Origin of the sequence: Clostridium sp. K04 (assembly GCF_019734375.1) — a bacterium.
Lineage (GTDB): Bacteria > Bacillota > Clostridia > Clostridiales > Clostridiaceae > Clostridium > Clostridium saudiense.
The window spans coordinates 1-57671 of record NZ_JAASHD010000022.1; the positions used below are offsets into that span (position 1 = coordinate 1).

Sequence of the window (57671 nt, forward strand, 5' to 3'; positions counted from 1 at the left end):
CTTATATAATTTTCAAAGAGCGAGCAATTCTATGAAAAATCAAGCTATTTTTTCATATCAACTTAACAGATTCATATATAATATACATAATCTTCTTATCTGTATTATAAGCTTATATTACATTAATTAAACATATGTATATTACAATATTATCTTATTTCTGTCTAGAAAAATAATACTTTCATACTTCATTTTTTTTATTTTTAATAAATAATTTAATATTTTTTATTATTATATCACATGTTTTTTTGTAATACTTCTTCCATAAAGTAAAATTCAAATTTTACTTTTTAATTGAACTTAATCATCTACTGAAAGATATAATATTTCCTTATACATTGAGAAACCCTCTGAATATCAGAGGGTTTTTTTAACTATACTTCTTTTTCAGCTTCTGGTTGTTCTTGTTTTGGAACATATATGTTTTGAACATTAACATTAACTTTGTCAACTTTCAATCCAGTCATAGCTTCAACAGTTCTTTTAACATTTTCTTGAACTGATGCAACTACTTCAGGAATTCTCATTCCATATTCTACAGCTACATTTATTTCAATTGTAGCTTTATCTTCTTCTAATGTAACTTTTACGCTTTTACCACTAGAAGCTTTTTTTCCTTTTAAAATTTGTGATATGTTACTTGAAACCCCATGTGGAATTTCAACGATTCCTTTAATTTCATCAGCCGCTATTTCTGCTATAACACTTACAACCTCGTCAGAAATTTTAACAATTCCTATTGCAGATTCATTGTTTACATTTTCCATTCCCTAACCTCCTAAAGGTTTATCTTGTTAAACCTACTTTTACTTATGTTCATTATAACAAAAGAGTTATTACTTTACAATGCATTATTTCATTGATGTTATATCTACATCACTTAATGTAGTGATATCTTCTACTATCTTTTTAATTGTTGCAGCATCTTCTTCTGCTAAAACATCATCAACTTTTACATATACTTTAACAGTTCCATTATCATTAATCATACATAATGAATCTTCATACCCTTTATTTCTTATTTCAGATTCTACTCTGCTTTCTTGGTCTTTCATCTTAGCTTTGGCAACTAAAGCATTATTTGCAACATCTTTAGATTCTTGAGAAGCATTAGCATCTTCAGTAATAGCCTTCATATCATCAACATACTTATCGTCTTGTTGCTCTTTAGTTAATCTCATGCTATAGAAATATTCAGATGTACTTAATGTTTCTTCTGTTGAAGCCTCACTTTCATTAGTTTTATCTGTATTTTGTTTTAATACAGCTTCTAAACTTGTTGGATCATTTAATCCATTTTCATTTAATTTCATTGATAGAACTCCTACACATACTATCAAAGCCATTAGAGTAAAGATAATCCCAAATTGTTTTTTTGTCATTTTTAATTCCTCCCATATATTTTATATAACATTTATATGCTAGTTATTCATTGGATATACGTTAACTTGATCTAAACTTAAATTATATAAATTTGAAACTGCCTTTTGTATATTATATTTAACCTCACTGCTATTTGCGCCTTCTGCAACTATTAATACTCCTGTAATCGTTGGTTTATATGTTTTAGTTATAAATGGTTCACTTGTGCTAGAATCACTTTTCATAACCACAGTTGTACCTTCTGTCTCTTGCTTTGTAACTCTTGTACCTCCATTTGTATCCTCTTCTTGCGTCTCAGATGTTTGAGTACTTGAATTTGTTGCTGGCACTTGTATTTCTCCACTTTCAAAGTAAATATTAACTATTACTTCTCCTACTCCACTCATCTTAGAAAGTATTTTTTCTAGCTCTGCCTTTTGTTGATCTTCATAATTTAGTAATTCCTTAGATGTCATAAGTCCATCATCTGTAGATACTTCTTGTGCTCCTTGTGGCGTATCACTTCCTTTCGATATTCCAATATCATCTCCTAAAAAATTACTTACTGCCAACCATAGAAATATAATAGCTAATAAAACAATTAAACAATTAACAAACTTTTTATTTTGAAACATTTTGTTAATTTCTTTATTAAACTTATCTTTATCCATACTCTTTATCCTCCCATACTGTATAATTTTATTTTTTCTACTGGTATTTTAAATACTTCTGATAAATATTTTTTTATTTCTTCTTCATTTTCAATATTTTCTTCATTAGATACAGTTTCTTCACTTTCATCATTTATGTTAATTTTAATTTTATCTACAATTTTAATACCACTTTCTTTTACTCCTACCTCTAAACCATCTATACTGTATGTCATATCTTCTAAATTTATAGTACACTCTACATTTGATTTAAAATCCATATCTGAAAACTCTTCCTTCAGCATACTATCACAATTGCTATTTAAATTTTTTTTAAAAGATTCCTTTTGCGTTTCGCTTATATCCTCTGAAGTACTTTCACTAGTCATACCTTGTGTAAGCATATTTTCATAATTTTTGATTATTTTAACTACCTCTTGCTCCCCACCAGTAAAGAATTTAATTATTGGATTAATCATTACTGAAATTAATATTAATCCTAAAACAAATTTTATATATTTTTTCATTGAATTATCAGGGGCAATTATCTCTACAGCTGTCATAAAAATTATTGTTGCAACTAATGTAATAACAAAATTATTTAAATATTCCATTTCTCTATCCTCCTACAACAAACTTTCCAGCTGATATCATTATTGCTATAAGTACAAAAAACATTAAGCTTACACATAATACGCATGACATTATTAAGATTAATGATTCACCTGCTGCTGCAATTGAAGATGTAATTCTTTTATCAGTTATCGGCTCTAATAATGCGGCTGAAAGCTTAAATATAAGTGATGATAATACTATTTTTATTATTGGATATATAATTATTAAAATAATTACTATAAGTCCAATAGAGCCAATTGCATTTTTAATTATCAATGAATATCCAGCTACGGAAGATATAGCATCCGATAAGGATTTACCTACAATTGGGATAAAATTATCTATTGTAAATTTTGTAGTTTTTAATGTAACTGCATCTATTGTTGAAGAACTTATTCCTCTTATAGTTAAAACTCCAATAAATACTGTGATAATAAATCCTTGTATCCATACAGTAGACTTTTTAATAAGACCACATAAGTTAGATAACTTTGGTTCCGTAGAAATATTATTAGCAAATTGCAACACAAATGTAATTAATATTAAAGGTATAATTATATTTAAATAAATTTTAGGTATTAATATTGTTGCTCCTAAAATTATTGGATCCATTGTTGCCGCTTGTGTTAATCCTCCTGATGCAATTAGTAGTGCTGCTAATAATGGTAATACTTTATCCATGAATGTAGCTATTTGTACTATTACATCCTTAGCAAGCGATAAAGAAATAATAAATGTCTTTGATAGCAATATAATTAATATTGCATAACATGCAAAAAATGCTATCTGTGAAATTCCTTCACTTGAAAAAGAGGATTGTAAATTTTTAAACAATGAGCATATTATTCCAATTACTACAATTGAAAAAGCTAATGATAATACTGTTTTTACCTCTTTAAAAAACAAACTCACTACAGCGCTTATTACCGTTGAAACAGACAAATTTCCTTCTCCATTTTCAATATAACTTTGTATATATGAAACTGGATCTAATTCATTCATTAGTTCAACATCACTTTTCATCGTATTTATATAGTCATATAAATTATTTAATTTCGATTCTGTTTCTTCATCATTAATTAATGTTGTTGTAGTTTGATCTTCAGCATAAACTTCATTTTCTGTTGTAATAAAAAAACTACTTAAACTTAATACAAATGCACAAACAAAAATTAAAACTATCTTTAAAATATTGTTTTTCATTTTCTCACCTACAATATCTGAAGTATTGAATCTAATACAGCCATCAGTATTGGTATCGCTAATCCTAAAATCATTATTTTACCTGCAAACTCTACCTTACTTCCTATGCTACCTGCTCCTGAATCCTTACAAATCTCACTACAAAATGAGGTTATATATGCAATGGCTAAAATTTTAAGTACAATTCCTATATATACAGTATCTATATTAGCTTTATTTGCAATGTCATTTATAAAATCTATTACCTCTCCGAGCTGCCCTATCATATATAGAAAAATACCAGCCCCAGCTACAAGTATTACAAGTGGTCCTAAATCAGATTTAGTTTGTTTTAATAAAAGATATATAAATAATGCAGTAAAAGCAAAAAATGCAACTTTAATAATATCCATATAAGTCACCTAAAGACTGAACATAGTTCTAACAGTATCAAATAAATTTGAAATCATTCCAATTACAGTAATCAATATAATGACTATTCCTGCTAAATTTGCTAATACTGCTATTTCTCCCTTACCATTGTCCTTTAATATTTTCTCTATAACCATAAGCAAAACTCCCATTGCACCTATTTTAAATAACAAACTTACATCAAACATCCCTAAGCCTCTCCCCTTTTAGATAAAAAATATTGCTAACATAGCACCTATAGATAATCCCAACGTTCTATATAATTTAATATTTTCTTTTTCTAACTTTTTAGCTTCCTTATAATTAATATCTATATTATCTAAAGCTAAGCTGAAAATTCTTTCTTGACCCGTTACTCCGCTATTACCTAATGTCTTAAAGAAATCATTTATGATTTTATAATCATCTTTATTTAAACTTATATTATCCTTATTTTTTTCATAAGCTATTTCAAAACTTTCATATACACTACTAATATTGCCTTCCTCTAATATGGAAGCCATTTCAATAAATATAAAAGAAATAGGCTCTGAAACTTTGTTTCCAATTTCAAATAAGGCATTTGGCAATGGTGTATTGGAATATAGTATTTCATTATTTAAAAGCAATAATGCCTTTTGCATTTCCTTTAAATGAATACTTCTTCTTTTGTAATTTTCTCCTATAAAATAACCTATAAAGGTACATATTAGAAACATTAAAAATATCATTATATTTCTAAGCATTGTAATCCCCTTTCTCTACTGACCTTATATACTTTTTCTATAGTTCCAGCCCCCTTCCTATTACTTAGTAATATAATTCTCTCTAATATGCAATTATCAATTAAATCCTTAAATACAGCCCTTCCATAAACATCAGCAATATCATATCCATGAACTGTTACTATTACATTCACTCCTGAATTAAATGCCATGTTTAAAGCTTCTAAATCTCCCTTTGTTCCAATTTCATCGCAAATTAAAACTTCAGGTGATAAACTTCTTATTGCCATAATCATTCCTGACTTCTTTAAACAATTATCTAAAATATCAGTTCTTATCCCGACGTTCATTTGTGGTACACCATTATAACAAGCTGCTATTTCACTTCTTTCATCTACAATCGTTACTTTTTTACCAGATAAATTTATCTTGTACATTCCATTTGATATATTCTTTGCTATGTCTCGTAAGATTGTTGTTTTCCCACACTTAGGTGGTGAAACAATTAACGTATTATATACTCTATTATTGTTAGTTATTAAATTCATTATCTTGTTAGAAGAACCTATTATTTCTCTACAAATTCTTATATTTAAAGATGAAATATTTTTAATAGTCCTAACTTCTCCATTTGATATAACACACTCTCCTGCTAATCCAACTCTATGTCCACCCTTTAAAGTAATATATCCTTGCTTTATCTCCTCTTCAAAAGCATATAAAGAGTAATTCGATACCTTAGCCATCATAAACTTCAAATCTTCACTAGTTGTCCTATAATCAAGCACCTTTTCTCCATATGATAAATTTAATATTACTGGCTTTCCGCTTTTAATTCGTATTTCCTGTACGGCATCTTCTTGTAAATATTGCTTTACTATATTACTAATCTCTTTGGGAAGTATTTTGTAAATCTCATCATATTCCATAAACTCACTTCCTTAATTATCTTTCTCTTTAATTTTTATTTCACATAATAGATAATTATTCATACTATAAAAAAATATGTAAAATATTTATTTTATAACTATATAATTTACAAATTTTAATACTATGTAAAATAACTCCCTCTTTAAAATATATTTAGTTATTATCATATAAATGCTTTTAAATAGAAAAAAAGCATAGACTATTGCAAATTTAATTGCATTAGTCTATGCTTTCACTTTAATATGTATAAAATAATTATTTATCACTCTCTTGCCTTTCCTCCACAGAATGGACAAGGAATACTAGAATTATTATTTAAAGCTTGTTGTTCAACAAAAAGTGGTTTATCACAATTGTCGCATTTAATCTCTACATATTCATCTTCAATAGAATTTAAATCATCAAATGAAACCTCTTCAAAAAGTTCATCTTGAATATCAGTTAAATCATTGTCAATATACTCAATATTCTCTTCTAAGTAATCTTGCTTTAATGATATTTCTTCAATCTTAGAAGATAAATCACTTAAAATATCACTTACAGAATCAAATAACTCTTTATATTGTTCTTCTTTGATACCTTCTATTTTTTCTTTAAGATTATTTATCTTATTATTTATATCTTTCATACTTTCACTTCCTTCGAAGAAATACTTTACTTATTACTAATTATACCCATTTTTGCTTTTTTTAAATAAAACAAATGCTAAGTTTTTAAACCTAGCATTTACTTTTAAATATTAAACTCTTTCCATGTATTCGCCAGTTCTAGTGTCAACTCTGATAGTGTCACCTTCATTAACGAACATTGGTACGTTAACAACAGCTCCTGTTTCTAATGTAGCTGGTTTCATAGCGTTTGTAGCTGTGTTTCCTTTTACTCCTGGATCTGCTTGAGTGATTAATAATTCAACAAAGTTTGGTGCTTCAACTGAGAATGCATCACCTTTGTAGAACTTAATTACAGCAAACATGTTTTCTTTTATGAACTTTATAGCATCTTCTACTTTTTCGTAGTTTAATGGAATTTGCTCATAAGTTTCTTGATCCATGAAGTAGTATAATTCTCCATCAGAATAAAGGTATTGCATTTCTTTTCTTTCAATTACAGCTTCTTGTAATTTAGTTGTTGGGTTGAAAGTTGTATCTGTAACTCCACCAGAAATAACGTTTCTTAGCTTAGTTCTAACGAAAGCAGCTCCCTTACCTGGTTTAACGTGTAGGAAGTCTATAACTGTATACACTTGTCCTTCATACTCAAAAGTTGTACCTTTTCTTAAATCTCCTGCTGATATCATAAAAAAATTCCCTCCAAATAACTTGAATTCATTGTTATTATGACCTTTATTAATTACAAATAGTCATAACTTCTTTTGTTGTTTAATGACACAACAAAAACATTCTATCAAAATTACTAAAGAAATGCAATTATTTAAGGAAGAACATCTAAAATTTTAATCAATTTATCTATATAACTCCAAGTTTGCTAACAAAACTCCATCTTTTCCAATGATATTATAAGATTTTATATCAAAAAATTCTAGTTTATCTAACACTTCAACTATATTCTCTTCATTCCCACTTATCTCTATTTTTATATTCCACTTTTCTGCTCTTTCTTCCATTTCTAAAATATTGATATTTTTTATAGTTTTTAACTCATTAAAAACATCACTATAAAGTAAATTTACTTTTGTCATAACAACCGGCATTTCTTTAATATCTTTTTCCTCTTTTATTGTACTACAAAATAAAAAAAGTAAAACTTGTAAAAACGTTAGTAAAATAATTACACTTTCTTTATTATCATGCATATATAATTTAAATTTATTCATAAAAAATTTTCACAACCTTTAAATCATCTTTGTTTGTTATCTTTTTTATTACAATACCACGTTCTTCTAAATAACTAATATCTTCATCAATATTGTAAGTGATATCAGCTTCATTATTTTCTACATGTAATTCTACAATTTTATTATCATACAACCCTAACCATTTACTTACCTCTTCAGGTTTAATATAACTATCATTAATTTCATAATTATTATTAGTTTTTATTTCTTCCTTAAATAAAGGTTTTAAATTAAAACTTAATAATATTAAGTTAAGTAATATTAATGCTTGATATCCTTTTTTATTTTCTTTACTTTCTTTAAGCTTCTTTTTTTCTATATAATCTAAAGGAAGAAAATTTTTATACCTCAAATATTTTTTCATTAATTTTATCTCCAATATTTAATCTTATAAAAGTCCTTTTTTCCTTAAATTGTTCCATAAGCTCATTATCTATATTTTTGTCTATAACAAAAGTTTTTCCTTCATTAATATCTTTATAATTAAAATTTTTAACAAAATTTTCTTTATTATCTACAATACTTTTTGTAATTAAATTATTGGTAATCTCTAAATAATAAATGTGATCCTTTATTTTTGTTAAAACTCTATACTGCGATGGTTTTTTAATTTTTTTCATTGTTATTTCTCTAATATAAAATTGTATAGGTAAAATAGTTACCTCACTTAAACCCTCACATAAAAACTGTATTCTTTCAACATCTCCAATTGAATATAAAAATAGTTTTTTTCTTTTTTTATCATATTCATAATGCATCAAAACATTATGATTAACTCCATATTCATCATTAATTATGTCACAAATAACATTTTCCTTTACACTTTTTATTCCATCATAAGATTTTATTAATAAATTTTCTTCTATTATATATAAATTAACCTCTTTATTTATTATTTTTTTAATAGATATATCATCATATATTTTTCCTTTGTGAATATATTTATTTTTATTAGCAATTACAATATCTCTCATACTTTCTCCTTGCTTTCTTAGATAAAGGTTTTATATAAGCTTGGAACAAAAATAATATCTATACTTTCTTCATTTTCTATAAAAATACAATCTATTTTTCTAATTAATTGTGATGTTTCACTTTTAACATCATTCAAAAAACAGTTTCCATTAGATATTATAAGTTTTATATTTTCATTTTCGCTAAAACAATATTCAAAGCTTATGCTATTATCATCTTTATAGCTTTCAAATTTATTTAATATTTCTTGATCATTAAATATAACTTCCTTAACTTCTTCTATTAATTTATTTTCTTCATTTGTTAATGTTAAAACATCTTCTCCTATTTCATATAATGAATATTTACTGCTATTTGCAACTATTGTTTTGCTACTTAAAACTATTAATACTATTAATATATTTAACAAAATTAACACTTCTAGCATTATAACTCCATGCTTTTTAACTATATACATCTTATTCTTACTCCTGAATTTTCACTACTTATGCAGTAATATATAAGCTTTCCCTTTTTTATAACAGTAAAATCATTGATATTATCAATTATAGTGTTATTACCAACTTTAATTTTTCCATCTTCACTACTTATAGTTTTTAACATTAATTTTCCATTACTTAAATGAATTATTTTAGTTTTTTCATTACCACTTATTTCTTTAAATTTAACTACTATATTATCCCCAGTTATCTCACTTGTATATACATCATCAAAACTGCTGTTTATTTCTATAGCTACAATAGCTGAACTTTTCCATAAAGACTCTATATTTAATAAAGCATTATCAAATTTATCTTCATAATAACAATTATATAAACTAATATAGTAGTCTTTTACTCCTTCAAAAGATAAACCTATAGTTATACCCCCTAAAATAAAAACAATTGCTATTACAACAATACTTTCAATTAATGTATAACCTCTTTTATTTTTACTCATAATACTCCATCCATTTATACTTTAAAAAGCTCTTTTCTAATTTATCAATATCATTTTCAAGATAAAATTCTATTTTAACCTCTAAGATTTCTTCATTATCACTTTTTTTATTGATAAAAATAAATATATCACTTCCAAAATCCATACTAGTTAATGATTTTGTAGTCAAATTTTTCAAAATATCCTCATCATATCTTAACGAAAGATATTCCATTTCATTTTCATCTATTATTTCATTCATTGATATATTATATTTTATCTCTTGCATGATACAATATACTACTCTACTTGCTTCTTCTATCTTTCTCCTTTTATAATAATTAGCTCTATTGCTTGCAATTAACATGGTAACAACTAAAAACATCATCATTATAATATTCACTGCAACAATAGTTTCTATTAATGTACTACCCTTTTTCTTGCTCATTATCTAATTACCCTCATATATATTTACTGTATCAACTCCAGTTGCTATTGCTATTTTATGAATATTACCGTTACCATCTAAAATTTGAATTGTATCAGAATCTATATGTCCTAAATTGTTAATCTTCAAAATATATACAGTTAAAAATTTACACTTACTATTTAAATATATACTTTTTATTATTTTTCCCCCTTGTTTTTTATCTTTAAAATTTACAGTACCAACACTCTTATTAATTTCAATTTCACCATAACTAGCATTTTTAACACAGTAAAACTTTGCATAACTTATCATATTGCTTAGTTCATTACAAAAACCAATTGCTTCAGCCCTATTTATTGTGCTATTAATAGAATTGGCTATATTTATAGTTGGTAGTAACAATACTGAAATTATTGCTATTACAATTATTAATTCTATTAATGTATAACCCTTTTTCATAAAAAAACTCCTTAAATTAAAACAATATCTAAGAGGGGAACTACAAATTTTATAATAAAACTTAATATGATTATTCCTATAGTTAATATTAATAAAGGCTGAACTAATACAGTTATTTTACTAATTTTATCGTTTAAGTTATTAAATATTTCTGTTTCTAATATAATAAGCCTCTTATCTAAAGAACCACATTCTTCCCCTAATTTTATATGAGCTAATGTATATTTAGAAAACATCATCGTTTCATTCATAGATTCTGATAATACTTTTCCATTTTTTATATCATCATTTATCTTTCTTAAGACTTTAGTTATCTTTTCATTTAACTCTCCTTCACAACAATATTCCAAACCTATAGCGATATTAATACCACTATTAATAACTACTGACATAAGAACAATAGTTATATATTCATTAAACAAATTATAAACCTGAATTTTCTCTATATAATAATAAAAACTCTTTCTAAGAAAAATATTAAATATGAATATTGGTGCGATTATCCCCCAAATCATTACTTGAAGTATTATTAAAATTGGATTCCTAAAAACAAATTTCTTCATAGAAATTATTTTTAAATAAATATCTGGTATATCTTTCCCCATAGCACCATAGATATTAGCCATACTAGGAATAAAGAAAAACAAAACAAAAAAACCTAATATAATTAAAGCAATCATTAAAATTAAGGGATATGTTATTGAATTTATAATTGTTTTATTTATATATTGTAGCTTATTGTAGTACATTTCTAATCCCTTCAACACATAAACAATTCTCCCAGTTCTTTCTCCTATCCCAACCATAGAAAGAAAAAATATTGGTATTAAGCCTTCCCCTTTACTAAAAGCTTTTCTTAAGGTTCCTCCATCTCTTATTATGATTTCCATTTCCTTAAGAAGCATCTTATATTCTTTCTTTAGTGGTAATTCATCTAATAATGAAAATATATGTAATAGCTGAATACCTTCTTCGTATAATTTAGAAATATTACCTGCAATTAATGCTAAATCTTTATAGCTTACTTTCTTTTTTGAATTCAAAACTTAATCCCTCCACTTCAATAAAGTTTTCATAATCTAACAATGAAATATTCCCATTAATCAATAGAGCTTTTAAGTTTTTAATCATTTCTAAATTCGAAAGAAGACTATTATCATTATTTATATTTTTTATTTTCTCTTTCATCTCATTATCAATGACATGTATTGCAGCAACTAATGATCGACCTTTATATCCAGTAAAATTACATTCATTACATCCACACTTTTCATAAAGTTTAATTACTTTTCCATCAATATTTTTTTCATCAATTATAGTTTTACAATTATCACATAATAACCTAATAAGTCTTTGAGATACTATTCCAACTAATGAATCCCTTATTAAATATTTTTCAACCTTCATATCTTCAAGTCTAAAATAAACTTCTCTTGGATCCCGTGTATGTATTGTAGAATAAACCTTATGTCCTGTTAAAGATGCCCTAACAGCCATTTCCGCAGTTTCCTCATCTCTTATTTCACCTATCATGATAATATCTGGATCCTGTCTTAAAAAACACCTTAAACCTTCTGCAAAGCCAATATTTAAAGTTTTATTTAAATTCATTTGATTTATTCCTGGAATAATTGCTTCTATAGGATCTTCTAAGCTTGATATATTAACTTCATCTTTATTTAACTCCTGCAATATACTATATAAAGTTGTTGATTTACCTGAACCCGTAGGTCCATTAACAATAATAAGGCCTGATTTAACTTTCATAATATATTTTAACTTATCTTTTTGTTCAGCCGTTAAGTTAAGCTTATCTATTGAATAATTAAATCCATTTCCATATAAAATTCTTATGACAACCTTTTCACCAAAAACAGCTGGCATTGTACTAATTCTTAAATCATAACTTTTCTTATTGTACTCAAATGAAATTTTACCATCCTGTGGTTTTCTTTTTTCAGTTATATCAATATTAGAATTCAACTTTATTTTTGATAAAATTAATTGATATTCTTCTTTATTAAAAATATACATAGACCTCAATAATCCATCAATTCTAAATCTTACTACTACATAATCCTTATATGGTTCATAATGTATATCAGATACATTAAGTTTAATGGCTTCTTTAATAATTATGTCATATGCTTCTTTTTTCTGGCCTAAATATGCTATTTTAATAAGATACTGAATTTCTTCCTTCTTAATTAAAATTAAAATAACTTTTTTTCTAAAAATGAAAAGCATATCCTCTTCAACCTTTTTATTTACCTCACTACAATAAACATAAACCTCCTTTTCATTTTCTTTAAAGGGAATTGCGTTAAAGATTTTAGCTTTTTGTTCATTAATTTTTCTAGCAACTGTAATATTAATATTTTTTAATAAATTATTATAGATTGTTTCTTTCATCCTTTATAAAACTCACCATGAATGCTTTTTATATACCAAAAATTCATTTCTTTGTTTATTTCAACAAAAATTTTGTGATTTTTCACAAAAAAAAATAAGAATTTAGAATAACTCTAAACTCTTATTTACTCAATATTTATAAAATCACATGTTTTAAGACTATCGTCAACTAAAGTAACAGTTCCTTCTGCATATTTATAAAGATGCTCATTTTTACTTGTTCCACTTCCACCTACAAATAAAATTTCTCCTTTATCATTAACGGATAATCCTTTTTCTACATATAATGTATTTGGAAAATCAAATACAAGTCTTTTTAATTCATCATTATTGATTTCATAAATAGAAAAATTATTATTTTTTACTCTTCCTAATAAATATATGTTTCCATTAACCTCTTCAACATCATTAACATCTATAACTTCATCAGAAACCTCACTTATAGTCCCATCGATATTAACTATCTTAAGCATTGTACTTTCTTCATAATGTTCTTCTACAAGTGCAACTCCATCTTTAATATGTTTTAAAAACTTTACAAATCCATTATTAATTTTATAAAGATTTTCTTCAGAATTGCTTTCAATATCATATGTAAATATCCCTGACAATTTATTTACTGTATCTACTCCATAAAAAGCTAATTTTTTATCAGTGATCCAATCAATAAACTGACCAGAAATAACAGCATTATTTTCTAATAAAATTTCTTTTTTATCATTAAGCCTCATAACTGCAGGAACAAGATATTCATCATTAATAAAATAAAAAACATAGTTTCCATCTGGCGATATTTTCAAACCTAAAATATTATCATGTTCAATCTTAATATCTTCTGAATTATAATTAACATAAAAACTATTATCCTTGAAGAAAGTATAAGTATTAGATGATAAATTATAGTTATTAATTATTTTACCTTCAGTATCAATTAGCTCATATTTTCCTTCATCATTTATATTAAAGGTTTCATAATCATTTCCTTCATCAACAAATGCCCCTTTATTTATTATAATGCTTTCTTTATTTTCTTCTTCGTTTTTATTGCAACCAATAAGTATAAAACCTAATACTACAACTTGAAATACTACTAATAATTTTATATATATTTTTTTAGTCATTTATTTTTCCTCATTTTTTAATACACTATTCCATCACAAATAAAGTTTGCATCTCCAATCATATAAATTGAATTGCCTTCAATTTCTATTCTTAACTCACCTCCAGGTACTTTTACATTTACTTTTTCTTTTGTTAAATTTAATTTATTACATACAACAACTGATGCTGAACATCCTGTTCCACAAGAATAAGTTGCTCCAGCACCTCTTTCCCATGTTCTTACTATTATATTTTCATCGTCTACAACTTTAACGAAATTTACGTTTGTTCCTTCTTCAAAAAGTTCAAACTTTTCAATATATTTCCCTTCACTAACATCATAGTTTTCATCATCTACAAATATGACAGTATGTGGTACGCCTACTAAAAGAGCTGATGCATTATATTTTTTACCGTTAACATTTATTTCTTCATTTATTAATTGTGATTTATTCTTTAACGGAACTAATGAACCATCAAAAGATATTTCACCCATATATACTTTAACACCATCTACAGTGCCATTATTTATTGTAAGATTCAGTTTTTTAACTCCATCTCCAGTTTCAACAGATATTAAATCTTTTGATACAATATTTCTTTCATAAACATATTTTCCAAAGCATCTTATAGCATTTCCACACATATTTGCCCATGAACCATCACTATTTATTATTACCATTTTTATATCAGCAATATCAGATTTTCTTACAAGAACTACTCCATCTGCTCCTATACCAAATCTTCTATGACAAAGTTTTTTTGCTAAACTTTCTTCTTGTCCAATATACTTATTATCTAAATCTAATAAAAATATAAAATCATTGCCTGTTCCGTGCATTTTTGTAAACTTCATAATATCTGCCTCCTTTATTTAACCGTTTTACTATTACAAAAAATAATGATATACTTACTTTAATTAATACTAAAGAAAGGATGAAATTTATGGCAATAGACGGTATCTACTTATATAGTTTAGTTGAAGATTTAAAAAAATCAATATTAAATTCTAAAATTGATAAAATTAATCAGCCTGAAAAAGATGAAATTATAATAACTTTACGAAAAGAAAGAAAGAATCTTAAACTTTTAGTATCTGCTTCACCAAAATATCCAAGGTTTAACTTAACAGAAGTTATAAAAGCTAACCCTTTGCAGGCTCCTATGTTTACAATGGTTCTTAGAAAATATTTAATCGGTGGTAAAATAATTGATATTGTCCAACTTGAAGGTGATAGAATTGTAAAATTCCTTATTGAATCATCTGATGAACTTGGTTTTAATAGTATCTACACATTAATAGTAGAAATAATGGGTAGACATAGTAATATTACTTTAGTAAGAGAAAGAGATAATAAAATTATGGAGTGTATAAAACATATTTCTCCTTCAATGAATAGTTTTAGAGTTTTGTATCCAGGAATAACTTACAAACTTCCTCCAAAATCAACTAAAATTAATCCTTTCTCTTATAATAATACCACTTTGCAAGAGTTTGTGAATAATAATTCTATAACTTTTAACAAAAATTTCTTTGTTTCTTGCTTTACTGGTATTAGCAAACCATTATCTGAGCATTTATTTATGGAATATAATAAAACTTATAATGATTTTTCAATAGAAAATATAAGCATATTCTTATCTAAATTCTTAAAAGATTTGATTGATAACGAAGTCTTTACTATATACAAAGATAAAGATGGCAATTATGTAGACTTTTATATGCTTCCATTAGATCAACTTGAGGATAATTTTACACCGCAAGTATTTGATAATATTCATGAATTAATGGATAAATACTATTTAGAAAAGGATAAACAAGAAAGAATTAAAGGACGTTCTGTAAATCTTCAAAAATTAGTAACTACTAATATTGAAAGATGTTTAAAGAAAGAAAATAAATTAAATAGTGTCTTAGAAAAATGTAATGATAAAGAAGATTTCAAAATAAAAGGCGATTTATTAACTTCCTATATCTATAGTATTAAAAAAGGTGATAGTTCATTCACTACTGTTAATTTCTTTAGTGAAGATGGTGAAGAGGTAACTATACCACTTGATGAAAACAAAACACCATCTGAAAATGTTCAAAGCTATTATAAAAAGTATAATAAGTTAAAAAAATCAGAGGAATCAGCTATTGAACAATTAGAAAAAAATAGTGATGAATTAGAGTATCTTAACTCAGTATTAACTAACATTGAAAATTGCGAAAGCTATACTGAAATTGATGATATTAAAGAGGAACTTATTTCAACTGGTTATGTAAGAAAAAGAAAAGCTAATGGTAAAAATAATAAAAAAGCAAAACCATCAAAACCGCTTCACTATATCTCATCAGACGGAATTGACATTTTTGTAGGTAAAAATAATATTCAAAATGATAATTTATCATTAAAGTTTGCAAACAAAAATCATATGTGGCTTCACACTAAAAATATTCCTGGATCACATGTAATTGTTTGTTCTAACGATGTTCCTGATAATACTTTAGTAGAAGCTGCAACTTTAGCTGCATATTACAGTAAAGCAAAAGAATCTTCAAAAGTAGATGTTGATTACACATTAGTAAAAAATTTAAAAAAGCCTAATGGTGCTAAACCTGGAATGGTTATATACCATACAAACTATACAATGACTGTTGATCCTTCTGATATTAAAAGTTTGAATCTAGAAAAGAAATAGATTAAAAAGGTTAAATTGCTTTACAATTTAACCTTTTTCATTCTCTTTATTCTAACTCTAACTACCTTAAATATGGTTTACAACCATATCTCCATTGTTCTTTATCTTTTCATTATCAAAGTATTGATAGTAGTAACATTTTAATTTACCATTATAAAGCTTTCTATTTTTCGTAGCTTTTCTACCAAATGGTACTTCAAAACCTTCATAAGAAGTTAGTATATTGAAATCCCAAGTATCAAGCTTTCTCTTATTCATACCTAAATACTTATAAAGCTCTTCTACTTCTTTTTTCTCTCCTAGTCTTTCACCATATGGAGGATTTGTTATAATAAATGCATTTTTCTCACTACTTGAGAATTGTTTGAAATCTCTCTTTTGGAATTCAATGTATTTAGCAACTCCAGCTTTTTGTGAATTGCTTCTAGCAATCTTAAGCATTCTTCCATCTATATCATAACCTATAAGTTTTATATCCTTATTTTTAATAGATCTTTCTGCACCTTCTTTTACTTGTTCAAATACCTCTGAACCTATAGTTGGCCAAGTTTCTGCTACGAAGTTTCTAAATAAACCTGGTGCTATATTTTGCATTATCATTGCTGCTTCTATTAAAATAGTTCCTGAACCACAAAATGGATCAACTAAAGTATAATCTTCTTTCCATCTTGATATTAAAACTAATGCAGCTGCTAATGTTTCTTTTAATGGAGCAATACCAGCTTCTTCTCTATAACCTCTTTTGTGAAGACCTACACCACTTGTATCAATAGATAAAGTTACAACATCCTTTAAAATTGATACTTCTATCTTATAAACTGGTCCATCTTCAGAAAAATGAGATACTCCATATGATTCGCTCATACTTGTTACTATAGCTTTTTTAACAATTGATTGACAATCTGGAACACTAAAAAGTGTAGACTTAACAGATTTACCTACAACGTGCATAACACCATTTACAGGTATAATATCACTCCATTTTACAGCTTTAGTTCCTTGGAATAATTCTTCAAAACTTCTTGCTTCGAATTCTGCCATTTTAATAAAAATTCTATCTGCAGTTCTTAAATGAACATTAGCTATTGCAATATCCATTTCATCCCCTTCAAAATGAACCTTTCCATTTTCAACTGTTAAATCTTCATATCCTAATGCCTTTAACTCTTTTGCTGTTATTCCTTCCAGCCCAAAAGTTGTTGTTGCTACTAAATTATATTCCATTATTTATGTCTCCTTTTAAGATTCATATATTTTAACTGAATCTTCTCCATCTATTTCGTTTATTTCAACTGCAACTATTTCAGTTTTTGATGTTGGTATATTTTTTCCTACGTAATCTGCTCTTATTGGCAACTCCTTATGTCCTCTATCTATTAGTACAGCTAATTGAATTGATAATGGTCTTCCGCCATCAATTATAGCCTCTATAGCTGCTCTTACAGTTCTACAAGTAAATAAAACATCATCAACTAATATTACTTTTTTACCCTTTACTTCAACTCCTAAATCAACTGAATTTATTTTAGGTGCTTCTGTAACTTCAGTTATGTCATCTCTATAAAGAGTTATATCAACATATCCAACTTCTACAGATACTCCTTCTATTTTTTCAATATTTTCAGCGATTCTCTTAGCTAAAGGATATCCTCTTCTTTTTATCCCAATTAATACAATATCTTCTACACCTTTATTTTTTTCGATTATTTCATGAGAAATTCTAATTAAACTTCTTCTAACTGCATTTGCATCTAATAAATTTGCCTTTAATTTCATAAAAATAACTCCTTACTTTATATATTTTCAGATATTAAATTTTAACTTCAATTTAAAGCTAAAACTTTCTTTATAAATTTAAGAATTCAGTTTATTTAATAATTCTTTAAAATACTCTGGCAACTCTGATGTAAATTCCATATATTCATTAGTTCTTGGATGAATAAACCCTAAAGTTTTAGCATGTAATACTTGACCTTCAACATTAAATTTTTGTCTTTTATATCCATACACTAAATCACCTACTAATGGATGACCTATAGAAGCCATATGAACTCTTATTTGATGTGTTCTCCCCGTTTCTAGCGTACATTTTACTAATGATATCCCCTTATCATATTGCTCTAAAACCTCATAATGAGTAACAGCTCTTTTACCATCTTCATTAATAGCCATTTTTATTCTGTCTTTTTTATCTCTTCCTAAAGGCTTATTAATAGTTCCAGTAGTACTACTAAACTTTCCTTCTACTAAAGCATAATACTCTCTCTTAATAGAATGATCCTTAAATTGAACTGCTAATTTATTATGAGCCTCATCATTTTTAGCTATAACAAGTATTCCTGATGTATCTTTATCAATTCTATGTACAATACCAGGTCTTATTATACCGTTAATTCCTGATAAATCACTGCAATGATGTAATATTCCATTAACTAAAGTTCCAGTATAATTTCCTGGAGCAGGATGAACAACAACCCCTTTTGCCTTATTTACTATTATAACATCTTCATCTTCATAAATAATATCTAAATCCATTTCTTCTGGTTCAACATTTAGTTCTATCGGATCCGGCATTTCTACAGTAATCTCATCATTATTTTTTAACTTATAGTTGCTTTTTATAACCTTTCCATTAGCCATAACTTTCTTATCATCTATTAAACCTTGAATGAATGATCTAGATTTTCCTTCTATCATCAATGATAAATACTTATCTATTCTTTGTCCCTGTTCTTCATTACTTATTGAATAATTTAATTTTTCCATATAATTTTACTCCGTCTATTTGTATTCTTAAGACATTATAATATATAAACTTATGTTACTCAATAGTAGTATGAATTATAAACTAAATTCTTAACTTAAAATAATAATGAATAAATTAACTAAAGGAGACCGAATATCGGCCTCCTATATGTATTAGTTATTAGCATAGAAGCTCTTAACCTCATTTATATCATCATTAAGATCTTCTACATTAAATTCTTCTTTTTCATCATTAGTAAAAGTTTCAGCTTCTTTTTCATGAAGCTCATACTTGTCTATAGGTTGAGCAACATTGTAATTCTTTGTTAAATCTTTTTCTAATTCATCGAATGTCTGAAGCTGTGTATTCATAAATCCTCTAAATTTAGCTCTAAACTTTATAAACTCTTGCTTAACTCTTTCATACTCATCGTTAATTGCAATAACATCACCATGAGCTTTATCTAAAATTCTTTGTGCTGTTTCATTTGCATTTCCAATTATTAATTCTGCTTGCTTTTCAGAACTTTCCTTAGCTTGATCAGCTGCATTTTGAGCTAATAAAAGTGTATTTTGTATTGTAACTTCTAATTTTTCATAATGTTCAAGTTTCTCATTAACTCTGCTTAAGCTTTCCTTTAATCTAGAATTTTCTTTATATACTTCCTCATAGTTTTCAACAACTTCATCTAAGAACTCATCTACTTCTTCAACTGAATATCCTCTTATTCCTTTTTTAAATTCTTTGTTGTTTATATCCATAGGAGTTAATTTCATTCCATCCACCTCTTCTATACAAATTTGTTTATTTTAACTTTATATTTTCCACTTTTTGTGCTTCCTACAATTTCCCCTATTATGAACTTTCCTGTTCCTCCAATAGTAATCCTTTGATTAGTTTTTATATCTTTACTCTTTTGTGAACTCTTAGAATAATCAACTAATACTTTTCCACTATCAATCAAATCAATTGCTTTTCCTCTTGATAATTTAGCAAGTTTTGCAACTATACTATCTAATCTAAGAGATGAAACTATTATAATTTCCTCTACATAATTGCACTTAGGTAAATTATCTTCAAATACTTCTTCAACAATTACAGGAGCTCTTCCTACGCTACTTAATTCACTTATAACATAATCAGCAACCTCATCATAAATAGGGACTATTGCAAAATCATCGATTACTCTTAAATCACCTAGCTTTTCTCTTTCTAATCCTAAAGCCATAATAGCTCCTAAATAATCTTTATGACATAAATTGTTAAATTTAGATTTATTAATAATTTTTACAATCCTATAAGGCATAGGAATATCATAAATATTATTAAATGCTAGTATTCTTCTATCACATTCATCAAAAGCACCCTTAGCTTCTACTTTGAAATTATTCGAATTAAATTTATTAATAAAGAAAAGCCATATATTAGGTTTACAAAAGAATTTAGTAAACATAGGAATACCTTTGCTATAGGCTAAACTCATGCATTCATAAACCTTTAAAACATCTTCAGTATCTTCTTTTAAAAAATTTTTTAAAATATCTTCTTTAGAAATCATTATTATAACAACATCCCACTAATTAAATTTAATACAACAATTGCCATAAGAGGCGCAAAATCAATCATCATATTTTCAAAAAATTTTTCTTGAATTCTTCTAAAAGGTTATAATATAGGATAATTCAATGAAATTAAAATTCTATAAAAATTACTTTCAGTAATACTAGGTATATATGATAAAATTACCTCAGCTAAAATTGTTATATTCAAAACTGAAAATAGTAAATATAAAAAACTACCTATGATTCCTATTGGAATCACCTCCTACTTATTCCAATTGAAAAGTGCTTTTGAGCTTATTTCAGTTCTTAATTCATTACTAACTTCAACATTTGATGGTGAAAGTAAATATACTCTTTGTTCAACTTCTTGAAGCTGAGCTCCTAATACACAACAAGCACCACTAATAAAGTCAACTAATCTTTGTGCTATTTTAGTTTCCATAGCTGTAGTGTTAACAACTACAATTTTTCTATTTTTTATTGCTTCCGCAATTTCTCTAGCTTCATCATAAGAAGCAGGCTTAACAACCATAACCTTAGCTGATGCTGAATTATGAATATTAACAACCTTATTACCTCTTTGTTTAGAGATTATTGGTTCAACTTCTTCAACTTCTTCTTCCTCTTCTTCAACTTCATCTATATCATCGAAGTCTTCATCATAATCTCCGCCACCTATTATTTCTTTAAATTTTTCAAACATACTCATTTACTCCATCCTCCTACTTTTCTCTTAATCCAAATATTCCAGAACCAACTCTTATCATTGTAGCTCCTTCTTGGATTGCAATTTTATAATCATTTGTCATTCCCATTGATAAAACTTGCATAGATATATTTTTAAGCTTTCTATCTTTTAAGTTATCAAATATTTTTTTAGTTTTATTAAAATAATATCTATTTTCCTCATCAGTACCTTTCGGTATTATAACCATAAGGCCTTTGACATTAACATGATTGCAATTTTCAACAGCTTTGATCATATCTTCAAGCTCTTCTTCATAAATACCACTTTTGCTTTCTTCTCTTCCAATATTTATTTGAATAAGTACATCTGCAGATAAATTATTTTTTCCAAATTCACTTTCTATTTTTCCCAATAGCTTTATACTAGATAAAGAATGTATTAAGTGAACATTATTTACTAAATACTTCACTTTATTTGTTTGTAATTTACCTATAAAATGCCACCTTATATCTTTAGGTAATACTTCTTTTTTAGCAATTAAATCTTGAACCTTATTTTCTCCAAAATCTCTTTGACCAATATCATAACATTCCATTATCATTTCTATGGGTTTAGTTTTAGATACAGCTACTAAAGTAACGTCCTTAGGTATTTCATTTAAAATTGCCATATTTTTCTCTGCAATACTAATATTTATCCCTCCCTTGAAAGAGCATAATATCTTCCATACATTTATATTCTTCAAAAGTATAAAATTCCCTTCTATACTACTATATAATTATAACATTTTTCTTTATAATTTTTAATACTTTTTTTAATTTAATTATCGGCTCTTTCCATAAATTTGGGTGAAATTGATTTAACTGCCTTTGGTAATTCCATTTCATCATATTTGTCAATGGTAATCTTCAATTTTCTTATTAATAATTCATTGATATGACTACCTTCTGCTAGTAATGCTGCTTCTAATTGATCTGGATCTCCTATTGCATAAAATTTAAAAGGAGCTCCTTCCATATCATTACCATTTTCCTCGAATCTTATAAATGCCCATGCACATACAAGTCCAGTTGTATTTAAAACTCTATAATTATTTATTGCAATAGCTTCAGCTCCTGCGGTTCTTAATTCATTTAATATTAATGCTGCATCTGCTGAATGTAAAGTTTTTCTATTTACTTCATCTTGAGAATCAGTATTGATATTGTAATCTCCATCATTAATTGTCAATATAATACCTGACCCCTTTGTTGCATCTACTCCCGAAAGTAAAGAATATATATCTAATTGTTCTTTCATATGCTCTACTACTTTTTCACTATTTCCGTCATCATCAACATCAAGTAATGCAATTCTTTTAATTAACTCATAATTGTCTTCACTTAATGCTGTTATATCATAATATAGCTTATTTCTTTCTTCAATTGCATCCTTATATTCAATTGAATTCATATTAAAGAATCCATTAATACTATTCTTTCCTACATTAACTACAATTAAAAAACCTATTAAAATCGAGGCTAGTAAAATAAAAAATTTACTTGTATTTTTTATCACTTAATCACCTCTTTGTTTATTTTTAAACTTTTCTAATAAAATTCTTCTAATTGATCCAAAATTATCAAATATTCTACCACCGAATACTATTACTGCTGCGATATATATTGGAATCCCTAATTTATCTCCTAAATATGCTAATCCTGCAGCAAGTAAAGCATTTCCAAAAAAACCTGATATAAATATATCTGGCTTAAAATTATTATTTAATGATGCCCTAAAAGCTCCAAATACAGAATCTAAACATGCTAAAATTGCAACTGACATATAAGGAGAAAAATTCTCTGGTATATTTACATCAAAAATTAATCCTAAAAACACGCCTAATAATAAACCTATAACTGCTATCATAAACTTCCTCCTTTATTGTACCGGTTTTATATACTCATACCTTAATGATTGAGTTGTCTTTACTATTGTTATATCATCACTTTGTTTAACATCACTACTATAACTTTTTAATGCTCCATAATCTAAAACTCCTGGAAAATTAACAGCAAGATTTAATTTATTTTTATCTCCAATAGCTTTTATAGTAATTTCACTATTAGGATCAATTCTACCTGCAGAACCTATAGAAATTGAACTACCAGCAGTCTTTATACCTGTTTGAGGCGTAATTCTCATTTCATTTATAGAAATTGCTTCCGCTCCTGCATACCATAAAGAGTTAATTAAATTTACAATTTCTTCTTCACTAACAGTATTTACATTTTGAGTTCCATTAGTTCCAAATACTGAATTTTTTAAAGCTAATGTAACAACTAATCCTGGTCCTTTTACATCTAATAGTCCAAGTTGCATTCTTGCATTATCCAGTTGCTTTTTAATTTCTCCTTCAACTTCCCCTTCTTTTGCTGCTGCATCTTCTAATTGTTTTAACTCTTCTGAAAGTATTTCATTATTTTTTTGCAAATCTTCTTTTTCTTTTTTTAAGTTTTCTATTTCTGATAAAATATCCGAACTATTATAATCAATATTACCACTATTAGCTGAATTTAATTCCTTAAACTGATAAGTTAATAAAAAACCTAATAATGCACAAACAGCTGCCACAACTACCTGAGATACTGCTCTATTCATTTTATTCCTCCTACTCTAACCCCTGAATAATTACATCCTGCTCAAATTCATCTGTAACTTGATTTTCTTCATTACTTTCTGCTTCATCTTCTTCAACTGGTTCATTTTTTATTACTGGTGAACCATTTATACTAACATTAATATATCCTTTTTTCATATTTATACCATCATTTAGAATTATTCTATACACATTTTCCATTTTATTGTATAAATCACTATCATCGCCAAAGAATATTTCAATATCGCCTATATATCCAATTATGTTTACAATATTGCTTATATCTAAACTTGAAAGATGAATTTCTTCTTTATTTTGAGAAATAAATGGATAAAAATTAGCTAAAATATTCTTGTATGTATGCAAATCATCTACACGACTTTTATCATTAACTATACTTAAATCCAATCCCTTTATCTCAACTAAATTTCTTCCTTCAAGATTATCAACTTCTTCTATTACATCTAAATTTTCATTAATAATTGAAATTTTAGTTCCATCGTTTATGTAATAAACTGGAGCTTCCTCTGTTATTTGTATCACTAATCCATTAAGGCCTTTTCTTTTTACACTAACAGAACTAACATATCTGTTCTTTAAAATTTCCTCTTTTATGCTTTTCTGATTTACAGTAAAAATATTTAACCCTATTCTATCCTCTACTTCACTATATAAAACCTCTTTTGCTATAGTAACATTTCCCTTAAAGGTAATAGACTTAATATTAAAAATTGGTGCTTTAGTAAAGAAAATAAATAAAGCTACTACTATTACTATCGTCATTAAAGTTACCTTTTTTATTAACTTTTTTCTTTTTTTTGCTTTTATAAACTTTTTTGCGTCTTTCATCACTTACCTTATCCCTCATTATTTCAATCTTTTACTATAATTTTAACATAAAACCTGTAATTTTTTATAATTATTTTATATTATTCTTGGATTATTGTACATAAAAATTTAAGAGCCTCTAAAATTAGAAGCTCTTACCAACCTATATTATACTATTTTCCTTTCAACTTGCCTTGAAATGTTAAGTAAAATCCCCATTGCCGTTAAATTAATTACTAGTGACGTACCACCATAACTAATGAATGGCATCGGTACTCCAGTAACAGGCATAGAACCAGTTACAACTGCTATATTTATTATAGCTTGAACTGCTATAATTGAAGTTATACCCATTGCTAATAATTTACCATAAGTATCTCTTGCATTCATAGCAACTTTAACACCTCTCCATATAAATATCAAAAACAACCCTATTATAAATAAGCATCCTATTAATCCTACTTCTTCACCTATTATGGAAAAAATAAAATCATTATGGGGTTCAGGCATATATAAGGTTTTTTGTCTTGATTGACCTAACCCTAATCCTGTTAATCCTCCAGAACCTAATGCTAAAAATGATTGTATTAATTGATATCCAGCATCTGCTGCATCTTTCCATGGATCTATAAAGTTTAACATTCTTTCTCTTCTGTAGTCCGAACTAAATATAAAAAATATAGCTAATGTAAATAGTGCAGGTAAAATAATTCCAAAAAGATGTTTTATTTTTCCTCCTGCTACAAAAAGCATTATAAATGTAACTATCATTATAATAGCTGCAATACTCATATTATGTTCAGCTAATATTAATGCTGCAAAGAAACCTGCAACGCCTAAATACGGTACTAACCCATGCCAAAAGTCTTTTACTTTATCACCTTTTAAATCAATACTAAAAGCTAAAAACATTACAACTGCATATTTTGTTAACTCAGACGGTTGAAAAGATAATGGACCTAACGAAATCCATCTCTTCGCACCATTAATTGCTGGGAAAAAGAATACCGCAATTAATAGTGGAATTGTACATATAAGTAATGTTGGTGTAATTTTCTTAAGCTTATGATAATCAATCGACATCATTACTGTCATAGAAATTACACCAATAATTGCCCAAATTAATTGTCTTTTAAAGAAATACATACTATCATTATTATGAAACATAGCATAAAATGAGCTAGCGGAATATACCATTACAACACCTATAGATAACAATATACATAGCGTGTAAAAAATTCCATAATCTATTTGCCCCATATTCTTATTATCCTTGGGCCTATTAAAATTCATAGACATTCCTCCAATTTAATTACTAAATTGCAAAAAAACCTATTATACATAAAAGTACTGTTATAATTGAAAATACTGTTACTATTTTAACTTCATTCCATCCACATTGTTCAAAGTGATGATGTATTGGAGCCATTTTAAACACTCTTTTACCAGTTAATTTAAATGAAGTAACTTGAATTATTACTGATAAAGCTTCTATTACATAAATTCCACCAACTAAAACTATTATTAATGGATTTCCGCTTATAATTGCTATAGTTGTTATTGCTCCTCCAATTGCAAGAGAACCTGTATCTCCCATAAAAACTTTTGCAGGATATGCATTAAATTTTAAGAAACCTATTAATCCAGCTATTAAAGCTACTGAAAAAACAGTTAATGAATAATCCTTTAATATAAATGTTAATACTGCAAAAAATGTTAATACTAAAACTGATACTGTAGATGCTAAACCATCTAATCCATCAGTTAAGTTTACTGCATTTGTCATAGACGCATAAACAAAAATAACAAATGGTATATATAATACTCCTAAAGGAAGAGTCATACTTGTAAAAGGTATCGCAATATCATGTGGTAAATTTACATAGCTATAATAAGCAAATGCTCCTGAAACTATTAATAAAAGAACCATCTTTTGCCAAGCTTTTAATCCTTCACTTTGTTTTTTTAGTATTTTTAAAATATCATCTAAAAATCCTATAAATCCAAATGCTATTAGTGAGTATAATGCAACCATTCCTTTATCAGTCAAGCTACGACTTACAATCAACATAACTATTGTAGTTGATAAAATGAACATTACACCACCCATTGTAGGTGTTCCAGCTTTCTTTAAATGGCTTTTAGGACCTTCTTCTCTAATATTTTGACCAAACTTTAATCTCTTTAATAAAGGAATTGTAATTGGTCCAAGTATTAAAGCTATAATAACTCCTAATACAAATGTAATGATTAATGTTTTTGTTATATCTCCTTGTAATATGTTCATAATACTATCCCCCATCTTTTACTGCTATAAAAAGCAGTTCACCTCCTTCGTATAATTAAACCTCTTCTAATTTTTTAACAACGTCTTCTAGTTTAACACCTCTTGATGCTTTAACTAATACAACGTCATCCTTTTTAACAATACTTTTCAATTCTTTTATGCATTCCTCTTTAGTATTGTACATGATTATATTATCATTCTTAAAACCATCTTTAAAGTTATTTATATGTTCACCTATTACGATTAATAGATCAACTTTATCTCTTGCGTATTCCCCTACTTCGAAATGAGCTCTTTTAGCTTCATCTCCAAGTTCATACATATCTCCTAATATAGCAACCTTTCTACAATTTTTATAAGCAGAAAGTACATCTAAAGAAGATTTCATAGAATCTGGACTTGCATTATAACAATCATTAATTATAGTAAGCCCTTCTCTTTTTATCACTTGTAATCTCATTGATGTTGCTTCAATATTCTCTAATCCTAAAATCATTTCCTTAAAAGATACATTTAAACACTCTGCAACTTCGATAGCTAACATTGTATTTAACACATTGTGTTTTCCTGCCATTGGTAGAGTAAATACAGCTTCTTCACCAAAAGCATGAGCTAGAAACTCTGTTTCATCTTCTCTTAATATAATATTAGATGCGTAAACATCATATTCATGATTATAACCAATTTTTTTAACTTTAAAACTTTTTCCAGAAATATTCTTTAAAAATTCATCTTCTCCATTAACTATTAAAACATTGTTTTCATTAAAGAAAGTGCTTATTTCCATCTTAGCTTTTAATATATTTTCTTGAGTTTTTAAATTTTCTATATGCGATAATCCTATATTAGTTATAACACCTATATCAGGTCTTGCCACATCTGCAAGCAATTCTATTTCACCTAATGAGCTCATTCCCATTTCTAAAACTGCTACATCATAATCACATGTCAATTCTAATATCATTAATGGTAAGCCTATATCATTATTAAAATTTCCCTTAGTCTTAAAAACTTTATACTTATCACTTAATAGAGCGGCTATTAAATCTTTAGTAGAAGTTTTTCCAGTAGAACCAGTTACGCCTATTACTTTAAGTCCTAACTTTTCTCTATAAAACTTTGCTAAATCTAAAAGTGCTTGTCTTGTATTCTTTACTTTAATTACTGTTCCATTTACATTAACATCTTCTATATTAAATTTAACTTCATCTATAATTACTACAGATGCACCTAATTCTAATGCTTTTAATGCAAAATCATTCCCATTAAAATTAGCCCCTTTAATTGCAAGAAATACATTATCTTTTTCAACTTTTCTTGTATCAATACAAATCTTATTAAATTTAATTTCCTTTCCTTGTACAATAACTTCTCCATCCATAGCTTTTAACATTTCATTAAAAGTTATTTGCATAATAATCACTCTACTTTCATCTTTCAAATATTTTTTATACATCTATTTGTTAATTATTTATAATTATAAGCCTTACTTTATTTTATTATTCTAAAAAATAAAAATTTATCCTATACATAAATTTAGCATGTGAAAAATCCACATGCTAAACAACTTAATTAATAATTAATCTTCTTCATACTCAGCACTTAATGTAATCTTAACAACCGTGCCTTCAGAAATAAGTTCACCACTAGGAATACTTTGATTTATTACAACTCCATCTCCTTGAATTGTAGTTTCTATTCCTAGACTATTTAATAGCTCTATAGCAGATTCTTTAGAATAACCTCTTACATCAGGCATTACTACATCTTTATTATAAGATTCATTTTTATCTGTGTAAAGATTTATTGTAGAACCTTCCTTAACAGCATATCCTGGATAAGGCTGCATATTTGTAATTGTATCGCCATCCCCTTCTACTGTACATTCTATATTTAGGTCTTTTAATACTTTCTTTGCATCAGCTACAGAACTTCCTCTTAATTCTGGTAAAACTACATCTTTTAATATAACATTTTCATCTTCTGAAAATTCTTCATTCATGTAGTTAAATATATCTTCTAATAATACTTTACCTAATGGAGCAGTAACAACACCTGCATAGTAAGCTCCATTACTTGGTTCATCAATAGTAATAAAAACTGTTATTTGTGGATTATCTGTTGTTGCAAATCCAGCCATAGATGAAATATACTTTCCAGATTCATATCCTCCAGTTAGAGGATTAACTTTTTGAGCTGTACCTGTTTTTGCTCCTATATGATATCCTGCTATATAAGCTTTATTAGACCCACCTTGATTAACAGTTCTTTCTAAATAATCCCTTAATGTAGCTGCAGTTGATTCAGAAATAACATTTTCAACAGTTTTAGGTTCAAACTCTTCATCTATAACCACATTACCATTGCTATCAGTATGACTTATATATTTCATAACATGAGGTTGAATTAATGTTCCGCCATTAACTATAGCATTAAATGCAGTCATGTATTGCACTGCATTTACAGTATTAGTTTGTCCAAAAGATATTGTAGCAAGGTCTGCATCATTCATATTTTCAGCAGATTTAACAATTCCTCTTGCTTCTCCTGGTAAATCAACACCTGAAACTTGCCCAAAACCGAACTTCTTAATATATTCTACAAGTTTTTCACTACCTATTTTTTCTCCAAGTTTCATAAAACCAACGTTACAAGAATTTTGAAGTATTTCCGGTAATATTTGAGTTCCATGACCACCATGCTTCCAACACTTAATTGTATGAGGACCTACTTGTAAGCTACCACCACATGTAAATTGATCTGATTCAGTAACTAATCCTTCTTCAATTGCAGTGGACATTGTAATAACCTTAAAAATAGAACCTGGTTCAAATGTGTCATTTACTAAACTGTTTCTCCACATCTTTTGAAGCTTTTCAGCATCAGTTTCACCAACAAAATCTTCATACCCTTCAAAAGGATTATTAGGATCAAAATCTGGTTCATTTACCATTGCTAAAATTTCACCATTTTGCGGATTCATTATTAGTATTGAAACTCTTTTTGCCTTATTATCTACTAAACCTTTTTCTGCTACTTTTTCTGCTATAGCTTGTAAGTTTTTATCAATTGTTAAAGTTACATCTTTACCATCAATTGGAGTTGTAAAGTTTGAAATTGTGTAATCTAGTGCTTCACTATTTCTATCAAGCTCACTTATTCTTAATCCTGGTACACCTGAAAGGTATTCATTATATTGTAATTCCACACCTGTCAAACCTTGTCCATCACTATTAGTACTTCCTAGAACATGAGATAAAAAATCTCCTTCAGGATAATATCTCTTTGTATCTGGTGAAACAATAACACCTTGAATGCTTAATTCATTAACCTTATCTGCTACATCTTTTTCAACTCTTCTAACCAAGGTAGCAGAACCTGCATCACTACCATTGGCAAGTTTTGTTTCTAATTTATCTTTAACTGTAGCTGTTTCTATACCTGTAGCTTCTGCAATAAGCGGTGCAATATCATCAGTAGTCTTATCATTTTTCTTTAAATATTGTCTTATTGAATTTAAGTCGAAATCAACTCTATATACATTAGCTGAAACTGCAAGTTCATTTCCATTTCTATCTAGTATTCTACCTCTTCTAGCCTCAATTCTAACTTCACTGGTCCATTGTTCTTCTGCTCTGCTCGAATAGTCACCTCTTTTAACAATCATGATATAAGATAACCTTACTATTAACAAACCAAAAACAGCAGTAATAAACCATAAAGCTAGAACCATCCTTTTTCGCATGACAGCTCTGTCTTTAAATCCTTTCTTATTCATATGAAATTCCTCCACGGAAACATCTAATCAATGAATAAGCAAGGATTTAAGTACTTGTAAATAATTTTCAAAGCAGATAAACCTATTAACTATTCATTAATTAAATGCAGCCATAATTTTTTGTAAAAAATTATTCTTATTATTCTCCTTAGTTTTTAAATGAGAAAAATATTCTTTTGACATATCAATAGTTATAGTGCTTTCAGAATTGGGATAAACCATCCCTAATTCTTCTTCTGCAGTACTTTTTATTTTATCGAAAGATGCGAATTTAAGCATTTCAACATCTATTGCAGCATTTACATCTTCCTCTTCTTTCATATTGCTTTCTAAAATTAGTAATTGCTTTTGGTAATCATGTATTTTACTATCTAAAAATAAAGTTGTGGCACCTAAAGCAAACATAATTGTACCTACTGTAAAGCCACTAATTAAAAGATTCATCTTCTTTTCATATGCTCTTTTAGCTTTTTGTTTATTTTGTTTTTCTCTTTGCTTTTCAGCTTCTCTTATTTTTCTCTCTGGTGCTAAAGCTGTATTTCCTCTTATATAATCATATTCCCTAACTCCCATTTTATTCACATCCCTGCCAATTTTCATAATATTTATATTTTATATTTTTTCAATTACTCTAAGTTTTGCACTTCTACTTCTAGGGTTAACTTCAACCTCTTCTTTTGAAGGTTCTATTGCTTTTCTGCTAATTACTTTTACTTTTGCTTTTTCTCCACATATACAAATTGGAAATTCTTTTGGACATCTACAAGATACAGCTAAGTCTCTAAACTTGTTTTTAACAATTCTATCTTCTAAAGAATGGAAAGTAATTATAGCCATTCTTCCACCTTTGTTTAATTTATTAACTCCATCTTCTATTGCTTTATTTAAAATTGATAGTTCACTATTAACTTCAATTCTAATAGCTTGGAAAGTTCTTTTTGCTGGATGAGGTCCTTCTCTTCTTGCTTTTGCTGGAATTGCATTTTTAATTATTTCAACTAGCTCTAATGTTGTTTCTATATTTTTTTCACTTCTTCTAGTAACAATAAAATTAGCAATTCTTTTTGCAAACTTTTCTTCTCCATAATCTCTTATGATTCTATATAATTCTTCTTCACTATAATCATTTACAACATCATAGGCTGAAAAATTATTTTCTCTATTCATTCTCATATCTAAAGGTGCATCTTTCATATAACTAAAGCCTCTTTCACCTTCATCTAATTGATAAGAAGAAACTCCTAAATCCATTAGAATACCATCTACTTTTTCAATTTCAAGCTCTTCTAAAATTGCTCCTATATTATGAAAATTGTTATGCACGAAAGTAACATTTGAGAAATTATGTAACCTTTCTCCAGCTGCTCTTAATGCATCTTTATCTTGGTCAATTCCTATTAGTCTTCCTTCATTAGATAATCTTTTAACAATTTGAGAGGAATGACCTGCTCCTCCTAATGTACAATCTACATAAATTCCATCTTCCTTAATATTAAGTGCTTCTAAACATTCATTTAGCAAAACTGATACGTGATTAAATTCCATCTTCTTTACTCCTTATATTCCTAAATCGCCCATTTTTTCAGCAATTGAATTAAAATCAATATTTGATTCATTATATTCTCGCCATTTTTCCTTACTCCAAATCTCTACTCTAGTTAAAGCGCCTATACTTACTATATCCTTTTCTATGCCGGCGTATTCCTTTAGGTTTAATGGAATTAATCCTCTTCCTTGCTTGTCTGTTTCCACTTCACAAGCACCCGAAAAAAAGAATCTTACAAATGCTCTGGCATCTTTATTGGTAAGCGGTAACTTTTTAAGTTTTTCTTCAAGCATTTCCCACTCACTTATGGGATATGCATAAAGACCTCCATCAAGCCCTTTAGTAATAACAAACTTTTCTCCAAGTCCTTCCCTTAATTTTGCAGGTACAATCATTCTATTTTTGCTATCTAAGCTATGTGAGTATTCACCAATAAACATTTTGCCCCCCCACTAAGTATTACTAAACCACTTTTAACCACTTTACACCACTTTATATATATATTCTATAAAATTATTATATTTCCTTCAAGATAAATTTGCTTTAAAATATATTTTTTTCTTTAACGAATATAGCAATAGCAATACTTCACGAAGTATTTTGAATTTGACAATACATATTATTTACCAATTTTACATTAATTGTTAATTATGTCTAAATTGATTATTTTAAATGAATCATACTTATATTTTTTGTCGCAAAAAAAGGAACTGTTTTATACAGCTCCCCTTTAAAAATATTATACATTAAATCTGAAGTTTACTACATCTCCATCTTTCATTACATATTCTTTTCCTTCTAATCTGTAAAGACCTTTTTCTTTAGCTGCAGCTTCTGAACCACATGCTACTAAATCATCATAACCTACAACTTCTGCTCTAATAAATCCTCTTTCAATATCAGAGTGAATCTTACCTGCAGCTGCTGGAGCTTTAGTTCCTTCTTTAATTGTCCAAGCTCTTACTTCTTGAACTCCCGCTGTTAAATAACTTATTAATCCTAATAATTTGTAAGATGCTCTTATAAGCTTATCTAACCCAGATTCTTGCAATCCGTATTCTTCTAACATTTCTGCTTTTTCTTCATCTTCTAATCCTGATAATTCTTCTTCAAGCTTAGCACATACAACAACTACTTCTGAATTTTCATTAGCTGCATATTCCTTAACCATTTGAACATATTTATTATTAAGGTTTCCGCTCATCATATCATCTTCTGATATATTGCAAGAATATAATACTGGTTTAGAAGTTATCATGAATAAAGATTTAACAAAAGCTTCTTCATCTTCATTTAACTCTAAAGTTCTTATTGGTTTATTAGCTTCTAAATGAGCCTTAACCTTTTCCATTATTTCATATTCAGCTTTAGCTTTTTTATCACCAGATCTAGCAAGTTTTACTCCTTTTTCCATTCTTCTTTCTAAAACTTCTAAATCTGCAAATATAAGTTCTAAATTAATAGTTTCTATATCTCTAATAGGATCTACTGAACCTTCAACATGAACTACATTTTCATCTTCAAAACATCTAACTGCATGTACTATAGCTTCTACTTCTCTTATGTGTGATAAGAATTTATTTCCTAAACCTTCACCCTTAGAAGCCCCTTTAACTAATCCTGCAATATCATAAAATTCTACAGCAGTATACACTTTTTTCTTAGTTCCGTACATTTTTTCTAAAACATCTAATCTTTTATCTGGTACACTTACAACTCCAACATTTGGCTCTATTGTACAGAATGGATAGTTTGCTGATTCTGCTCCTGCCTTAGTTATAGCATTAAATAATGTACTTTTACCTACGTTTGGTAGTCCTACAATCCCTAATCTCATCTATATAACATTCCTTTCTTCCGTTACTAATACTTCTAAGATTATACTCTATAAGTAATTTTATTTCAATGATAAAATGTACGTTAATTCTCCATACTTTTCAATTTTCTAAGAAATAATACTAAACACTATTTATTATTCGTTTAATATAACTTCTTATTAATAACATTAATCTTATTTACACTATTCCCTACTTAATTATTCCCTTTATAATCTACATTAGCAAACATTACGAGATTTGTTTCAGAAGCTCTAAATCCATTGTTTTCATAAAAACTAACACACGGATAATCTCTTTCAGTATTTAAAGCCAAATAAGAAATTTTACTCTTTTCCTTTTTTAACTCATTTCTTATGAATTCTATTAACTTACTACCAACACCTTTCCCTTGATATAAAGGATTTACACTAAATTCATCAATCCATAATTCTTTAAAATCTATATAAGTCATAATTCTTCCACAAGCCATTGCTACTACTGTATCTCCATCATAAACAACATATCCTCTTGATACTCTTGCAGACATAATCTCATCAATTCTTGTAAATGCCTGTTCAAATGTCCACTCTTCATTCCAAGGTTCTTCTTTAAATGCTTCAATAAGTTCATATGCGCAACCTTCAAAATCTTCTTCATTCATTATTTTATATTTTAAATTCATATTATTCACCTTCTTAATTTTTTCATCATATTATATATACAATAATTAAATTTATACAACCATACCTGCTATCTCCAGCCTATAAAAGTACCTGCTTATATTTCATAATATCTTTACCATATTCTAATGTTATTTTTATTAATTTTATTTCTATACCCCTCCAGTAATCTCATTTATCTATTATATAATTTTCTCATATAGTTTAAACCAATTTAATCCTATATCTTCCAATCCAAGACTTACAGTATCAATAAATTTATAGTGGCACTTTTCATACAAACTAATAGCAGGTATATTTTTTTCATATACATCTAAACGTATAGATTTTATTTTATTATCCATTGCATATTCCTCGATAAAATCAAGCATATTTTTACCTACACCTCGCTTAAGAAATTTAGGATTCACTACAAATGTATAAATAACCAGTACATTACTGTAATCTAATTCCGCTTGCCATGAAACATTTAAATAAGCTGGTTCTGGTTCATGTCGTAAAATCATACTGCCAATAATATCTCCATTTTCAACTGCTACAAATAAATTTCCTTCCCTTATACCATCTTCTGCATCCTTTCGTACAGGATATATTCCCTTTTTCCATCCTGGATAATTAATTGTACTTTCTAAATAATCATTTATGTTATTATACAGTTCTTCTAAAGAATCAATATCTTCTTCATTCCCAACTCTTATATCCATATCTCTAACCCTCTCTTAAATTAACTATTTACCAAATTTCTTTAATCATTCTAAACTCCTTATAAGTTACATCTTCAATTGCATATTCAAATGAACTTTTTATCACAAATCCATACTTCTGATATAGCTTAATAGCTATATCATTATCAATTTCAACACTTGTATATAAACTTTTATTAGGAAATTTACTTTGAAAATATTCTAAGAATTTTTCTAAAGCCTTTCTTCCAAAGCCTTTATTTTGATATTTTATATCAATCATAAATCTTGAAAAGGACCATCCATTTAACTCTTCATCATAGTCATATAACAAAAACCCTATCATTTCATCTTCATTAAATATTCCTAAAGGATACAACCCATCTTCATAAGAAGCCTGTACTAAGGAATACATATTACTTGCCACATAATTCTTTTGATGTTCTCCAACCCTCAAAGAAATACACTCATTATAATTTGATTTATCTATATCTCTAAATTTAATTTTATTCTCATCTATTATATATTTATTTATACCCATAACTACCTCACTATCTAAAATGTTAATAGCCTTAAACAATTGATATTATAAGAGAGAGTATCCACAAACTCTCCCCCATAACTCATAGCTATTAACTAATCTAAGCTCCCTCACTTAAAAAGTTATACTGTGCCATGTATAGCTCATAGTAGCTTCCCTTTTTCTTTAAAAGCTCTTCATGATTTCCAACCTCTTCAATCTCACCATTATTTATAACCATAATTTTGTCACAATCTCTAATAGTAGAAAGCCTATGAGCAACTACAAAAGAAGTTCTTCCATGAAGAATCTTTTCTATTCCTTCTTGAACTAACTTTTCTGTCTGAGTATCAATATTAGAGGTTGCTTCATCTAAAATTAATATTCTTGGATTTGCAAGAAGTGCCCTTGCAAAAGATATAAGCTGCCTTTGACCTAAAGATAACCTTGATCCTCTTTCATTAACTTCAGTATCATAACCTTTTTCTAATTCCATAATAAATTTATGAGCATTTACAGCTTTAGCGGCATTAATAACTTCTTGATCAGTTGCATCAAGCCTTCCATATCTTATATTCTCCATTATAGAATCCGAAAATAAAAATGTATCTTGAAGCATAATTCCCATTTGACTTCTTAAACTTTCTAAATCAACATTCTTAATATCTTTTCCATCGACTAAAATTTTTCCTTTAGTTGGATCATAAAATCTACTTAATAAAGAAACTATTGTACTTTTACCTGCCCCTGTAGCTCCTACTAAAGCAATCTTTTCTCCTTTAGCAGCTTTAAAACTTACATTTTTCAGTACTTCGTTTTCCTCATCATATGAAAAGGAAACATTTTTAAATTCTACATTTCCTTGAATTTTACCAATTGGTCTTGCATTTAAAGAATTTTTTATTACTGGTTGTACATCTAAAATATCAAAAATTCTATCTGCTGCTGAAAAGTTCGTAATTAACGTATTATAAAAGCTCGAAAGATTCATAATAGGTCTCCAAAACATACCTACATACATTGAAAATGCTATTAAAGTACCTAATTCTATTTCTCCATCCTTTATTAAAAAATATCCTACGGCAAAGACTACTAATGTACCTACACCCCATGATAATTCTACTAATGGCCAAAAGAAATCATTTAACTTTACTGCTTTAATAAATGAATTACTTAATTCACCTACCATACCTTTAAAATTACCCTCTGTTCCCTTTTCCCTAGCAAAGCCTTGTACAACCTTTATTCCTGAAAAATCCTCATGGGTAAACCCATTTAAATTTGAACGTTTATTTCTATAAATTTCCCATCTTCTTCTCGAAAAAATTTCTATACAAAACATCGCAACTCCTAATAAGGGAAGCAATATAATTGAAGCTAATGCTAATTTAACATTAAGTACGAACATTATGCTTGCAACACAAATCAAATTAATTATTTGTGGAATAAATGATTGAATTGCTTGAGAGAATAAATTTTTTAAAGCATTAACATCTCCAACAACTCTTGCAAGTATTTTCCCTACAGGTCTGCTATCAAAAAAATCAAAAGATAAATATTGAATATGACTATATAATTCATGTCTTATATTAACTAAAATATTATTAGTTATGCTAGTTATCATCTTCCACCTTATTTTAGATAATACCCAAGCTATTAAATTTAATGATATTAACGAACCCCCTATTATTATTAAGCCATTAACATTTTTATTAGCTACAAAATTATCAATTGCAATTTTTAACAACAATGGATTGACAATTTCACACATCATTACAAAAAGCATCAATAAAACCACTATAAGAGAACTAGCTTTATATGGTTTAAGATAAGATAATAATTTAATTGTTATTTCACTTTTACTACGTCTCATAACTTCTTCATCTTTATTTATATTATTTTGCATCTTATATAACCTCCTCTTCTAAAAGGTTAAAATCTTTAAATTGCTCACAATAAATATCATAGTAAGCACCTCTTAACTCTAATAATTCTTCATGAGTTCCTTTTTCTTTTATTTCACCATTTTCTAAATAAACTATTAAGTCTGAATTTTTTACTGCTGAAATTCTATGTGCAACTATAAATGTTGTGCTTTGCTTTTCCATCATTGATAAATTTTTTAATAATTCTTGTTCAGTTTCCATGTCCAAAGCTGAAGTTGAATCATCTAAAATTAAAATTGAGGAATTTCTTATTAAAGCTCTAGAAATTGATATTCTTTGCTTTTGTCCACCTGAAAGTCCAATTCCCCTTTCTCCTATTTCTGTATTAAACCCTTCATCTAAAGTTTCTATGAAGTCTAAAGAACATGCTAACTTAGAATATTTTTTTACTTCCTCTATATCTGCATTTTCATTGCTAAACTTTATATTATTTAATATAGAATCAGAAAATAAGAAAGTATCTTGTGGTACAATTGCCATACTGCTTCTTAAAACTTCTAAATCATAATTTTTAACATCTATATTATCAACTTTTATACAACCTTCTTTTACATCATAATATCTTCCTATTAGATTTAATAAAGTTGATTTTCCTGAACCTGTAGTTCCCATTATAGCTATGGTACTTCCTGCCTTTATATCTAAATTAATATTTTTCAATACTAATTCATCATTATAACTAAAACTAACATTTTCAAACTTAATATCACCCTTTATATTTACATCTTCTAAAGCTCCACTTTTTATTTCTGGCTCTCTTTCAATAATTGCAAATATTTTTTTAGCAGAAGCCAAGTTTCTTGAAATCAAATCAGTAAGCTCTCCTAACATCCTCATTGGCCATATAAGATTCCATATATACCCACTGAAAGCTACTAATACACCAATTGACATTTCTCCATTCATAACTAAATATCCGCCAAATACTATCATTAAAACTAGAGAAATATTCGTTAAAAACTCTATTTTAGGAAAGTAATCTCCTATTACCTTTGCTTGATCCATATTTAAATCATAATAAGACTTATTCAGTTTTAAAAATTTACTTATTTCATACTTTTCTCTTGAAAAAGCCTTTACAAGTCTTATACCTGCTATATCTTCTTGAGCCGTAGTATTAATTTCTGCTGTTTTATCACTTATTTCTCCATAACATTTACCAAACTTTTTTTCAAGCTGTACAGCTATAAAGCCAATTGGAATCATAACTATGAAACATGCTAAGGCTAATTTCCAATTTAAATAAAATAAAATTATTGTAGATATAACAAAATAAATTATATTTTCAACAAAAAGCCTTAAACCATAACCTATAGTCTGCCATATATTTTCTGCATCTTCTCCAATTCTAGACATTAGCTCGCCAGTATTCATTTCATCAAAATACTTGAATTCTAATTTTTGAATATGAGTAAAAAGATCATTTTTAATATCTTCATGAACCCAAGTGCTCAATAAATCATATTTAAATTCTTTATTATAGCCAAATATGGCCTTAATTATCGAAATACTTAAAATTGCTCCTAATACAAAAATTATGGTATTTTTATTTCCTGCAATAATTCCCTCATCTATAAATATTTGCTGCATATATGGAATTAATAAATCAACACCTATTACAATAAGCATAGATATAGTACCCCAAATTAATGTTCCTTTATACTTTAAAACATACTTAAATACTTTAGTCATTATTCGACTCCCCCTTTAGTTTAAAACTTAATGCTCATCCACCTTTAAAATCTCCATTTCCCATAACTTCGCCTCCTTTAAATAAAAAAAGCCATGGCTATGCCATGACTATAGTTATCATATAAGATAAAATACATACTAATTTTGTAAAAATACAAAAAGGCCATGGCTAATAACCACAACCTCTAATTATTACATATAATTTTAATTAAATTTTATACAAATTTTTATTATTTATATAAAACCATAGAGATAGGGTTATCAATACTTATTCTATTTTCTTTATTATTTCTAATTTTTAAATTTAACATATTCCTACCTCCTTATATTTTATTCTTTTACTATTATATTCCTGTAATTATTTCTTGTCAATTCCTTTTTATATATTTTTTAGTTATTTATTTTCGATATCCCTATATACCCTTTTTTTACCACGTTTAATATCTTGTCATATACAAAACATATTAATATAACTTAGAAAGGGAGGATTTTAATGAGAAAAAATAAGTTATTTATATTTTTACTTACCTTAATTTTATCGGTAAGTTGTCTTTCTAGCATTGCTTTTGGTCACTCCATAAACATTGCTTCAGATGATACCGAATTAAATTGGTATTTTGTTAATCGTGGCAAAGATACATTGCCAGAATGTCCAAAAGAAGCAACCGGTCTTTTATCTAAATATGATGCTTATTATCTAGGAGATACTAATGAAAAAGTTGTTTATTTAACTTTTGATGAAGGTTATGAAAATGGTTATACCCCAAAAATTCTAGATATATTAAGAGATGAAAAGGTTCCTGCAGCTTTTTTTGTTGTGAAACCTTATATCGTTTCTAACCCTGAAATTATCAAGAGAATGTCTGATGAAGGTCATTTAGTTTGTAATCATTCTAATCATCATCCATCAATGGCAACTGTTACAGATCCAGAAAAGTTCAAAGCAGAATTTACTGATGTAGAAGAAGCATATAAAGAAGTTGTTGGTACAGACATGCCTAAATTCTTTAGACCACCAATGGGAAAATACTCAATTAATTCTCTAAAGAAAACTAAGGATCTTGGTTATAAAACTATTTTTTGGAGCTTTGCATATAAAGATTGGATTATTGATAACCAACCTAGTGAAGAAGAAGCTATCAAAAAAATTACTAATGGTGTTCATCCTGGTTGTATAATGCTTATACATGCTGTTTCTAAAACAAATACTGCTGTTTTAAAAACAGTAATTGAACAAATTAGAGCAGATGGTTATGAATTTAAACCACTTACTGAACTTCCTGAATATCAAGCTCAATAAACTTAATTCTTAGCATAAGATTGAGTTTGGGTTGGAATTTGTTCTTACCCCAATATAACCTTAGTCTACGGGCCCGTCGGTTGTTATCTCTAAGCTAAAGAGGTAGGATTATTACTTAATCTAACCATCAGATAAATATTAATATTTTTATCCTAAGTATTTCAAAAAAATAAAGTCATAATATATAGCTAACTATTGGCTATATGTTATGACTTTTAATTTTAGATACCGTATTCTTTAAGTATCAACTCTTTTTTACTTAATGATTTTCTTATTATTTCTCTACAAATTTCCGGAATATCTTCATATCCTTCATTGCTAGATAAACTATTATAATTAACAAAAACATTAACTATTGAACTTTCAATAGCAGAATGTAAAAGTATTGCTGCAACAATAGCATCTGATGTTAAATTTTTATTTCCAAATTCAATTGCAAAATCAATATTATCATAAAACTCTAAAGAATCTTTAGCTAAATTTAATGGTGATTCCATTGCTGCTATTGTTTTTTCTTTAATAGTCTTAGATCTATACTTCTTTTCTTCATCAGTATCTTTTGGCAATTTAAAAGTATCCATTAACGCAGTAAAAGTATCTCTATCTGCTTCCATGTAAGTAATACTTTTACTTATAAATTCTTCGCATTTCTCTTTTAAAACTAACATCTTTTCTTTATTTTTATCATCTAATTTTTCAAAAGCTTTTTTATCTACAGTAAATGAGTATACCATGTTGTTTAAAGCTCCAGCTAATGCTGAAACCAACGCTGCAGTACTTCCACCTCCTGGAGATGACAAATCAGTTTTTAATTCATATAAAAACTTATCTATTGTATAATCCTTAAAATTCATACTAACACCCCTTTATTTTATTATTTCCTTATAAACATTTATTATTTTATTTATTATAACATTTGCACTAAATTTCTCAGTACAATACTTTCTTAATGCTCTAGGTTCATACTTCTTGTGATTCTGCTCAATATACTCCATAGCCTCACTTAATGCTTTGACATTATCTATTTCAACTAATATCCCAACCTCTTTAGTTACTATATCTTCAGCTCCACCATTAAAAGTTCCAATTACAGGTTTACCACTTGCTAATGCTTCGATATATACTACTCCAAATGTTTCATATCTTGAAGGTAATACAAAAGCATTACACTTATTCATCCAATTAGCAACCTCTTCTCTAGATAATGCACCAGTAAAAACAACTTGATCTTCTACATTTTCACTTTTTGCTATGCCTTTTAGCCATTCCATTTGACTTCCATCTCCACCAACAACTAATTTAGCATTTTTATTTTTATATTTTTCTGCAAATGCTTTAATTAAAGTATCAAATCCTTTTTCACCTTCTAAAAATGCTACACTAAAAAATATGAACTCATTACTTTCTCTTTTAATATCTCTAATATCAAATAAAGATAAATCTACAAGATTTCCAATAACCTCTATATCATTACGACCACTTAATTTTTCAATTTCTTTCTTAAGTCCATTTCCTACAGCTATAACTTTATTTGAACTTTTATAAGACTCTATTATCCTTTTGTAATAACTTTTCTTTACGTAAACTCCTCTTTCAACAGAAGAATGTTCAGTAATTACTAATGGAATATTATATTTTTTTGCTACATAAGAAGCACTTATACCACCCCATAATGATGATTGTGTATGAATAATATCTATCTTTCCCTCTCTTTTAGTAATTTCCTTATATAACTTTTCCATTCTTTTATCAAAAACTTTAAACATCAATGGATTTTTGGGAATAAAATTATAATTTTTATATCTATAAGTTCTTAATCCTTTTTCAACTTTAAAAGATAAACCACTTTTTTCTTTTATTTTTCCCATTAATGTTAATGGCCAAATTTCATTATATGCAACAGTTACTTTTACTCCATTTTCTTGAAGCTTATTTGCCTGTTCTCTAAAAAAACTACCATGAACTTTATTTCTATTATTATCATACCAAGAAGGTATAAACATTACATGCATAATAATTACCCCTTTAAAATATCATTAAGCTTCTTTGATATATATTGCCATTTGTATTCTTCTATAGGACCATATTTTTCACCATTTTTAATCATAGAAATTATTTTATTAATTCCACTTACAATTTCATAAGCAGTATTATTTACAACAACACACTTATTTTTATTTTCTACTACATCTTTTATAGGATCATTTTCATCTCCAAGTATCACAAAAATAATACCATCTGCTCCAAAGTAATCATAAATTTTAGCCGGAATTTGTTTTGAATTTTTATTTCCAAACAATAATAGCACTTCACTATTAAGCATATAAGCTAACGCTTCATCATAAGGAATTCTTGGTGAAACATTAATATTATCAACTGCCATTAATTTATTCTTTATTTCTTCATCATCAATATTCCCAAAGAACATAACATTTAAATCATTATACAAACTAATATTTGTATCTTTAATATTATTTAATGCTTCTATAAAAGGCCTAACATCTCTCAGCTTTGAGAATATTTCTCCTGCATAAACAAAATTAACTTTTTCTTTATTTATAAGTTTTGGAGTTAAACTCTTTTTAATCTCTTCATATTGATTTTCATCATATCCTCTTGTTACAATATAAGTTTTTTCAACTGGAATATTATAAGAAGATACGTAATCATCTCTATTAGCTTTAGTTACAAAAATAAATCTATCACTTAATTCAACTATTCTTTTTTCAAATGATCCTTCAAATTTTCTTCTTGCTTTGCTTATATTAGCCCTAGTTGAATCCTTCAGCCATGGATCACTCCAATATGTAACCCAAGGTAAATCCTTAAATTCCTCTTTAATTTTAAGAGCACAAATATGACTAGAAGGCGGTTCATGCATTGAAAACATAACATCAAACTTTTCTCTTTTTACTAATTCAATACCATATTTACTTGCAGCTTTTGCCCAATTAAAATACATATCTGGTATCGCTACTATTGATTTACCTTTTCTTAATAAAGCTTTTACAAAACTTTTATTACCGTTAGATACATTAACTACTTCTGCATTTTTAGATTTCTTAGGCATTATTCTTTCAAATATTTTTCCGCCAGAAATTATATGCTTTTTAACTCTTTTATCTAACATACTTAATATATACTCATCATAATAAATTGAATTTTTGGGGAAGTTCACTGTTAAAAGATGAACTTCATTCCCATCAATTTTTGCTAAGTTATTTAAATATTGTAAGGTTTCAATAGATGCCGAATTATTAATTAACGGTGAATAACATGCTATAAATAATATCTTCATATTTCCTCCTAAGTCCCTTACTTATATACTCTATTTTTCATCATATTTATTACTTCATCTAATTCTTCAATTTCAAATATTTTACATGATATAAAATAAACAACGCCTCCTACTACCCCATTAAATAAGATAGTTAATATTGCATTATTTAAATTTATCATAATATTTAATATTTTTAGTACTAATAACATTACCATTGCTGATAAACTTATTTTTAACAGTTTAATTATCATAGGTACAACATCAAAGTGTCCACCAAACTTTCTAGTAGAAATAAATAATAAAATTGACGTTACCATTGATGCTATTGTAGATGCTATTGCTACCCCAAATACTCCGAATATTTTTGATAAAGTAATACTTAAAATAATATTAACAACTACTCCAATAATTCCGTTAATTGTTGTTACTTTAGTTTTTTGCATAGAAAATAACGATGAATTTAAAATATCTCTTACTCCTGTAAATGGCAATACTAATGAATATCCTAAAAAAGCACTTGCTGTAATCTTTACAGCTGCTTCATTAAAATTACCCCTTTCATAAAAAGCACTTATGATATCTTTGTTTAATAGTATAAATCCTATTGAAATAGGCACCAATAATAAGGCTATAATAGAAATAGATTTTGTTAAGTAATTAGTAAATCCTTTAATATCTCCTTCATTTAATTTATTAGCCATTAGTGGATACATTACAGATACGATAGAAGTTGTTATTGCAGTATTTGCAAAAACTATTATTTTTTGTGCAAAATCTAATGCACTTACTGCTCCATCACCTAATGAAGATGCTACCTTCATATCAACTACCATATTTAAGGAGTTTGCTCCCGAACCAATGATTACAGGTATAATTAATATCAATATTTTCTTTATTCTTTCATCTTTTAAATCAATAAATAACTTAAATCTATATCCATGTTTATATAAAACCGGTAACTGTACTGCAACTCTCAAAAAATTTCCTATAACATTTGCAATAGTTAATCCAATGATACTAATATCTTTAAAAAATATTAAATAAATTATCATTGGAGCATTAAAAAACATTCCTAAAATTGAAGGAATTATAAAATCTTCACAAACTTGAAGCATTGCAGTATAACATGCATTTATTGATAAGAATAAAAGATTAAATAAAGTTATTCTTGTTAAAAAAACTGTAAGATTAAACTTTTCTTCATTAAACCCATCAAACATAAAAGCAACAATTTTATCTGTGAAAACAAATCCTAAAGCAAAAGCAATTACTGAAATAACTAATAATATAGAAATAATATTATTAGAAAACTTAAACATCTCTTCTTTATTCTTTTCAAACCTAACTTTGCTAAGCATTGGAATAAACACTGTTGATATTGCAAGTCCTACAATAGTAAAAACAGTCTCAGGTACTGATACTGCTGCTTTATATGCATCTGTATAAATACTAACTCCAAATTGATATCCAACCAGCATATCTCTAAATAAACCTAAAAATCTACTTAGAATGCTAATTATCATAACTAAGAATGCAGCTTTAAATATCTTGTTACCCTTCATTAGTTTTTACCTCTACTCTTGGTAACAGTCCATATAAATTTAGGAATACTTCCAAGTCTTTTTATTCTCCATGGCTCTTTTGCAACTCTATAAGCCCATTCCATTCCTATATCTATCATCCATCTTGGGGCTCTATTTACCTTTTCTGCAATAACATCAAAGCTACCTCCAACCCCCATAAATATTTTGCATGGTAATTCATCCATATATCTTACAATAAATTTTTCTTGTCTTGGACAACCCATTGCTACAAAAACTGCCATAGGCTTTTTTTCTTTTATTTCTTCTAATATTTCTCTTGGATTATCTAAATCAAAAAAACCATTGTGATATCCAGATATATTTATTCTTGGATAATCTCTTAAAATATTGGCTACACAAGCTTTTAAATTTTCTTCGCTTGCACCTAATAGATAAATACCTTCTCCACTATCTTCACACTTTTCAAGTATCTTCTTCATAAGTTCTATTCCTGCTATTTTTTCTTCTACAGGAGTTTTTAATATCTTAGCACTTATTTGTACACCAACACCATCTGGTATAATTAATGATTTATCACTTGTAAAATTATCAAATAGATTTTTATCATTTAATCCTGTGTATAGTACTTCAGGATTTCCTGAAACAATATGTACCTTTTCTTTTGAAAGTACAACTTCTAAGCATTCATCCATATTAGCAGCAAAAATTTCATACCCTAACATATCTATACTCTTATATTTTTGATTTTTCCCCATATAAACTCTTCCTTTATTATTACTTATTAATCATAGTTTCTAATTGTTTTACTATTTCATCATCTGGATTTAAATTTTTAGCTATATCTAAATGTAATTTAGCATTTTCTAAATCATTAAGATTTAAATAACACATAACTATATTTGTACAAATTTCTACATCCCTTGAAGCTTCAAATGCTTTTTTGAATAGCTTAATTGCCTCTTCAAATTCATTTATACAAGCATAATTTAAACCTAACTCAACAATAACCTCTAAAATACCACTTTCTCTCTTAACACTTTCTTTTAAGTAATAAATAGCTTGATTATAATCTTCTAATTTTCTAAAACCAATTCCTAAATAATAATAAATTAGTGGATTTTCTTCAAACTCTTCAGCTAATCTTAATAATATTTCAATACTTTTCGCTGGATCTTCTGCTAAATATTCTATAGCATTTTCATAATCTGAAATATTTTGAATATCTGCTTTTATAATTTCAACTTCTTTTGTTACCTTACCGCCTTTATTTAAATATTCATTAATAGCAACTCTAGCAGCTTTAAAATCTCCATCATTCTTTAAGACAATTGCTTGATATAGATATGGTTCTGCTATCTTTAAATTATTATTAATGCAGTAATCTATATCCTCAAGTAATAAATCTTTAAAACTACTGTCTTCTTCCCTTATAGTTTCCCCTACAAGTAATATTCTTTTCATTACATCTAAATCTTTAGAATATGTATAATAACCCTTTAATAAAAGATAAGCATCTAAGTATCTTTTATCTTCAATTCTTTTACTAATTAATGACTTAATACAATTTTCTGTATCTTTAATATAATCCAAAATTAATTCATAGTCTTCATTAAATCTTAAATTTTCATCAGCACCAATTGCAGTAAACATTCCTTCAATAAAGTAATATATAGGAAGATTCTTAATTTTTATTTCATCATTAATATTTGAACTTATATATTCTGAACTAATTGGTAAGTATAAATCTTTATTTTTAAAAGTAACATATGATGGAATACCTATATTTTCTTTAAATCCATCTTTATTCATCTCCAAAAATAATAATTTACTCATCTTTTCTTTAATTTTTGCCTTATAATCCATAAATTACACTCCTTTAGTAAATTATTTCATTATCCATAATACATTATTACCTTAAAAGTTTCAAATTAATTACGTAAAACAATAAAATCAAAAATGTTCGGCAAAACTATTTTTCTTATAAACAACTTTTTTTATTATTTAATTGTGTTTATTTATTATGTTTTTATATTGAATATAAAATAAAGCAAATTAATAATAATACATATTAATTTGCTTTTAATATTAATAATTTTATTTTTATGCTATGAATTAATTAATTTGCTTCTTCAATAAATAAAATATATTCATTCTTTATGTTATTTAGATTTCTTACAACTTCTTCATCTTTATCTTGTAAAACATATAAAATTTCTTTTATTTTATTTTCTAGATTTTCAATCTCATCTATAGATTCATTAATTCTTCTTTGCACTGAAATATCTGTAAAAATATTATCAAAAAATACATCAAGCGCAAATGTAACGTTAGAAAACTCCAAACTATTCAATTTAATATCACCTAATTCCTTGTTAAACTCTGATATTAGTTGTGACACTCTTTCAAATTTAATATTTGCTTTTCTTATTTTACTTTGTTTTGCTATTGATGACATAGCATCTCCACCTATAATATCAAAAGTTCCCCACTTCTTTGCTCCCTCTAATTCCTCTTTAGCTGAAACCACCTCTTCTAATAATCTCTTACCAGCACCATAAGCTTCTCTTATTTCATTGTTTTTATCTATAAGCTCATTTAATTTGTCATCTAGCCTTTTAATATTTTCCTTTGTTGCATAATCACCATTATTTTTAAGGATGCTTATTTTTTCATCCATTACTTTCTCATATTCTTTTTCACAATTTTCTATGCTAAAAAGCTTTTCTTTTTTATTTTGTAAATCTGATTTTATTACATTTATATTATATAATACCTCTTCATGCTTTATTTTCACATTAAGATATTCTTCTTTTTCCTTTTCTAACTTTTCATCTTTATTTTTAAATATAGTTGCAAAAAAATTAGAAAATGATGTTTTGTTTAAATTATCCACATCCTTTTTTTCCTTTTTAAGCTTCTTTTCTAAATTGCTTAACTCTATTTCTTCATTTTTTAAATTACGCTCTAATACGACTATTTCATTATCTAACTTATTTTTAACAGAAATATCTTCTTTTAATTTTTTTATTTTTAAATTTATTTCGCTTACCATATTTACTCCTTCTTCTCATATCTCCACTAAACAAATAGTTATATTTTTAATAATATCATTTTTATTCCTTAATTACTATTTTACTACAATTTTAGATAATAAACTATTATAATATTATTGGTTATATTAAATAGTAATTTGTATAATCATATTAATATAATTATTTAACAGAGGTGTAGTTTTGAATATTAAAGAATTTGACTATTTAGAAATAGCATTAAATGAATTAAAAAGAAATCAAAATACTTTACTAAAAGCTTCAGCAGAATTGGAGGATTCTTTTTTTTCAATATTAAATGAAAGTTATTGTGAATACTCTAATATTAGCTGTAGAGTTAAATCTGTTGAAAGTTTACGTGAAAAAATCTTAAGAAATCATTATTACAAACGCTATCCTGATGCTAATGAACTTATTTTTAGATTAAGCGACCTTATTGGTATAAGAATTGAATGTAGATTTGGTGATGATGAAAAAAAGATTTATCGTTTTTTAAAAAAGTATTTTAATAAAAAAGCTGATAACGACTTTTATTTTTGTGAAGATAATAATCATATTTCTCTTAAACTATCAGGAAAACAGCCACAAAAGCAAAAAAATGGTTTTACCATTTATAGAATTGATGGTAGATTTACATTCGAAAATTTAGTTATTCCTTTTGAATTACAAATTAAATCTTTAACTAATATGTTTTGGAGTGAAATAGAACATCAAATAATTTATAAAAACTCTAATTATATTATTGAAGATCAATTTTTAAGAGACATTATGAATTCTATAAAAAATAATTTAACAATGATAGATAATCAATTATTAACAGTTTTAAAGCACTTTGAATCTAAAAAAGTAAAATCAAATACTCCTAATAAAAGACAACTTCAAGAAATAATTTCTAAACTTATTTACGATATGTTTTCTCATAAAATGAAAGAATCTATTGATATGACAATTAACTTTAAAGACTCATGTGAAACTATCGTTGAATATGTATTTTTTAAAAATAATATTTCAAACGAATCTGATTATACTAATGTTCTTATATCAGCATTAAATACTTTAAATTCAGTTTCTGAAGAAAGTTTAAATTTCAACTCATCTTTATCATTTGAAAGAAAAGTTATTTATAATGATTATTTTAAAGAAACCCTTGGAAAGTATTTTGAAAATGTAATAAATAATGAATTTAGTTGGAATTTATTCTTTAGAATTTTATTCACTTTAGAACCTCTAGATAATGTTGGAGATTTTGAAAATTTCCTAGATTATCTTAAAATAACTTATACAGAATCTAAGCATATTAACAAACAAAAAGATATTTTAATTTCTAGATTTGGAGTCAATTTTAACATAATAGATGATGCTGTAAAAGCACAAGTAGCTGAAACATTAGTATTAATCGATAAAATAGATATTGTATATGATTATACTATTGAAGATGTTAATGAAATTGTTGAATATATTTATAAGTATATCAATGATAATATTACTACTTTTGACTCTTGGGAACGAGCAAAAAATTCAATATTATTACATTTACACAATGAAATAATTCAAGTATTGGAATAAAATTTATTTTACCCGATAAGAAAAATATATATTTTCTTATCGGATTTCTCATTTTTATATATAAATAATTATTATTTTTCCAGTAATCTACTTTCTACTATTGCTATATAGATGTTATAATAATATGAAACTTTAGATGAAAGATAAAAGGTAAATTATATGAACTTTAAAAATTTAGGAATTAGTCATGATATAGATAATGTATTAAAAAAATCTGGAATACAAAATCCAACTCCCATTCAGCAAGATAGTATTATACATATTTTAAATAATAAAGATGTTATTGCTGAAGCTCAAACTGGTACTGGTAAAACTTTAGCATTTTTACTACCTATATTTGAAAATATCTCATTAAACTCACAAGGAATACAAGCATTAATTATTTCTCCAACAAGAGAATTAGCTATTCAAATTACAGAGGAAGCTAATAAATTAAGTACAGCTAAAGATATCGGTGTTTTATCAATGTATGGTGGTAAAGATATAGGTTCACAAATGAAGAAACTTAAAGGAAACATAAGACTTATTATTGCAACACCTGGAAGACTTTTAGATCATTTAAAAAGAAAAACGGTTAAGTTAAACACATTAAAAACTATAGTATTAGATGAAGCTGATCAAATGCTTTTAATGGGATTTAGAAACGAAATTGATTTAATAATGAAAGAAACCCCTAAGAAAAAACAAACTTTATGTTTTTCAGCAACAATGGACAGTGCTGTTAAAAAGCTTGCGTATAGATATATGAATGATCCAATTATCGTAAGTGTTAAAAAAGAAGAAATCACCTTAGCTAATATTAACCAAGAAGTTGTTGAAACTATTGATAGAGAAAAAAGAGAAGCTTTATGTAAAGTGTTAGATGAAGACAATCCTTTTATGGCTATAATATTCTGCAGAACTAAAAGAAGAGCTGATGAACTTGAAGTAGTTATGCATAGACGTGGATATAACTGTAAGGTTATTCATAGTGACATTCAACAATCAAAAAGAGAAAGAATAATGAAATCTTTTAGAAATGCTGATATTCAATATTTAATTGCAACTGATGTAGCTTCTCGTGGATTAGATATTGGAGGAGTTGATCATATTTACAATTATGATATACCTGAAAATGTTGAAACTTATATCCACAGAATTGGTAGAACTGGAAGAGCTGGTGAAAAAGGCTATACTTGTCTTTTCGTAGATCCTAAAGACTCAAGAATGCTTTCAGAAATTGAAAAATCTATTAAATTAAATATTCCTAGAAGAAATCTTTAAACAGTAACAAAACTAGATAATTTCAATTAACAAGTGGTAAGTTGATGTGGAAATTCCTTTGAGAGTTGAGACTATAGATAGATTTGTACAATATAAGCATAGATGAAAATTACTTTAGTGATAGACATCTATGCTTATTTTTTTTATGATAGGTTTGTGTAAAAACAAATCTATCTATTCTCCTCTCTTGGGAGTTTCTTCATTTTTACTTATCAGCAAAGCTAATACTTTTTATTAATCTATCTTCTCCAATAATAGTATTCTTAAAAATTCTAGTTGCATTTTCTTCATATTCTTTTGGTTCTAACATCGCAGGTGAAAAATGAGTTAATAAAAGTTCTTTACAATTGCCATCTCTTGCAAGTGTTGCAGCTTCGCTAAATGTCATATGTTTTTTTCTTATAGCTTTATCTATATCATCATCACTTCCAAAATTACCTTCACAAATAAACAAATCACTATCTTCTATAAAATTAACTATACAATTTAAAGGTCTAGTATCCGTAATTAAACTTATTTTTATTCCTCTTCTTTCATCACCAAGTACCATTTCTTTTTTATATTCTTTGCCCTCATAATTTATTATTTCTTCATAACCTTTTTGTAGCTTATTCCATAATATTTTAGGTACATTATTTTTTTCAGCTTTTTCTACTGAAAACTTCCTATCACGCTTAAAATATAAACTATATCCTATACAAGGTGATGAATGATCAACTTCTAATGTTGTAAGCTTTATTTCACCACATTTTTCAACAACTTCAAGATTATCATCATTAACCTTAAAATTAATTTCCCTAGGGTTTTCTATTATATTTAAATCATATGTAAGATATTTTGCTATAACAGTAAGTCCTTTAACTACTTCTGTTATTCCTTCTGGTCCAATTATAGTTAACGTTTTTTCTCTTCCGCTATTTGCTATAGTTGATAAAAGTCCTGTTAAACCAATAATATGATCACCATGACAATGTGTTATACAAATTACATCTATGGATTTAACCCCCCATCCAATCATTCTCATAGATACTTGAGTTCCTTCCCCACAATCTATTAGAATTTTTCTTCCTTTAAAATTTAAAAGTGTTGCAGATAAATTTCTATAGGGCATTGGCATATTTCCACCACAGCCCAATAAACATAAATCAACCATACTCCCACCAACTTTCTATATTATGCATTTAATTTAAAGGTACAATTAGGATAATTTTTACATCCTTTAAACTTTCCATACTTACTTTTTTTCTTTTTAAGCTTTCCTCCACATCTTGGACACCTATTTTTTTTCAGTTTTTTCTCTGCATTTTTTACTGTTCTTTTAACATTTTTAACATGAGCCTTTCTTTCTTTAAATGAATTAACATTTAACTCTTCTAATTTCTTAAATATTCTTTCTACTTCTTCAATTGTATACTCTTTAGTTTTATATGATTTTATTATCTTATTTACTTTATTAATATATGTAACATCAGTAACTGCATTTACATTTAACCTTGCTCTTTTACTAAATAAAATAATAGATTTTATCTTTTTGTATCTTATTTCAGGAATTAAATCTTTTATTGCCTTTATATGACCATTATTTTGTTTTATAGGATTTCTTAAATTTTCATTTTTATTTATTAGTATTTGACTCCAGTTTTCATCATATTCATTTCCTTTTATTATTCCCTTATAATTTTTTGTTTCTATAACAAAAACTCCATATATAGATATAACAACATGATCTATTTGTGTACTACCATTTGCAGTTTTTAGCAATACATTATTTAGCACCTTATATTTTCGTTTATTTAATTTTCTTAATCTTTTACTTACTTGTTTTTCTCCAATATATCCTTTTATCTTAGCTTTATATACCCTTATAAAAACAAATGAAATAACCACTATTCCTATTATTATTTTCATATTATCACCTAAAATATCTTTATTGAGATATAATATTTACTTAAAAAAGCCCCAAATAATAAATTTGGAGCTCCTACATTATTTTAAAAGCTATTTAATTATATCTTCTTTTATTTTTTTCTTTTGCAAATTTTCTAGCATTTTTTATTCCACCAACACTTGCAAACATATTATTAATTTTTTCTTTTTCTAATTTTCTACCTTTTAATTCTGAATATTTTAATTCTTTTTGAATCTTCTTATAGCTTTCAAATCTATTTATATCAATTATTCCATCTTCTATTGCTTTTCTTACAGCACATCCTGGTTCACTTTCATGCTTACAATCTGAAAATTTACACTGTGCTGCTATTTCATCAATATCAGAAAAAGATTTATCTACATCTCCAGTAATAAGTTGCAACTCTCTCATTCCAGGTGTATCAATAACTACGCCTCCATTAGGTAGTACTAAAAGCTCCCTATGAGTTGTAGTATGTCTTCCTTTATCATCATTTCTTAAACCATTTGTAAGAAGAATTTCTTCTCCCATTAGTTTATTTATAAGAGTTGACTTTCCTATACCTGATGAACCTATGAATGCTACTGTTTTATTATTACCTATATAATTCTTAATTTCTTCATAGCCTTCACCATTTATAGAGCTTGTTACTAATACATCAATTCCAAATGCAACGGCTTCTACCTCTAATTGCTTTTCTAAAACATTATCACAAAGGTCAGCTTTTGTTAATACTATTACAGGTGTTGCCATACTATCCCAAGCAACTGATATATATCTTTCTAATCTTCTAATATTAAAGTCATTATTAAGTGCCATACATATAAACACAATATCTATATTTGCAGCCACTATTTGAATATCTCTTCTATTTCCAGCAACTTTTCTTTCAAAAGCACTTTTTCTTCTTAATACATGATGAATTATAGCATTTCCATTACTATCATTTAATCTATCTACCATAACCCAATCTCCTACAGCTGGAAAACTTTCTGTGCCTAATGCTTCATGCTTAAATTTACCTGAAACTTCTGCTAAAGCCTCTCCCTCTTCTGTAATAATTTTATATTTATCTTTATGCTGAACAGATACCCTTGCTAAAAATAAATTATCTTCATACATTGTTGCTTCAATTTCAAATCTTTCAGTTAGTCCAATATTATTTAAATTTGTTTTTTCCAATTTTCTTTCCTCCGAAATGCACTTAAAGTTTAAATTAATTTCAACTAAACCCTTAGTGAGGAGGTATCAAAAGTTTCATTACAATTCTGTAAGGCTAATTAATACCCACCTCACTAATTAATACACTATCCATTTCAATGCTTATTATTTTCATCATAATACATCACTCCTTTTACGAAATTAAAGGTATGAGAACCTAATTCTCATACCTAGTTTATCATTATTTTTTTAATATATCTACTATTAATTTCCTAATTTTAATTACCCTTTTACACTAATATACAATTAAATTTCACTTTATATATTTATGCATAATAAATTTAGTTTCAAGCTTCTCTCCTACTTTAAAAGAATGTTTACCAATTTCTTTAAATCCATTCCTTTCATAAAATGAAATTTCTCTATCATTTCTTTCACATATACCAAGCCATATAAATTCTTTACTATCATTTCTTGCAACTTTAATTACTTGTTCAATAAATTCCTCGACTATATCCTTACCTTGATAATCCTTTAATATATATATCTTTTCTATTTCCATTGATCTTGGATTCTTAATATCTTTTTGCGCTTTATATTTGTTTAATTTTACATATCCACCTAACATGTCATCTATATACATGAAATAAACTCCAGAGTTTTCATTTATTATTTCACGACTTAGCTTTTCAACACTAAAGCTTTTATCAATATATTTTGCCATATTTACCGGTGTATTATCTTGACCATATGTATCTACATAATTAATTATTGATAATTCTTTAAGTGTAAATAAATCATTTAATGTACACTTTTTTAAAGCAACTTTCATTACGTTATCCTCCCTTAAATTCCTCACTCTTATTCCTCTATTGTATTTTCATAATAATATATCAACAACCTATCCACTTATTAATTACACTATTATTTATTTTGTTTTTCATTCCATTCTTCTTTTAAAATTCCATAGAAAAGTTCATCATGATATTCATCTTTATAACCAACAACCTTTCTATTTTTAATAGCATGTCCCTCTCTTCTCATTCCTATATTTTCCATAACACGATAAGAACCATAATTTTCTGCATCACAAGTAGCATATAATCTATGCAATTTTAATTCCTCAAATGCAAATCGAACTAATTCTTTGCCTGCTTCGGTCATATACCCCTTCTTCCAATAATTCTTATGTAAAACCCATCCTAGCATTGCTTCATCTAATGTATCATTTAAATAAATACCACATCCCCCTATTACATTTCCTGTATCCTTTAAAGTCACTGCAAAATCGTATTGTTTTCTAGGATTTTTATTAGCATTTTCTATACATTCTACTAAAAATTCAACTGTATCATCTTCTGAATTAGGTCCCCATATCATATACTTAATATTTTCTATATCAGAAGCATAAGCATGCACCGCAGCGAAATCATTTTCATTAAATTCCCTTAATATTAATCTATCAGTTGTCAACTTTATTTCTCTTTCATCATTAATTCCCATATCCTATTCCCTTCCCATATTTCAATAATTTTTAACTAATCATTACCAATTATTATAACATATATTTAATCACTTTTCCATTATATGTATTTCAAAGAGGTTATTGTAATTTTTTATTACAATAACCTCTAAAGTAATTAATATCTATAAAACAAATTCTAACTGACAATCATAAGGTTCTTTTGAAACAATTTTTTCATTATATTCTTCAGCTTCAACACATCCCATTACTTTGTAAAATGCTTGTGATTCCTCTGAAGAATGTGCCGAAATATATAGTTTTTTTGCACCAAGTAGTTTTGCTTCTTGAATAGCAATTATGAAAAGTTCTTTACCTATACCTCTGCCACGACTTTTATAAGAAACGTGAATAGATGATAATTGTACATATTCTTTATGTGCTCCAAAGAATTCACTTTCTATAGAAAAAAATCCTATTAAACTTTCCCTATCAAATGCGCCTATAACAACTCCATTTGTTCTTATAGTATTTTTTAAACATTTTACTAAAAATTTATATTCTTCTTTACCCCATTGTTCTATAAATGGAACATCTTCTAATTCCCACTTATCTCCATGTTTTCTCCAACATCTTTTTACCTCTTGATATCTATTAAACTTTGAAAATAATTCTTCGTTTATTTCTTCTTCTTTTAACTTTTTATAAATAATCTTATCCATTTTACATCCTCTTCTCATGCTTTATTTAATAAATTTCTAAGGCATCATCTGGTAACTCTTTTATATGTTTAATAAAATTAAAACTTCTTTGTGCTTCATCATAATTATACTCATATCCTAATTGTTTAGATACACTATAAGCAACCTCTTCAAATAACTCACAAGTTATAAAAAGCGCTGTCCATGATGAATTATAATCACTCATATTAAAAGTACTCATTAATTTATCCCATAATTCTTTATCTATATATTCTTTAAGAAACTTATTAGATTTTCCAATACTAACTTTAAAA

The 57671-nt window shown here is 26.9% G+C and carries 64 protein-coding genes (1 of these 64 running past the window's edge); 4 read left to right on the forward strand and 60 right to left on the reverse strand.

Features of this window, described 5'->3' with window-relative positions:
* Nucleotides 1–374: 374 nt before the first annotated feature.
* The 22 genes from HCG70_RS10315 to dapF form a co-directional block, all read right to left on the reverse strand.
* Complete coding sequence (locus HCG70_RS10315) at nt 375–767, reverse strand: Asp23/Gls24 family envelope stress response protein (protein WP_042396755.1); 393 nt, start codon at nt 765–767, stop codon at nt 375–377.
* A gap of 84 nt (nt 768–851) precedes the next feature.
* Nucleotides 852–1382, reverse strand: coding sequence for a SpoIIIAH-like family protein (locus HCG70_RS10320; protein WP_042396752.1), 531 nt, complete (start codon nt 1380–1382; stop codon nt 852–854).
* Nucleotides 1383–1421: 39 nt separating this feature from the next.
* Nucleotides 1422–2033 (reverse strand): stage III sporulation protein AG, encoded by a 612-nt coding sequence (gene spoIIIAG / locus HCG70_RS10325; protein ID WP_042396750.1) that lies wholly within the window; start codon nt 2031–2033, stop codon nt 1422–1424.
* A 5-nt stretch (nt 2034–2038) separates the two neighbouring features.
* Nucleotides 2039–2626 carry a stage III sporulation protein AF gene (spoIIIAF, locus tag HCG70_RS10330; protein WP_042396745.1) on the reverse strand — a complete coding sequence of 196 codons (588 nt, stop codon included), beginning with the start codon at nt 2624–2626 and terminating at the stop codon, nt 2039–2041.
* A gap of 4 nt (nt 2627–2630) precedes the next feature.
* On the reverse strand, nt 2631–3830 hold the full coding sequence (gene spoIIIAE / locus HCG70_RS10335) for a stage III sporulation protein AE (protein ID WP_055275713.1): 1200 nt from the start codon (nt 3828–3830) through the stop codon (nt 2631–2633).
* 8 nt (nt 3831–3838) lie between these two features.
* The gene (gene spoIIIAD, locus HCG70_RS10340) at nt 3839–4222 is read right to left on the reverse strand and encodes a stage III sporulation protein AD (RefSeq protein WP_042396738.1); all 384 of its coding nucleotides are present in this window, start codon (nt 4220–4222) and stop codon (nt 3839–3841) included.
* A 9-nt stretch (nt 4223–4231) separates the two neighbouring features.
* Nucleotides 4232–4429: a stage III sporulation protein AC gene (gene spoIIIAC / locus HCG70_RS10345; protein WP_042396735.1), complete on the reverse strand. Its 198-nt coding sequence runs from the start codon at nt 4427–4429 to the stop codon at nt 4232–4234.
* A gap of 18 nt (nt 4430–4447) precedes the next feature.
* Entirely contained in the window at nt 4448–4966 is a 519-nt protein-coding gene (gene spoIIIAB, locus HCG70_RS10350) for a stage III sporulation protein SpoIIIAB (RefSeq protein WP_042396733.1), read from the reverse strand.
* Nucleotides 4951–5874, reverse strand: a complete 924-nt coding sequence (spoIIIAA, locus tag HCG70_RS10355) for a stage III sporulation protein AA (RefSeq protein WP_042396730.1) — start codon at nt 5872–5874, stop codon at nt 4951–4953. The genes spoIIIAB and spoIIIAA overlap by 16 nt, the downstream gene beginning before the upstream one ends.
* A 263-nt stretch (nt 5875–6137) precedes the next feature.
* Entirely contained in the window at nt 6138–6503 is a 366-nt protein-coding gene (locus HCG70_RS10360; RefSeq protein WP_042396727.1) for a CD1247 N-terminal domain-containing protein, read from the reverse strand.
* A 111-nt stretch (nt 6504–6614) separates the two neighbouring features.
* Nucleotides 6615–7172, reverse strand: a complete 558-nt coding sequence (gene efp, locus HCG70_RS10365; protein ID WP_042396725.1) for an elongation factor P — start codon at nt 7170–7172, stop codon at nt 6615–6617.
* 165 nt (nt 7173–7337) lie between these two features.
* Nucleotides 7338–7709, reverse strand: coding sequence for a hypothetical protein (locus HCG70_RS10370; protein ID WP_042396721.1), 372 nt, complete (start codon nt 7707–7709; stop codon nt 7338–7340).
* Nucleotides 7702–8094, reverse strand: a complete 393-nt coding sequence (locus tag HCG70_RS10375; RefSeq protein ID WP_055275716.1) for a hypothetical protein — start codon at nt 8092–8094, stop codon at nt 7702–7704. The genes HCG70_RS10370 and HCG70_RS10375 overlap by 8 nt, the downstream gene beginning before the upstream one ends.
* Nucleotides 8072–8704 carry a hypothetical protein gene (locus HCG70_RS10380; protein WP_042396716.1) on the reverse strand — a complete coding sequence of 211 codons (633 nt, stop codon included), beginning with the start codon at nt 8702–8704 and terminating at the stop codon, nt 8072–8074. The genes HCG70_RS10375 and HCG70_RS10380 overlap by 23 nt, the downstream gene beginning before the upstream one ends.
* Nucleotides 8705–8721: 17 nt before the next feature.
* On the reverse strand, nt 8722–9162 hold the full coding sequence (locus HCG70_RS10385; protein WP_055275721.1) for a hypothetical protein: 441 nt from the start codon (nt 9160–9162) through the stop codon (nt 8722–8724).
* Nucleotides 9153–9644, reverse strand: coding sequence for a type II secretion system protein (locus HCG70_RS10390; protein ID WP_042396711.1), 492 nt, complete (start codon nt 9642–9644; stop codon nt 9153–9155). Before HCG70_RS10390 ends, HCG70_RS10385 begins: the two co-directional genes overlap by 10 nt.
* Complete coding sequence (locus HCG70_RS10395; RefSeq protein WP_055275723.1) at nt 9637–10071, reverse strand: hypothetical protein; 435 nt, start codon at nt 10069–10071, stop codon at nt 9637–9639. Before HCG70_RS10395 ends, HCG70_RS10390 begins: the two co-directional genes overlap by 8 nt.
* 3 nt (nt 10072–10074) lie before the next feature.
* Nucleotides 10075–10512 carry a prepilin-type N-terminal cleavage/methylation domain-containing protein gene (locus HCG70_RS10400; protein WP_042396705.1) on the reverse strand — a complete coding sequence of 146 codons (438 nt, stop codon included), beginning with the start codon at nt 10510–10512 and terminating at the stop codon, nt 10075–10077.
* Nucleotides 10513–10523: 11 nt separating this feature from the next.
* Nucleotides 10524–11555: a type II secretion system F family protein gene (locus HCG70_RS10405; protein WP_042396701.1), complete on the reverse strand. Its 1032-nt coding sequence runs from the start codon at nt 11553–11555 to the stop codon at nt 10524–10526.
* Nucleotides 11527–12924: a GspE/PulE family protein gene (locus HCG70_RS10410; RefSeq protein WP_070098822.1), complete on the reverse strand. Its 1398-nt coding sequence runs from the start codon at nt 12922–12924 to the stop codon at nt 11527–11529. The genes HCG70_RS10405 and HCG70_RS10410 overlap by 29 nt, the downstream gene beginning before the upstream one ends.
* A gap of 125 nt (nt 12925–13049) precedes the next feature.
* Nucleotides 13050–14045, reverse strand: a complete 996-nt coding sequence (locus HCG70_RS10415; RefSeq protein ID WP_195951052.1) for a hypothetical protein — start codon at nt 14043–14045, stop codon at nt 13050–13052.
* A 17-nt stretch (nt 14046–14062) separates the two neighbouring features.
* On the reverse strand, nt 14063–14881 hold the full coding sequence (dapF, locus tag HCG70_RS10420; RefSeq protein ID WP_055290968.1) for a diaminopimelate epimerase: 819 nt from the start codon (nt 14879–14881) through the stop codon (nt 14063–14065).
* 89 nt (nt 14882–14970) lie between these two features.
* Here dapF and HCG70_RS10425 point away from each other — a divergent pair, with 89 nt between their 5' ends.
* The gene (locus HCG70_RS10425; protein ID WP_042396693.1) at nt 14971–16710 is read left to right on the forward strand and encodes an NFACT family protein; all 1740 of its coding nucleotides are present in this window, start codon (nt 14971–14973) and stop codon (nt 16708–16710) included.
* A gap of 66 nt (nt 16711–16776) precedes the next feature.
* Here the strand turns inward: HCG70_RS10425 and HCG70_RS10430 are convergent, their stop codons facing one another.
* The 24 genes from HCG70_RS10430 to HCG70_RS10550 form a co-directional block, all read right to left on the reverse strand.
* Nucleotides 16777–17934: a class I SAM-dependent RNA methyltransferase gene (locus HCG70_RS10430; RefSeq protein ID WP_055275729.1), complete on the reverse strand. Its 1158-nt coding sequence runs from the start codon at nt 17932–17934 to the stop codon at nt 16777–16779.
* A 15-nt stretch (nt 17935–17949) separates the two neighbouring features.
* The gene (gene pyrR, locus HCG70_RS10435) at nt 17950–18486 is read right to left on the reverse strand and encodes a bifunctional pyr operon transcriptional regulator/uracil phosphoribosyltransferase PyrR (RefSeq protein ID WP_042396687.1); all 537 of its coding nucleotides are present in this window, start codon (nt 18484–18486) and stop codon (nt 17950–17952) included.
* A 78-nt stretch (nt 18487–18564) separates the two neighbouring features.
* On the reverse strand, nt 18565–19476 hold the full coding sequence (locus HCG70_RS10440; protein ID WP_042396683.1) for an RluA family pseudouridine synthase: 912 nt from the start codon (nt 19474–19476) through the stop codon (nt 18565–18567).
* A gap of 153 nt (nt 19477–19629) precedes the next feature.
* Complete coding sequence (locus HCG70_RS10445) at nt 19630–20232, reverse strand: DivIVA domain-containing protein (protein WP_042396681.1); 603 nt, start codon at nt 20230–20232, stop codon at nt 19630–19632.
* 14 nt (nt 20233–20246) lie between these two features.
* A complete protein-coding gene (locus HCG70_RS10450) occupies nt 20247–21014 on the reverse strand; it encodes a YlmH/Sll1252 family protein (RefSeq protein ID WP_042396676.1) in 768 nt (255 codons plus the stop codon).
* Nucleotides 21015–21280: 266 nt separating this feature from the next.
* Complete coding sequence (locus tag HCG70_RS10460; RefSeq protein WP_042396673.1) at nt 21281–21727, reverse strand: cell division protein SepF; 447 nt, start codon at nt 21725–21727, stop codon at nt 21281–21283.
* 13 nt (nt 21728–21740) lie between these two features.
* A complete protein-coding gene (locus HCG70_RS10465) occupies nt 21741–22397 on the reverse strand; it encodes a YggS family pyridoxal phosphate-dependent enzyme (RefSeq protein ID WP_394805641.1) in 657 nt (218 codons plus the stop codon).
* A gap of 128 nt (nt 22398–22525) precedes the next feature.
* Nucleotides 22526–23263 carry a DUF881 domain-containing protein gene (locus tag HCG70_RS10470; RefSeq protein WP_042396667.1) on the reverse strand — a complete coding sequence of 246 codons (738 nt, stop codon included), beginning with the start codon at nt 23261–23263 and terminating at the stop codon, nt 22526–22528.
* Entirely contained in the window at nt 23264–23614 is a 351-nt protein-coding gene (locus tag HCG70_RS10475) for a small basic family protein (RefSeq protein ID WP_042396664.1), read from the reverse strand.
* Nucleotides 23615–23626: 12 nt separating this feature from the next.
* Nucleotides 23627–24346 (reverse strand): DUF881 domain-containing protein, encoded by a 720-nt coding sequence (locus tag HCG70_RS10480; RefSeq protein ID WP_042396661.1) that lies wholly within the window; start codon nt 24344–24346, stop codon nt 23627–23629.
* 10 nt (nt 24347–24356) lie between these two features.
* Nucleotides 24357–25193 (reverse strand): cell division protein FtsQ/DivIB, encoded by an 837-nt coding sequence (locus HCG70_RS10485; protein ID WP_154820417.1) that lies wholly within the window; start codon nt 25191–25193, stop codon nt 24357–24359.
* A gap of 147 nt (nt 25194–25340) precedes the next feature.
* Nucleotides 25341–26465 carry a stage V sporulation protein E gene (gene spoVE, locus HCG70_RS10490; RefSeq protein WP_042396656.1) on the reverse strand — a complete coding sequence of 375 codons (1125 nt, stop codon included), beginning with the start codon at nt 26463–26465 and terminating at the stop codon, nt 25341–25343.
* Nucleotides 26466–26487: 22 nt separating this feature from the next.
* A complete protein-coding gene (gene mraY / locus HCG70_RS10495) occupies nt 26488–27474 on the reverse strand; it encodes a phospho-N-acetylmuramoyl-pentapeptide-transferase (RefSeq protein ID WP_042396652.1) in 987 nt (328 codons plus the stop codon).
* Nucleotides 27475–27514: 40 nt separating this feature from the next.
* Nucleotides 27515–28873 (reverse strand): UDP-N-acetylmuramoyl-tripeptide--D-alanyl-D-alanine ligase, encoded by a 1359-nt coding sequence (gene murF, locus HCG70_RS10500; protein ID WP_042396649.1) that lies wholly within the window; start codon nt 28871–28873, stop codon nt 27515–27517.
* A gap of 165 nt (nt 28874–29038) precedes the next feature.
* Nucleotides 29039–31237 carry a stage V sporulation protein D gene (locus HCG70_RS10505; RefSeq protein WP_221697711.1) on the reverse strand — a complete coding sequence of 733 codons (2199 nt, stop codon included), beginning with the start codon at nt 31235–31237 and terminating at the stop codon, nt 29039–29041.
* Between the two features lie 96 nt (nt 31238–31333).
* Entirely contained in the window at nt 31334–31810 is a 477-nt protein-coding gene (locus tag HCG70_RS10510) for a hypothetical protein (protein WP_055290960.1), read from the reverse strand.
* A gap of 39 nt (nt 31811–31849) precedes the next feature.
* Entirely contained in the window at nt 31850–32782 is a 933-nt protein-coding gene (rsmH, locus tag HCG70_RS10515; RefSeq protein WP_042396640.1) for a 16S rRNA (cytosine(1402)-N(4))-methyltransferase RsmH, read from the reverse strand.
* A gap of 12 nt (nt 32783–32794) precedes the next feature.
* A complete protein-coding gene (mraZ, locus tag HCG70_RS10520; protein WP_042396637.1) occupies nt 32795–33223 on the reverse strand; it encodes a division/cell wall cluster transcriptional repressor MraZ in 429 nt (142 codons plus the stop codon).
* 299 nt (nt 33224–33522) lie between these two features.
* A complete protein-coding gene (ychF, locus tag HCG70_RS10525; RefSeq protein WP_042396633.1) occupies nt 33523–34620 on the reverse strand; it encodes a redox-regulated ATPase YchF in 1098 nt (365 codons plus the stop codon).
* Nucleotides 34621–34814: 194 nt separating this feature from the next.
* Nucleotides 34815–35282, reverse strand: coding sequence for a GNAT family N-acetyltransferase (locus HCG70_RS10530; protein WP_052330626.1), 468 nt, complete (start codon nt 35280–35282; stop codon nt 34815–34817).
* Nucleotides 35283–35462: 180 nt separating this feature from the next.
* Complete coding sequence (locus HCG70_RS10535) at nt 35463–35984, reverse strand: GNAT family N-acetyltransferase (RefSeq protein WP_055275747.1); 522 nt, start codon at nt 35982–35984, stop codon at nt 35463–35465.
* Between the two features lie 28 nt (nt 35985–36012).
* A complete protein-coding gene (locus HCG70_RS10540) occupies nt 36013–36504 on the reverse strand; it encodes an N-acetyltransferase (protein WP_042396834.1) in 492 nt (163 codons plus the stop codon).
* Between the two features lie 100 nt (nt 36505–36604).
* The gene (locus HCG70_RS10545; protein ID WP_396020996.1) at nt 36605–38356 is read right to left on the reverse strand and encodes an ABC transporter ATP-binding protein; all 1752 of its coding nucleotides are present in this window, start codon (nt 38354–38356) and stop codon (nt 36605–36607) included.
* A gap of 34 nt (nt 38357–38390) precedes the next feature.
* Entirely contained in the window at nt 38391–40121 is a 1731-nt protein-coding gene (locus tag HCG70_RS10550) for an ABC transporter ATP-binding protein (protein ID WP_154820419.1), read from the reverse strand.
* Between the two features lie 493 nt (nt 40122–40614).
* Between HCG70_RS10550 and pdaA the strand changes: the two genes are divergently transcribed.
* Nucleotides 40615–41421 (forward strand): delta-lactam-biosynthetic de-N-acetylase, encoded by an 807-nt coding sequence (pdaA, locus tag HCG70_RS10555; RefSeq protein WP_055275752.1) that lies wholly within the window; start codon nt 40615–40617, stop codon nt 41419–41421.
* Nucleotides 41422–41642: 221 nt separating this feature from the next.
* Here pdaA and HCG70_RS10560 read toward each other — a convergent pair whose 3' ends face one another.
* The 7 genes from HCG70_RS10560 to HCG70_RS10590 form a co-directional block, all read right to left on the reverse strand.
* Nucleotides 41643–42275, reverse strand: a complete 633-nt coding sequence (locus tag HCG70_RS10560; protein ID WP_042396623.1) for a cyclodeaminase/cyclohydrolase family protein — start codon at nt 42273–42275, stop codon at nt 41643–41645.
* A gap of 12 nt (nt 42276–42287) precedes the next feature.
* The gene (locus HCG70_RS10565; protein WP_221697712.1) at nt 42288–43433 is read right to left on the reverse strand and encodes a glycosyltransferase; all 1146 of its coding nucleotides are present in this window, start codon (nt 43431–43433) and stop codon (nt 42288–42290) included.
* 5 nt (nt 43434–43438) lie between these two features.
* Entirely contained in the window at nt 43439–44719 is a 1281-nt protein-coding gene (locus HCG70_RS10570) for a glycosyltransferase (protein WP_221697713.1), read from the reverse strand.
* Nucleotides 44720–44736: 17 nt separating this feature from the next.
* Nucleotides 44737–46263: a murein biosynthesis integral membrane protein MurJ gene (murJ, locus tag HCG70_RS10575; protein ID WP_221697714.1), complete on the reverse strand. Its 1527-nt coding sequence runs from the start codon at nt 46261–46263 to the stop codon at nt 44737–44739.
* Nucleotides 46263–47000, reverse strand: a complete 738-nt coding sequence (locus tag HCG70_RS10580; protein WP_042396615.1) for a WecB/TagA/CpsF family glycosyltransferase — start codon at nt 46998–47000, stop codon at nt 46263–46265. The genes murJ and HCG70_RS10580 overlap by 1 nt, the downstream gene beginning before the upstream one ends.
* A gap of 19 nt (nt 47001–47019) precedes the next feature.
* The gene (locus HCG70_RS10585; RefSeq protein WP_042396613.1) at nt 47020–48108 is read right to left on the reverse strand and encodes a hypothetical protein; all 1089 of its coding nucleotides are present in this window, start codon (nt 48106–48108) and stop codon (nt 47020–47022) included.
* Between the two features lie 253 nt (nt 48109–48361).
* Nucleotides 48362–49297 carry a hypothetical protein gene (locus HCG70_RS10590; protein ID WP_042396611.1) on the reverse strand — a complete coding sequence of 312 codons (936 nt, stop codon included), beginning with the start codon at nt 49295–49297 and terminating at the stop codon, nt 48362–48364.
* Between the two features lie 181 nt (nt 49298–49478).
* On the opposite strand from HCG70_RS10590, the gene HCG70_RS10595 reads away from it, so the two are divergent.
* Together HCG70_RS10595 and HCG70_RS10600 are read left to right on the forward strand one after the other, a co-directional pair.
* Entirely contained in the window at nt 49479–50861 is a 1383-nt protein-coding gene (locus HCG70_RS10595; protein ID WP_042396609.1) for a GTP pyrophosphokinase family protein, read from the forward strand.
* A gap of 159 nt (nt 50862–51020) precedes the next feature.
* Nucleotides 51021–52124: a DEAD/DEAH box helicase gene (locus HCG70_RS10600; RefSeq protein ID WP_042396607.1), complete on the forward strand. Its 1104-nt coding sequence runs from the start codon at nt 51021–51023 to the stop codon at nt 52122–52124.
* A gap of 205 nt (nt 52125–52329) precedes the next feature.
* On the opposite strand, the gene HCG70_RS10605 is transcribed toward HCG70_RS10600, so the two are convergent.
* The 7 genes from HCG70_RS10605 to HCG70_RS10635 form a co-directional block, all read right to left on the reverse strand.
* On the reverse strand, nt 52330–53277 hold the full coding sequence (locus HCG70_RS10605; protein WP_221697715.1) for a ribonuclease Z: 948 nt from the start codon (nt 53275–53277) through the stop codon (nt 52330–52332).
* Between the two features lie 20 nt (nt 53278–53297).
* Nucleotides 53298–54032 (reverse strand): nuclease-related domain-containing protein, encoded by a 735-nt coding sequence (locus tag HCG70_RS10610; RefSeq protein WP_055275765.1) that lies wholly within the window; start codon nt 54030–54032, stop codon nt 53298–53300.
* A gap of 94 nt (nt 54033–54126) precedes the next feature.
* Nucleotides 54127–55215 carry a ribosome small subunit-dependent GTPase A gene (gene rsgA / locus HCG70_RS10615; protein WP_042396598.1) on the reverse strand — a complete coding sequence of 363 codons (1089 nt, stop codon included), beginning with the start codon at nt 55213–55215 and terminating at the stop codon, nt 54127–54129.
* A 292-nt stretch (nt 55216–55507) separates the two neighbouring features.
* The gene (locus tag HCG70_RS10620; RefSeq protein ID WP_042396596.1) at nt 55508–56026 is read right to left on the reverse strand and encodes a GNAT family N-acetyltransferase; all 519 of its coding nucleotides are present in this window, start codon (nt 56024–56026) and stop codon (nt 55508–55510) included.
* Nucleotides 56027–56118: 92 nt separating this feature from the next.
* Nucleotides 56119–56697: a GNAT family N-acetyltransferase gene (locus tag HCG70_RS10625; RefSeq protein WP_052330625.1), complete on the reverse strand. Its 579-nt coding sequence runs from the start codon at nt 56695–56697 to the stop codon at nt 56119–56121.
* Between the two features lie 144 nt (nt 56698–56841).
* Complete coding sequence (locus HCG70_RS10630; protein WP_172676147.1) at nt 56842–57378, reverse strand: GNAT family N-acetyltransferase; 537 nt, start codon at nt 57376–57378, stop codon at nt 56842–56844.
* A gap of 25 nt (nt 57379–57403) precedes the next feature.
* Nucleotides 57404–57671: the end of an aminoglycoside 6-adenylyltransferase gene (locus tag HCG70_RS10635; protein ID WP_042396589.1), read on the reverse strand. Its footprint extends 614 nt past the window's final position; the window shows 268 of its 882 coding nt (coding positions 615–882); its start codon lies beyond the right edge, outside the window — the gene reads right to left on this strand; the stop codon is at nt 57404–57406.

Bases quoted from the DNA above. Each gene is read 5' to 3' on its own strand.
- HCG70_RS10580 (WP_042396615.1), bottom strand. From the start codon at position 47,000: ATGGGGAAAAATCAAAAATATAAGAGTATAGATATGTTAGGGTATGAA.
- HCG70_RS10485 (WP_154820417.1), bottom strand. From the start codon at position 25,193: ATGAAAGACGCAAAAAAGTTTATAAAAGCAAAAAAAAGAAAAAAGTTA.
- rsmH (WP_042396640.1), bottom strand. From the start codon at position 32,782: ATGGAATTTAATCACGTATCAGTTTTGCTAAATGAATGTTTAGAAGCA.
- HCG70_RS10315 (WP_042396755.1), bottom strand. From the start codon at position 767: ATGGAAAATGTAAACAATGAATCTGCAATAGGAATTGTTAAAATTTCT.
- HCG70_RS10605 (WP_221697715.1), bottom strand. From the start codon at position 53,277: ATGGTTGATTTATGTTTATTGGGCTGTGGTGGAAATATGCCAATGCCC.
- HCG70_RS10320 (WP_042396752.1), bottom strand. From the start codon at position 1,382: ATGACAAAAAAACAATTTGGGATTATCTTTACTCTAATGGCTTTGATA.
- HCG70_RS10535 (WP_055275747.1), bottom strand. From the start codon at position 35,984: ATGGATATAAGAGTTGGGAATGAAGAAGATATTGATTCTTTAGAAGAA.
- HCG70_RS10460 (WP_042396673.1), bottom strand. From the start codon at position 21,727: ATGAGTATGTTTGAAAAATTTAAAGAAATAATAGGTGGCGGAGATTAT.
- HCG70_RS10380 (WP_042396716.1), bottom strand. From the start codon at position 8,704: ATGAGAGATATTGTAATTGCTAATAAAAATAAATATATTCACAAAGGA.
- spoIIIAB (WP_042396733.1), bottom strand. From the start codon at position 4,966: ATGCTTAGAAATATAATGATATTTTTAATGTTTCTAATATGTACCTTT.
- HCG70_RS10425 (WP_042396693.1), top strand. From the start codon at position 14,971: ATGGCAATAGACGGTATCTACTTATATAGTTTAGTTGAAGATTTAAAA.
- ychF (WP_042396633.1), bottom strand. From the start codon at position 34,620: ATGAGATTAGGGATTGTAGGACTACCAAACGTAGGTAAAAGTACATTA.
- HCG70_RS10375 (WP_055275716.1), bottom strand. From the start codon at position 8,094: ATGAAAAAATATTTGAGGTATAAAAATTTTCTTCCTTTAGATTATATA.
- efp (WP_042396725.1), bottom strand. From the start codon at position 7,172: ATGATATCAGCAGGAGATTTAAGAAAAGGTACAACTTTTGAGTATGAA.
- HCG70_RS10510 (WP_055290960.1), bottom strand. From the start codon at position 31,810: ATGGGAGTTAGGGAATATGATTATATAAGAGGAAATACAGCTTTAGCA.
- pyrR (WP_042396687.1), bottom strand. From the start codon at position 18,486: ATGAAATTAAAGGCAAATTTATTAGATGCAAATGCAGTTAGAAGAAGT.
- HCG70_RS10400 (WP_042396705.1), bottom strand. From the start codon at position 10,512: ATGAAAAAGGGTTATACATTAATAGAATTAATAATTGTAATAGCAATA.
- spoIIIAF (WP_042396745.1), bottom strand. From the start codon at position 2,626: ATGGAATATTTAAATAATTTTGTTATTACATTAGTTGCAACAATAATT.
- spoIIIAC (WP_042396735.1), bottom strand. From the start codon at position 4,429: ATGTTTGATGTAAGTTTGTTATTTAAAATAGGTGCAATGGGAGTTTTG.
- spoVE (WP_042396656.1), bottom strand. From the start codon at position 26,465: ATGAATTTTAATAGGCCCAAGGATAATAAGAATATGGGGCAAATAGAT.
- HCG70_RS10410 (WP_070098822.1), bottom strand. From the start codon at position 12,924: ATGAAAGAAACAATCTATAATAATTTATTAAAAAATATTAATATTACA.
- HCG70_RS10570 (WP_221697713.1), bottom strand. From the start codon at position 44,719: ATGAAGATATTATTTATAGCATGTTATTCACCGTTAATTAATAATTCG.
- HCG70_RS10590 (WP_042396611.1), bottom strand. From the start codon at position 49,297: ATGGTAAGCGAAATAAATTTAAAAATAAAAAAATTAAAAGAAGATATT.
- HCG70_RS10480 (WP_042396661.1), bottom strand. From the start codon at position 24,346: ATGAATAGAGCAGTATCTCAGGTAGTTGTGGCAGCTGTTTGTGCATTA.
- HCG70_RS10450 (WP_042396676.1), bottom strand. From the start codon at position 21,014: ATGATTTCTAAAGAAGATATTTTAAAAAATTTTTTAAAAGAAGATACT.
- HCG70_RS10620 (WP_042396596.1), bottom strand. From the start codon at position 56,026: ATGAAAGTTGCTTTAAAAAAGTGTACATTAAATGATTTATTTACACTT.
- spoIIIAD (WP_042396738.1), bottom strand. From the start codon at position 4,222: ATGGATATTATTAAAGTTGCATTTTTTGCTTTTACTGCATTATTTATA.
- dapF (WP_055290968.1), bottom strand. From the start codon at position 14,881: ATGAAGTTTACAAAAATGCACGGAACAGGCAATGATTTTATATTTTTA.
- murF (WP_042396649.1), bottom strand. From the start codon at position 28,873: ATGCAAATAACTTTTAATGAAATGTTAAAAGCTATGGATGGAGAAGTT.
- spoIIIAE (WP_055275713.1), bottom strand. From the start codon at position 3,830: ATGAAAAACAATATTTTAAAGATAGTTTTAATTTTTGTTTGTGCATTT.
- HCG70_RS10530 (WP_052330626.1), bottom strand. From the start codon at position 35,282: ATGAATTTAAAATATAAAATAATGAATGAAGAAGATTTTGAAGGTTGC.
- HCG70_RS10560 (WP_042396623.1), bottom strand. From the start codon at position 42,275: ATGAATTTTAAGGATTATACAATAGATAAGTTTTTATATGAATTAAAA.
- HCG70_RS10360 (WP_042396727.1), bottom strand. From the start codon at position 6,503: ATGAAAGATATAAATAATAAGATAAATAATCTTAAAGAAAAAATAGAA.
- HCG70_RS10540 (WP_042396834.1), bottom strand. From the start codon at position 36,504: ATGGGTATAAATAAATATATAATAGATGAGAATAAAATTAAATTTAGA.
- pdaA (WP_055275752.1), top strand. From the start codon at position 40,615: ATGAGAAAAAATAAGTTATTTATATTTTTACTTACCTTAATTTTATCG.
- HCG70_RS10430 (WP_055275729.1), bottom strand. From the start codon at position 17,934: ATGGAATATAATTTAGTAGCAACAACAACTTTTGGGCTGGAAGGAATA.
- spoIIIAA (WP_042396730.1), bottom strand. From the start codon at position 5,874: ATGGAATATGATGAGATTTACAAAATACTTCCCAAAGAGATTAGTAAT.
- HCG70_RS10385 (WP_055275721.1), bottom strand. From the start codon at position 9,162: ATGTATATAGTTAAAAAGCATGGAGTTATAATGCTAGAAGTGTTAATT.
- HCG70_RS10475 (WP_042396664.1), bottom strand. From the start codon at position 23,614: ATGATAGCAGTTATAGGTTTATTATTAGGCGTGTTTTTAGGATTAATT.
- HCG70_RS10370 (WP_042396721.1), bottom strand. From the start codon at position 7,709: ATGAATAAATTTAAATTATATATGCATGATAATAAAGAAAGTGTAATT.
- HCG70_RS10440 (WP_042396683.1), bottom strand. From the start codon at position 19,476: ATGGAAAAATTAAATTATTCAATAAGTAATGAAGAACAGGGACAAAGA.
- mraY (WP_042396652.1), bottom strand. From the start codon at position 27,474: ATGGGGGATAGTATTATGAACATATTACAAGGAGATATAACAAAAACA.
- HCG70_RS10505 (WP_221697711.1), bottom strand. From the start codon at position 31,237: ATGAATAAGAAAGGATTTAAAGACAGAGCTGTCATGCGAAAAAGGATG.
- HCG70_RS10600 (WP_042396607.1), top strand. From the start codon at position 51,021: ATGAACTTTAAAAATTTAGGAATTAGTCATGATATAGATAATGTATTA.
- spoIIIAG (WP_042396750.1), bottom strand. From the start codon at position 2,033: ATGGATAAAGATAAGTTTAATAAAGAAATTAACAAAATGTTTCAAAAT.
- HCG70_RS10565 (WP_221697712.1), bottom strand. From the start codon at position 43,433: ATGCATGTAATGTTTATACCTTCTTGGTATGATAATAATAGAAATAAA.
- HCG70_RS10415 (WP_195951052.1), bottom strand. From the start codon at position 14,045: ATGACTAAAAAAATATATATAAAATTATTAGTAGTATTTCAAGTTGTA.
- HCG70_RS10445 (WP_042396681.1), bottom strand. From the start codon at position 20,232: ATGAAATTAACTCCTATGGATATAAACAACAAAGAATTTAAAAAAGGA.
- murJ (WP_221697714.1), bottom strand. From the start codon at position 46,263: ATGAAGGGTAACAAGATATTTAAAGCTGCATTCTTAGTTATGATAATT.
- HCG70_RS10625 (WP_052330625.1), bottom strand. From the start codon at position 56,697: ATGGGAATTAATGATGAAAGAGAAATAAAGTTGACAACTGATAGATTA.
- HCG70_RS10550 (WP_154820419.1), bottom strand. From the start codon at position 40,121: ATGACTAAAGTATTTAAGTATGTTTTAAAGTATAAAGGAACATTAATT.
- HCG70_RS10390 (WP_042396711.1), bottom strand. From the start codon at position 9,644: ATGAGTAAAAATAAAAGAGGTTATACATTAATTGAAAGTATTGTTGTA.
- mraZ (WP_042396637.1), bottom strand. From the start codon at position 33,223: ATGTTTATTGGTGAATACTCACATAGCTTAGATAGCAAAAATAGAATG.
- HCG70_RS10545 (WP_396020996.1), bottom strand. From the start codon at position 38,356: ATGAGACGTAGTAAAAGTGAAATAACAATTAAATTATTATCTTATCTT.
- HCG70_RS10630 (WP_172676147.1), bottom strand. From the start codon at position 57,378: ATGGATAAGATTATTTATAAAAAGTTAAAAGAAGAAGAAATAAACGAA.
- HCG70_RS10585 (WP_042396613.1), bottom strand. From the start codon at position 48,108: ATGGATTATAAGGCAAAAATTAAAGAAAAGATGAGTAAATTATTATTT.
- HCG70_RS10610 (WP_055275765.1), bottom strand. From the start codon at position 54,032: ATGAAAATAATAATAGGAATAGTGGTTATTTCATTTGTTTTTATAAGG.
- HCG70_RS10395 (WP_055275723.1), bottom strand. From the start codon at position 10,071: ATGAGCAAGAAAAAGGGTAGTACATTAATAGAAACTATTGTTGCAGTG.